Source organism: Nocardioides iriomotensis (genome assembly GCF_004168035.1).
Classification (GTDB): Bacteria; Actinomycetota; Actinomycetes; order Propionibacteriales; family Nocardioidaceae; genus Nocardioides_B; species Nocardioides_B iriomotensis.
In genome coordinates this window covers 1-57671 of record NZ_SDPU01000010.1, presented here as the reverse complement: position 1 = coordinate 57671, position 57671 = coordinate 1, and the positions used below count along the sequence as shown (strand labels likewise).

The following is a 57671-nucleotide window of genomic DNA, read 5'->3' as shown; positions in this document are numbered from 1 at the left end:
GTGACCGACTACTCCTCGGTGATGTTCGACTTCGCGCTGACCGACAAGCCGCAGGTGCTGCTGGTGCCCGACCTCGACCAGTACCGCGACGTCGAGCGCGGCTTCTACGTCGAGCTCGAGGACGTCGCGCCCGGGCCGCTCGTCGCCACGACCGACGAGGTCGCCGCCGCTCTTGCCGCCGAGGACGTCCACGGCGACCGACGGGCGGCGTTCCGGGATCAGTTCTGCCCGTGGGACGACGGCCGCGCCGCGGCCCGGACCGTCGACTGGCTGCTGTCGCAGATCTGAGCCTGGCTAGAGTCGCCCCGTGGCGGACAAGCGAGGGCGTCTGGCGGGCCGGCTGGCGAGCAGGTTCCGGAAGCCGGACGACGCCACCCCCGAGGAGACGCCGTCCGCGGCTCCGCCGGAAGGACGCCCGCCGCTCCCGGAGGAGCCGCTGGTCAGCGTCGTGGTGCCGGTGTACGCCGTCGAGCAGTACATCGACGACTGCCTGACCTCGATCCTCGGCCAGACCTACCGCAACCTCGAGGTCGTGGTCGTCGACGACGGCTCGCCCGACTGGTCGATGCACGTCGTGGACCAGCACGCCGCGCGCGACCAGCGCATCACGATCGTGCACCAGGACAACGCCGGCCTGGGCGCCGCCCGCAACCGCGGCATCGACGAGGCGACCGGTGACCTCGTGACCTTCGTCGACTCCGACGACACCATCCCCGAGAACGCGATCGCCAACCACGTGCGCCAGCTCGTGCGCACCGGCTCCGACTTCTCGGTCGGCGCGCTCGAGCGGCAGCAGAGCGAGACGTCATACGTCCAGAAGCCCTGGTCGCGACGCCTCCACGAGGTGCTCCGCCGCGAGGTGACGCTGGAGGACGTGCCCGAGGCGATGGCCAACGTCTTCGCCTGCACGAAGGTGTTCCGCGCCGACTTCCTCGCCGAGATCGGCCTGCGCTTCCCGGTGGGCGTGCGCTACGAGGACCAGGTCCCGATCACGCGGGCCTACCTGAAGGCACGCAGCTTCGACCTCCTCCCCGACGTCGTCTACAGCTGGCGGTCGCGCCGCGACGGCTCCTCGATCACCCAGCAGAAGGCCCGCAAGGACGACCTGCACGACCGGCTGCTCGCGGTCGACGAGGTCCGCCGGATGGTGGTCGAGCGGGACAGCCCGGCGGTGCTGCGCGGCTGGTACGGCAAGGTCTTCGAGTTCGACCTCTTCGCCTACATCCGCGCCGCGGTCGACGCCGACGACGACTACTACGCCACCCTGGTCGAGACCGTCCGCCACGTCCTCGACAGCGCGCCGCCCGACGCCTGGGACGCCGTCGACCTGCGGCACCGCATCGCCGCGTGGGCGCTGGTCCACGAGGGGCGCGAGGCGCTCATCCGGCTGCTCGAGTCGCCGCTCCTGACCGGCAACGTCCCGGTCCGCACGCACGGCGACCACCCCGAGGCCGACCCCGACCGGCTCGGCCTGCACGGGGACGTGCCCGCGGAGCTGCTGGCCGTCTCCGAGCGCGACCTGCTCGTCGAGGCGCGCCTCGACAGCCTCGCCGTCGACGGCGGCGCGCTGGTCGTGCGCGGCGTCGGGTTCACCCGGTACGTCGACAGCAGCCTGCCCCACGAGGTGGCGCTGACCTTCCAGCGGCGGGCCGGTGGCGACCCCGTCACCGTCGCCACCCGCGGTGAGCACGTCGAGGACGTCAACGTGTTCGCCGACCGGCACCACGAGGACCACCGCGACGACGGCTTCGTGGCGAAGGTGCCCCTGGAGGACCTCGTCGCCGCGTCCGACGGCGCCCGCACCGTCTGGCACACCCGCGTCGCCTGCACCACCCTCGGACGCACCAGGAACGCTGTCTTCCGCGACCGGGTGGACCACGGGTCCGCCTTGCGCCCGGCCCGCAGCCTCGCCGACGACGTGCTCGTCGAGGCCACGTGGTCCGACCGGCTCGGGCTCGTCGTCACGGTGCGGCGCGACTGGGTCGCCCTGGTCGGCCGGGACGGGGCCACCCTCACGCTGCGCGCCGCTCCCGGCGTCACGCCGAGCTCGCTCCGGCTGCAGCAGGACGAGGTCGCGACCGTCGAGCCGGACGGCACCGGCAGCTTCCGGGCCACGCTCGACCTGAGCGGCGTGGCCGACGCCGACCGCCGGCTCCTCGTCGCCACCGGCTCGGGCAAGCCGCAGCCGTTGGTCGACCTCGACGCGACCGACGACGGGTTCGTCCGAGCCGTCGGTCAGTTGGGACGGCTCGAGACCCACGACGTCTCTTTCGACGCCGGGGCTGTGCGTCTTTCCGGCACGCTCGTCGGCTCCGCGCCCGCGTCGCTGCGGCTGGTGGGGCCGCGTGCCACCACGAGCGGCACTGTCACGGTCGACGGCGACCGGTGGCGGGCGGAGCTGCCCACGGTCCGGCCGTCGCTGCTCGACGGCGCTCCGCTGCCGCTGCCGCGCGACGCCTACCGGGTCCTGTCCGACGACGGGCACGCCGTCGTGGGTCTGCCCGAGCTCGACCCGGCCGACGCGCCCCGCGACGCCGTCCGGGAGTGGGCACCGCGCCTCCTCGACGGCGGCGCCCTCGCCGTCGAGCGCAGCCGGGGAGCCGAGCTGGAGGCGCAGACCCGGCACGGTCAGCAGGAGCTGCTCACCGGCGCGTACGCCGGCGGGCTGCGCGGCGAGCGACGGCCGCTCGTCCTCGTGGACGCCTTCGTCGGCCGCGGCCTGTTCCACGCCGCCGGCGCCGTCGTCGCGTCGCTGCGCGCGGAGCGTCCGGACCTCGACGTCGTGTGGGCGCTGCGCGACGAGTCGCTCCCGCCGCCGCCCGGGGTCACGCCGGTCTCACGCGGGTCCGCGACGTGGTTCGAGCAGCTCGCCGCCGCGTCGCACGTGCTGACCAACGGCACGATGCCCCGGTTCTACGAGAAGCCCGCCGGTCAACGGCTCGTGCAGCTGTGGTCGGGCACGCCGCTGCTGCGCTTCGGGTACGCCGTACCGGCGGGGGAGGCGGGGCACGGTCCCGAGCAGCGCGCCTTCGCCCGCGACGCCGCCGGCTGGGACGTGCTCTGCACCGGCAGCCCGGACGCGACTGCCTGGATGCGCGAGGCGACGCGGTACGACGGCGAGGTGCGCGAGGTGGGCCACCCGGCGCTCGACGCCTACCGCGCCGACGACCGTGCCGCCCGCGCGGCCGCCGGGCGCCACCGGCTGGGGATCGGCGACGGTCCCGTCCTGCTGTACGCCCCCACGACCCGGCAGGCCGTCCGCGCGCACACCCGCCGCGACAAGGTCGTGGACCTCGACGTCGAGGCGCTGCACAAGGCCGTGCCCGGCCTGACCGTGCTGCACCGCGGCCACCCCAACACCGCCAACCGGGCGGTGCTCGGGCCGGAGTCCGGGATGCTCGACGTGACGCTCTACCCCGAGCTGTCCGACCTGGTCCTGCTCAGCGACGCGGTGGTCAGCGACTACTCGTCGCTGGTGGTCGACGTGCTCGCCTCGGACACGCCACTGGCGCTGTTCGTGCCGGACAAGGAGGACTTCGACGAGGTCGGCTGGTTCGTCGACCTGTTCGAGGACCCGCCCGGCCCGGTCGCGACCACGACCGAGGAGCTGCTGCCGTGGCTGACCGACGGCCTCGGCACGTCGTACCCCGGCCGTCAGCGGCTGGCCGAGCAGCTGCTTCCGCTCGACGACGGCCACGCCGCCGACCGCGCTGTGGCGGCCGAGTGGGGTCGGGACTAGGGTCGCCAGCCCCCGAGCTGCCGGTCGGTCATCGCGCGGACGTCGTCGTGCACGTGCGACCACGCCGCCCAGACCGAGCGACCCCAGCGCTCGACGGCGGCCGCCTGCTCCTCCGGCGACGACGCCAGCGCCGGCTCCAGGACGGTGACGTCGCCTACGGACGCGGGCACGTCGAACCTCAGCCACTCGTCGCGCGGGACGGTGTTCGCCAGGTGGCCGTGCGCGGCGCGCCCCTCCAGCCCGGTCCAGCCGCGCTCCAGTACGAGGTACAACGTGTTCAGCGCGAAGCACATCGCGATCGGCTTCGTGTCGGCCGAGACGTGCTGGAGCAGGTAGGCGTCGGTCGTCGTCTGGTGCCAGCGCGCGAGCTCGACGGGGTGAGCCATGCCGAACGCGACGACCTCCCCGAGCAGGGCCGCGCACTCGGGCGAGGACCGGTAGCCCTCCCGTGCCGGCGCTCCCGGCGTGGCGGGCAGCGCGAGCCCGCACCCTGGACAGGCCGCGTCAGCCACCGGGCCGGTGGTGGATGGCGGCGTCGAACTGCTCCATCGCCATGGCGTTGTAGGCGGCCGGGTCGAGCGGGGTCGCCCGCACGTCGCCGGCGAGGAACTTCCGCATCCCCTCGGCGAGCCCCTTCACGGACTGGGGGACGACGATCCCGGCGTCCTCCGGCACGGAGTCGGCGGCCGACGAGAACGCCGTCGTCACGATCGGCAGGCCGAGGACCCGGGCCTCCAGGATGACCATCGGCTGGCCCTCCCAGTCGCTCGACAGCAGGAAGCAGTCGCTCTCGGCGAGGATCGCGAACGGGTTGTCGACCAGGCCGGCCAGGGTGACGGCGGAGTCCATGCCGAGGCTGTTGATCAGGCCTTGCAGCTCCTGCTCCAGCGGCCCGTAGCCCATGACGATCAGCCGAACGTGCGGGTTGGTCTCGTGGACCTTGGCGAACGCCTTGATCATCCGGGCATGGTTCTTTGCCGGGGACAGCCGCCCGACCGTCACGAACGTGACGGCGTCCTTCGTGGGCGCGGGCTGGTTGGCGAGGCGCAGCCGGCCGCGCGCCTCCCGCAGCACGTCGCGCACGTCGTAGTGCTCCAGCAGGACGTTCATGGCCTGGGTGAGGTTCGCCGCGTCGATCTCGACCGTCGTCGCCGGACCGACGTTCGCGACGTCCTCGCCGCGCGCCTTCGCCGCGACCTGCGCGGCGGTGAGCCCGGACAGGTCGAGGATGCGGTCGCCGTCGATCGTGTTGACGGCGTACGTGAACCGGTCCGGCGGGGCGTACTCCGCGAGCTGCTTGCGGTTGACGCGGTCGAGCTCGGGGGAGACCGAGACGAGGTGGTCGAAGTACTTGTACGTCGTGAACACGGCCTGCAGCCGGTCCTCGAGGTGCTTCTCGCCGACCGTCTCGCGCTGCATGTCGGCGTACATGTCGTTGTGCAGCCAGATCGACTTGTGCTTGGCCTCCGTCACCGAGAACAGGAACGGCGAGTAGCAGCCGTAGCCGCTGAAGTCGATCAGGTGGTCGAACCGTGCGTGCCCGAAGACGCGCTGCCACTCGTCGGTCCAGAACTTCACGTGGTCGGCGCCGAGCTGCTCGGGCAGGCCGTGCTCCATGAGCTTCTTCGTCTCGCGGCGCACCTTGGCCGGGCTGCCGTTGAACTGCACGACGCGGGGGATGACGCGGGCGCGGTCGTCGACGAGGTTGGCGTTCTTCAGCCGGTCGGGGCCCTTGGAGAACGTGTAGTAGGCGGTGACGTCGTACCGGTCGTAGTCGAGGTTGCGCAGCAGGTTGAGCGCCGACGTGGTGATGCCCTGGGTCTTCAGGCTGCCGAGGTAGACGAGCAGCGTCTCCTTGGCGCTGGCGAAGTCCCGGTGCACGGTGTACGACGGGTCCTCCTTGCCGCGGAAGACGATGTCGACGACCCGCTCGCAGACCGAGCCGTCGTCCTTGGGGTTGTAGACCTCGGCGAGCTCCAGCGAGCGCTCCGACGTGCCCGCCGCCAGCGCGGCCGTCACCGCGTCGACCAGGTCGGGGACGGTCGCGCAGACCGGCCCGGGCAGGTCGGACTCGTCGAGGTAGAGACCGCGGCTGCCGCGGTAGTCGTCGAGGTCCGGGACGTAGTGCACGACCGGCCGGCCCGTGGCGAGGTAGTCGAAGAAGATCGACGAGTAGTCGGTGACCAGCAGGTCGGCGACCGCGAGCGTCTGGTTGGTCGGGACGCTGTTGGGCACCAGGAAGTCGACCCCGTCGCCGCCGCTGACCCGCTGCTTCACGGCGTCGTACACGACCTGGTGGACCTTGAGCAGCACGACGTACTCGCTCGGGTCGAGCGCCTTCTGCAGGTCCTTGACGGTGGCGAGCAGCTGGCCGGCGTTGACCCGCGGGTCCTGGAACGAGTCGCCCCGCCAGGTCGGCGCGAAGAGCACCACCTTGCGGCCGTCGATGCGGCAGCCGCGCTCCTCGAGCAGCCGGAGGGTCGGGCCGGGGTCCTTGAGCGCCTCGACCTGCCGGTCGGTGCGCGGGTGGCCCTCCTCGATCACGGCGCCGCGGTAGATGCCCTGCATGCGGTAGGCGTGGCGGTACATCGTGTCGGTCATGTACGCGCAGGCGCCGATCATGAAGTCGGTCTGCAGGAAGTTGCGGGTGATGTTCTTCGAGCTCGGGCCGCCGCCGGCCATGTCGAAGCCCATGTACTTCAGCGGGATGCCGTGCCAGGTGTTGAGGTAGGTCTGCTCGGGCCGCTTCGCGAGCTCCTGGGGGAACGTCGCGTTGTTGACGAGGTACTGCGACGTGGCGAGCGCCTTGAAGTAGCCGTCGGACCGGATCTGCACGAACCGCACGCGCGGATGGCCGTCGAACTCCGCGAGCACCTCGGCGTGCTTGGCCGGGTCGTCGAGCACCCAGGTGTGCTGGAGGTGCTCCATGTCCGGCTGCGACAGGAGGTACCGGAAGATCGCCTCCGGGTTGTCGAGCATGCCGTTGCCGGAGAACGCCTCGTAGAGCACGGTGCCGGGGACGACCGGCTTCTCGCGCCAGCGGGCGTAGCGCGCCGACGTGACCGACTCGCGCGCCGCGCGGGCCCGGGTGCGGATCGCGAGGCGCTGCCGGACCGCCCCGACGACGCTGGGGACCTGGGGGTCGGACACGGCTCAGCCCCTGCTGCCGGACAGGGACCGCACCTTGCGCACCACCCGGCGGGCGAACGACGGGGCTGCGGCCGGCTGCGCGCCGCCCTGCTGCTCGCGCAGCTCGCGCGTGACCTTGCGGCGGGTCTGCGCGCGGGCGACGTCGACGGAGTAGTTGGTGTGGTCCTGGGTCAGCGCCACCGACCAGGTGTGCAGCTGGCCGTAGGCCTCCCGCATCTCGTCGTTGCTCTTCATCGCGGCCGCGTCGTAGGGGTCCTTCGCCAGCGCGTCCAGGTTGTTCCAGACGGTCTCGGCGATCTCGACGAGCTGCTTGGGCACGTCGAGGTCGTCGTAGGACAGCTGCGAGCGGCGCAGGCTCGAGTCGATGAAGTCGTCGATCGGGTGGTGGGCGTCGCTGGTGAGGTCGGCGTCGTACGTCAGGCCGAGCTTCTCGCCGGCGTCGAGCATCGCGCTGCGCCAGTTGCTGATCATGTCGGTGTAGTGCACGAACACCCGGCGGCTCTCGCGGCCGACGTACTCGTTGGTGAGCGCCACGTTGACCCAGCCGCCGAGGTTGCCGGTCTCGCGGGCGAGGCGGCGCGCGTCGTCGGCGTTCTTCAGGTAGTGCATGTCGCGGGAACCGACGACCTCGGCCGGGTGGCGCAGCATCGTCAGGAACCGGGTGTCCACGCCGAGGTCGGCGGCGACCGGCACCCAGAGGTTGCGTAGCCAGAACGACCGGGGGTCCTTCACCACGATCTGCGACCCCTGGAGCTGGGTGCCGAACCACGCGCGCAGCTCGTCGCGGAACGACGCCTTCTCGCAGGTCGGCTGCATGAGCTCGTAGGCCTCGGGCCGGGCGTCGAGGGTGCGGACGCCGGCGTCGGCGAGCACCCGCTTCTGGTACTCGACCGTCCACTTCGGCTCGAAGTAGCCGCGGGGGTTGGCCTCGTTGGCCGGGATCTCGGGCTGCGGGATGTAGCAGCCCAGCATCTTGAGGCTGCCCGTGACGGTGCTCGTGCCGCTGCGGCCCGACCCCGTGACGATCACCAGCGTGCGGTCGGACTCGGGGGACATGGGCTGCACGATACCGGCCGGTCAGGCGGTTCCGGGACTCGCCCGCAGGCCTGCCGCCCCGCTCATTTGTCGATGTCCCCCGGCGCCGATGGGTCGGCTCCATCGACGATGTGCTCAGGGACGGGGCAGGCTACTTGTCGATGTCGCCGACCACGAAGAACATCGACCCGAGCACCGCCACCATGTCGGCCACCACGCACCCCGTGAGCACCTCGGGCAGCACCGCGATGTTGTTGAACGACGCGCTTCGGAGCTTCATCCGCCACGGGGTCTTCTCCCCGCGGGAGACGAGGTAGTAGCCGTTGATGCCGAGGGGGTTCTCGGTCCAGGCGTACGTCGCGCCCTCCGGCGCCTTGAGGATCTTCGGCAGCCGGACGTTGATCGGGCCCCGGTCGAGCGAGCGGAGCCGGTCGACGCAGGCCTCGACGATGTCGAGCGAGACCTGGACCTGGTCGAGGAGCATGCCGAACCGCGCGTAGCAGTCACCCTCCTCCTGGGTGATCACCTGCATCACGCCGTCGTCGACGAGCTCCTGGTAGGCGAGGTACGGGTCGTCGCGGCGCAGGTCGAAGTCGACCCCGCTCGCCCGGGCGATCGGGCCGCTCACGCCGTACGCGTCGATCAGCTCGCGGGAGAGCACGCCGACGCCTCTGGTGCGGGCCTGGAAGATCTCGTTGCCGAAGATCAGGTCCTCGATCTGGGGCATCCGGCTGCGGACGGCCCGGGCCGCGTCGTCCGCCCGGTCGACCCAGCCCGCGGGGATGTCCTCCTTGAGCCCGCCGACCCGGTTGAACATGTAGTGCATGCGACCGCCGGAGATCTCCTCCATCACCGCCTGGAGCGTCTCCCGCTCGCGGAAGGCGTAGAACATCGGGGTGATCGCGCCGAGCTCGATCGGGTAGGAGCCCAGGAACATCAGGTGGTTCAGCACCCGGTTGAGCTCGGCCAGCATCGTGCGCAGCCAGACCGCGCGGGTCGGCACCTCCATGCCGAGCATCCGCTCGACCGCGAGCACGACCCCGAGCTCGCTGGAGAACGCCGACAACCAGTCGTGCCGGTTGGCCAGCACGATGATCTGCCGGTAGTCGCGCACCTCGAAGAGCTTCTCGACACCCCGGTGCATGTAGCCGACGACCGGGTCGCAGTCGACGATCCGCTCGCCGTCGAGGGTCAGCTTGAGCCGGAGGACGCCATGGGTGGCCGGGTGTTGCGGTCCGATGTTGAGCACCATGTCCTGGGTGGCCAGGCCACCGGGCGTACCGCCGCCGCGCTCGTGGCCACCGAAACCCGCGGCACCGTCGCCGATGCCGACGACGACGTGCTCGCGTCCGTCCGCTGCCACGTCGGTCATCCTTGCACGCTCAGCCGCCGGTCAGGCGCTGCCGCAGTGAGCGCTTCCGCTCGGGTGCCGGCGCCTCCTCAGGCGCCGGCTCGTCCTTCTGCGTGCCGAGGTCGCTTTGGCTGGCGCCGCCGCGCTTCGCGGGCGGTCGAGCCCTTCGAGACGGCTCGTTCCTCGCCTCCTCAGGAACCACCCGTCGAGACCCCTTGTCGGCCGGCTCCGGCTCGGGGGTCGGGTCCTCGTGCCAGGAGAACCCCTCCTCGGCGCCGTTGAACCACCAGGTGCCGGACACGGCGTCGACGGCATCGTCGAGCTCCTCGCCGGGGGCTACGTCCTTCGCTGCGCGCGTGAACGCCGAGGTGCGCTCCAGCCGGGCCACCTGCCCGTCGGGGAGCAGCACGGAGGAGAGGCCGCGATCGACCTTCATCATCTCGCGGGCCAGTCGGGCGACGGTCTCCGTGGCGGGTGCCCAGCCGGCCGGGAGCAGCAGGAGGTACGGCGCCGGGAAGGCGGACGTCGGCGCCTGCTCCTCGAACCGGACCCGTCCCTCGCCGACGTACTCCGCCTGCACCAGCCGCAGCTCGCGGTCCGGGTCGCCGAGCGGGGAGCGGCGGCCGTCGCCGAGCCGGCTCCACGGGCCGACCAGCACGACGTCGAGGTCGTGGAACGACGCGGTCAGCAGCGCGTCCACGCTGTGCCGGACCTCCTCGAGCGTCCGGTCGCGGGCGTCAACCACGGCGGTGACCCACGGGACGGAGTAGGAGCGGCCCTTGGTGCGCCAGTGCCGCAGGTCGGGGACCCGGTCGGTGACGAACGGCCGGTTGTAGCGGTTCACGTCGTCCTGCTGCTGCATGAGCGTGGTCCGGCCCAGGTGCCAGGAGCGTGCGTCGTCGTCGGGCACGAAGACCGCGCCCTGCTGGGCGAGCCGGTAGCCGAGCTCGACGTCCTCGCCGAGTTTGAGCAGGGAGTTCATGCCGCCGGCCGCGTCGTAGAGGTCGCGGCGCACGGACGCGCTGGCGCCGGTGTGCACGAGGTAGCTCCGCGTCGGGTTGGCGGTGAGCCCGTCGGTCTTGGCGATCTGCTCGACGACCCAGTCGTGCTCGGAGGTCCATCGGTCGGTGAACAGGTCACGAGCGCGGCCCTCCGCCAGCTCGGCCAGGGTGGCGTCGAGGTCGGGCAGGCCACCCGCCTCGTCGGCGACGTCGACGAACAGCTTGTGGCCGAGCACGACGGCGTGGTCGACCAGGTGGTGCCAGCGCAGCTGAGCCTCGACCTCGTCGCGGTGCGGCAGCATGTCGGCGTCGAGCCAGTGGACGACCTGGCCGCTCGCGGCCAGCGCGCCCGTGTGGCAGGCGTGGGCCCGGCCCCAGGACTCGCTGGTGCGGACGATACGGGTGTTGGCCGGCCGCCGCTCCGGCAGCTCCAGCGACGGCTCGGTGCCGTCGTCCACCACGACGACCTCGAGCAGGTCCTCGGGATAGGTCTGCAGCGCGAGTGCCGCCAGCGTGTAGGGCAGGGTCCGCTGCGCGCCGTACGCCGGGATGACGACGGTCACCGACAGGGTGGGCGTCCAGTTGCCGAGCGTGGCGGGGGCGAGGCCGGGCCAGTCGTTGCCGCGGACGCGGGGCTGGTCGGGGTTGCTCATGTCTGCTTCCTCGGTCGGTCCTCGTCGTCGGGGTCGAGCAGCGGGCTCGGCGTGAAGCCGCGCCACTGGTGCCAGGACAGCTTGCGGCCCACGAAGTAGCCGAGGCCGGGGTCCCAGGTGTGGCCCTGCGCGCCGCGGCGGAGCACGTAGCCGTGGCCGTGCGAGCGGTAGACGGTGCCGCCGGCGTCGGTCACCGCGCGGAGCAGTCCGGCGTCGACGTACTTCCTGGTCTCGCGGAAGCCGCCGATCGCCGCGACTGTGCCTCGGTCCATCAGCATGGTGCCGCCGGCGACGACGGGGCGGTGGGCCTCGGTGGCGTCCTGGCGGCGCACGGTCAGCCAGAGCGGCTCGACGAAGGTGAACTCGGGCGGCGTGCCGACGACCTCGGCTCCGGAGTAGTCGCGGGCCAGCAGCAGGTCGGCCACGAAGTCGCGGCCGTACCAGTCGTCGTCGTCGACCTTGAGCAGCACGTCCCCGGAGGCGGCGCGCACGGCGCGGTTGAGGATCGCGCCGAAGGGCTCGTCGCCGGGCGCCTCGAGGACGGTGAGGGGCGTCCCGGTGGCCCGGAACGCCACCAGGTCCGCCTCTGCGGCGGTGAAGCCGTGGGTCACCAGCACCAGCTCGAGGTCGACATCGCGCTGGCGGGCGACCTGACGCAAGGCGAAGGCGACCTGCTCCGGACGCCGGGTCGGCAGCAGCACGCTCACCGTCGGAGGCGGCGTGGTCTGGAGGCCGTGCGCGGCGCCTGCGGCCCGGTGCCAGCCCGCCGCGCCGTGGGCGGCCAGGGCGGTCCGGCGGAGCCGGATGCTGTGCGCCTCGCGCTCGACGATGTCGTCGAGGTCTCGCGGGCCGGCGGTGAGGAGCGCGACGAGGGCGGGGTCGAGGAGGCCGTGCGCCCAGGCCGGTACCTCGTCCGCGACGAGCGGGACGCCCGCCATCGCGAGACCGGCGACGACGCGGGCGTAGGCGTGCGGGCCGCGGGCGCCGGTCCAGCCGACGTGGACCGCCGCGAGCCGCCGGATCCCGTCGAGGTCTGCCTCGGACGGTCCGTGCCGGGCGTCGAGGACCCGGTCACCCTTGGCCGTGCGCAGCGTCAGTCGGGTGGGGTCGTCGTGCGCGACGAGGTGGGCGAGCGGCTGCCGGTGCTGGCGCTTGAAGCCGACGGGGTTGAGGGTCCGGTGGTCGAGCGGGCCGAGCGCCAGCGGCCCGCCGGTCACGTCACCGGCGTCGGCCCAGGTCGGCTCGGGACCCGTCGCCACGACGACGGTGGCGCGGGTGAGCACCGGGTGCGGGTCGGGCAGCCCCTCCAGGGACGGCGGCTGCTCACCGACCACCAGGTCGGGCGGGAAGTCGGCCTCGACGTCCACCTCCGTGACGCCGACCGCGGTGTCCGGCCAGCCCGGCCAGTCGAGGTGCCCCTGGGTGACCGACCGCGCGACGGCGGCGACGACGGCCCGCACCGGGGCGGGCTCGGCGAACTCCGCCTCCAGCAGCGCGCCGTCGCCCTTGGTCGTCACCGCCAGCCGCACCAGCCGCGGCCACGACGGGTGCGAGGACAGGGTGGGTGTGGTCGTGCAGGCGTCGACCTCGAGGGTGAAGGTCGACGCGGTGGCCTCGCGGTCGAGGCGGCCGACCGCGCGGCGAAGGGCCGTCAGGTCGCCGACGTGCAGGTCGAGGCTCAACGCCGTCCCATGCTGCGGAAGGTCCAGCCTCCGTCGCGCCACGCGTCCGCGTCGAGCAGGTTGCGACCGTCCAGGATCTGCTTGCGACGTACGACGCCGTCGAGGTCGCCCGGCGTCAGCGACCGGAACTCGGGCCACTCGGTCAGGTGCAGTACCAGGTCCGCGTCACGGCAGGCGTCGAGCACGGAGTCTTCGTAGGTCAGCGTCGGGAAGCGCTTGGCGGCGTTGGCGTTGGCCTTGGGGTCGTAGACCGACACGTCGGCCCCGGCCAGGTGCAGCGTGCCGGCGACGGCCAGGGCGGGAGAGTCGCGCACGTCGTCGCTGTCGGGCTTGAACGCCGCCCCGAGCACGGCGACCCGCGCCCCGGACAGCTCCCCGAGCATCTCGGCCGCGATCTGCCCGACGCGCTCGCGCCGGTGCAGGTTGATCGCGTCGACCTCGCGCATGAGGCTTGTGAGGTGGTCGACGCCGAGCTCGCCGGCACGGTGCTGGAACGCCCGGATGTCCTTGGGCAGGCAGCCGCCACCGAAGCCGATGCCCGCATTGAGGAACTTGCGCCCGATGCGCGCGTCGTGCCCGATCGCCTCGGCGAGGTCCCAGACGTCCGCCCCGGTCGCCTCGCACATCTCGGCGATCGCGTTGATGAACGAGATCTTGGTCGCCAGGAAGGCGTTCGCTGACACCTTCACCAGCTCGGCCGTCGGCAGGTCGGTCACGACGCAGGGCGTGTCGTCGGCCAGCACTTTCGCGTAGACCTCGCGCAGCGTCGCCTCGGCCGACGGCTCCGTCACGCCGAACACCAGCCGGTCGGGCGCGAGCGTGTCCTTCACGGCGAAGCCTTCACGCAGGAACTCCGGGTTCCAGGCCAGCCGGGGCGTCGCCCCCTCCGCCTTGTGCTCGTCGAGCATCGCGAGGAGGCGCTCCGCCGTACCGACGGGGACGGTGGACTTGCCGACCACCAGCGCGTCGCCGCGGAGGTACGGCGCGATCGCGACGACCGCGCCCTCGACCTGGCTCAGGTCGGCCCCCAGCCCGTGCGCCTGCTGTGGCGTGCCGACGCACAGGAAATGCACGTCACCGAACGCGCCCGCCTCCTCGAAGGAGGTCGTGAAGCGCAGGTTGCCCGACGTGACGTGCCGGCTGAGCAGCTCCTCCAGGTCGGGCTCGTAGAACGGGACCCGTCCCGCTGACAGCTGGTCCACCTTGGCGGGGTCGACCTCGAGGCCGAGGACCTCGTACCCGAGCTCGGCCATGCCGGCGGCGTGAGTCGCCCCCAGGTAGCCGCATCCGATCACGGTGACGCGCATGGTGGGGAGTGTAGAAGAGTCGCGCGGCTCGGCCCGCATCGCACGACCGTCGGTAGTGTCGAGAGCAACGCATGCGGGGTGGGAGAGTGCCTTGGCCGAGGAGAGATGGCGCGTGGAGCGCCGCGCTCACCTGTGGAGCCTCTACGACTTCAGCCGAGGCCGTGGGCTCGAGATCGGTCCGCTTCACGCACCCGTCATCACCAGAGACGCGGCGGACGTGTTCTACGCGGATGTCTTCGACCGCGACGAGCTGGTCAGGAGGTACAGGGACGACCCGCTGGTGGATGTCGCCAGCATTCCATCGATCGACTTCCCGTTGAGCGGTGACGACAACCTCGTCTCGCTCGTCGACGCTGTGGAGGCCGAAGCCCCGTTCTCGTGGGCGTTCGCGTCGCACGTGATCGAGCACGTGCCGGACGTTGTCGGTTGGTTGGGGGAGCTCGGTGATGTCGTCGACCCGGGCGGAGCGCTGGTTCTTGCCATCCCGGATCGCCGCTACTGTTTCGACGTGTTCCGGCCGCCGACAACTGTCGGTCAGATGTTGCAGGCGCACATGGACCGCGACCTCAGGCCCACGGTCCGAGCGGTGTTCGACAGTCTGAGGGACAAGGTCGAGGTCGACACCGCCGCCCTGTGGCGGGGCGAGAATCCCGATCTGGCGACCGCTCGCGTCCACACCCTCGACGAGGTCATGGCAGCGGTGGAGCGTGCCCGAAACGGCGAGTACATCGACGCGCACGTCTGGACCTTCACGCCAGAAGCGTTCAACGACCAGCTGCTTGAGCTGGTCGCCATGGGTCTCAGTGCGTGGCACGTGGAGCATGTCGAGGCGCCTCATGGCGCCGTCGAGTTCTACGCACGGTTGCGGCGGACGGCTAGGGCCATCTGAGCGAAGGACCGATGCTCGACATCACCCGTCGATCGGCTAGCGCGCGTCGAGAAGCTGTTGGAGATAGCGACCGTAGCCACTCTTGACCAGCGGTTCCGCCCGATCCGCGAGCTCGGAGTCACTGAGCCAGCCCATGCGCCAGGCGGCCTCCTCGGGAACACCGATCCTCAGACCTTGGCGCGACTCGATCGTGCGCACGAAGCTCGCAGCCTCGTTGAGGTCGTCCACGGTGCCGGTGTCAAGCCACGCCGTGCCGCGCTGGAGGATCTCTACGGTCAGGAGGCCTTGCTCCAGATAGATGCGGTTGAGGTCGGTGATCTCCAGCTCTCCGCGCTTCGAGGGCTGGAGCGACCGGGCATGCTTCACGACGTCGTTGGCGTAGAAGTAGAGGCCGGGCACGGCGTAGCTGCTCTTCGGACGGGCGGGCTTCTCCTCCAAGGAGATCGCCTTCCCCGATGAGTCGAACTCGACTACTCCGTAGGCCGTCGGGTCCGCGACCCGATAGCCGAAGATCGTCGCCCCATCCGGCTCGGCCATCGCCTGCAGATGCGTGCCCAGCCCTGGGCCGTAGAACAGGTTGTCTCCGAGGATCAGGCCGACCGGGTCGTCACCGATGTGCTCCTCGCCGATGATGAACGCCTCTGCGAGGCCGTTGGGCGCGTCCTGGACGGCGTACGAGAGCGAGATGCCGAACTGGGCCCCGTCGCCGAGCAGGCGCTTGAAGGAAGTTGCGTCCTCGGGCGTCGTGATGACGAGGACGTCCTTGATCCCGGCGAGCATGAGCGTCGACAACGGGTAGTAGACCATCGGCTTGTCGTACACCGGCATGAGCTGCTTGCTCACACCCAGTGTGATCGGGTGGAGACGCGACCCGGTACCTCCGGCGAGGATGATTCCGCGCATCTTCGTACCCTAGGACACGCGGGCTCGAGCCGGCATCCGCCCTCAGAGCGTGCGTCGTACTGCCTCGACCAGGACGCGGGCCCGCGAGAGGAACGACTCCTCGTTCCGCACGCGAAGCGCGATCTGCGCGAGGGCTTCGGGCTTGGGGAAGCGCTCACGACCGTCGAGGCTGCACAGGTAGGCGAGCTCGTCGACGGAACGGTAGACCTGGACGGCGCCGTCGAATGCGTCCTCGATCCCTGGGACGTCGTCGCTGATCACTCGCGCGCCCGCGCCGACGGCGTCGAAGATGCGGTTGGCGATGAAGCCCTCACGGGCCATGTCGTCCCAGTGGTCTGCCAGCACCAGGCCGCGAGCGCGGTAGACGGACGTCACCTCGTGGTTGGGGACGTACGAGCTGCGCAGGACCGGGGCGGGGACCAGCCCCTCCCAGCCCGGGCCGTGCACCTCGAAGTCGATGCCGGCCTGCATGGCGTCGAAGACGACCTGGCGGCGACGGTCGCCGTACTTCCCGCCGACGAAAACGGGTCGCGAGCCGTCACCGGCGGGTGCGTCCGAGGCCGGCAGCTGCCGTGCGTCGACGGCCTGCCGGAGGACATGCACGGGTCGCCCGGAACGCGCGGTCATCGAGCGGCTCCAGGACTCCGACGCCGCGAAGACCAGGTCGAACGACTGGAGCTCGTCGACCGTCACGTCGTCCGGGTGACTGATCACCCAGAGAACGTTGATCTTGCCCGCCTGAGGGTGAATGCGCTCGAGTCCGCGGATGCCCAGCACGACGTCGTCGAGGTACGACGCGTTGGACTGGTGCGTGCCGCGGCGATACGTGACGACGTCCTGGTCGAGCTCACGGAGCGCGTTGGCGAGCGAGCGCGCCAGGTGCGTGTCACCCCAGTGGTCGCCGGACGGCCCCGGTATCGAGGGGAGCTTGATGCCCCAACGCAGTCGATCGGGGGAGTCGAGCAGACGGCCGCCGCCGTCGCGAGTGAGCACCGGACGCGGCACCGGGATCGCGACGTCGTCGGCGCCGATGTGGGCGAGCCGGAAGCCGATGTCGGTGAGACGGTCGGTGTCGGGTTGGGGCAGGCGCGACCGCCACCGCCGCATGAAAGCCGCGCGGTTGGCGAGGATGTGGTCGCCGCGTCCGGGGGTCTTGCCCTCGAGATGCGTCACGCGCGCGTCCGGTGCCACCTGGAAGCCGCCGCCGAAGAGCTCGACCGCGCGCAGGCAGAGGTCGACGTCCTCCATGCCGTTGACGAACTCGACGTCGAAGCCGCCGAGCTGCTCGAACTCTGCCGCGCGGACCAGCATCGCGGCGCCGGTGATCGCGGCGAAGCGCCGGTCCCCGGCCTTGCTCGCGTCCTCGGGCGGATGGCCGACGAGGAAGTGGCAGGGCAGCGTGTCCTTGGCCGGGAAGTAAGTCCCGGCGGTCTGGATCGTGTCGTCGGGGTAGAGCAGGAGCGGCTGGACGCCGCGGACGCTCTCGTCGTCGAGCTTGGGCAGCATCGTGCCCAGCCAGTCGCCCCTCGGGATCGTGTCGTTGTTGAGGAAGACGACGAGCTCACCGGTTGAGACTGCGAACCCGGCGTTGCAGCCGAGCGCGAAGTTCAGGTTGCGGGCGAGGCGGTGGTAGCGGACGCGCGGTTCGCTGAGAAAGGCCGAGACGAGACGGGCACCGACCTCGGGCTTGGAGCCGTTGTCGACGATCACTATCTCGACGTCGTCGGTGCCGGTCGTGCGGAGCGTGGCGTTGACAGCAGCGATCGTCATGCGGAACTCGTCGTACGTCGGGATGACGACGGAGACCCGGCCGGCGACCCGCGTCGTGGTCGGCGTGACGGTGTGTCGGGGGCACTCGAGGAGGTGTCGCTGCACGACGTGGGCTGCCGTGTCGTGGCCGCCGCCGAGCGGCAGGATCGCGGGCACGGAGACGCGGCGGCCGCCGACGAGGGGCAGCAGCGGCCAGTTGACGTCGTGCGCGACTCCGAGCAGGAAGTCGTGTCCGGCCTGCGGTCGGCGCTGCGCCTGGCAGACGTGCCGGACGTGGTCACGGACCAGGCGGCTCCGACGAACCATGGCGCCGCCGAGACTCAGGTTCCGGGAGTACAGCAGCCTGTCGTGCGTCTCCCCGAACGACAGCAGCATCTCGTGCCCGTCGTCGTCACGAGTGAGCCAGGCCTGACCGGCATCGAGGCCGCGCAGCTCCAGCGTGGCACTCATCGCACGCAGGAAGTCGTCGTCCCAGACCGCGTTCGGGGTTAGGAACACGACGAACTCGCCGGCGCTGTTCCACAGCGACCCGCAGTGGTCGGGATCGGTCCCCGAGCAGCTCTCGACCACCTTGAGCCGCGAGTCGCGCGTCGAGGCCACCTCCACGACGCGGTTGAGCTCGGGATCCCAGTCGCCCGACGGCACCAGCAGCTCCCAGTCGGTCAGCGTCTGGTCGCGCAGCCGGTCCAGGGTCTCGATGAACTGGCGTGGTGACGTCGGAGGGCCGCACAGGATCGACACGCGTGGTGTCTCGACCGACGTGGAGATGAAGCTCTTGACCTCGTCCGCGAGGCTGTCGATCGCCGGCTGGTGACCGGCCGTCCGCTGCTGCTCGTCGTCGTGGAGGTCGTTGGCGGCGTTTCGGACGTGCTCCACGAGTCCACGGCGGGCCTCCCGGAGTGTCGGCGCGGGCCCCCAGTAGCCGGGCGGGACCGGGAGCAGCGAGCCGTCGTCGGCCAGGGCGACGAACTGCGCGATGGCGGAGCCGGGCTTGTCGGGACCGATGCGCGGGTCGGTCAGGGCCGGCGGGTAGAACAGCGGTCCCGAGGAGGCGCCCCACCCGGCCTCGGACTCCAGGTGCTCGACGACCTTGCCGATCTGACCACGGCGCCAGGCGGTGCGCACAGTGCGCGGCACGGAGTAGATGTCGAGCAGCGGGTGCGGCGAGCGGCCTTGTGGCATGCCGACGTTGATGCAGTGCCGCGCCGCGTGCCGGTCGGACTCGAACTCGCGCCCGGACGTGGCGGTGTAGTACTCGACGTCGAAGATCCCGGACTCGACAAGGCGGTCGACACGGGTGGCGGGCCGTTGGTCGTCGTCACCCGAGGGGTCGCTCCGACGCCCCAGGAGCCGGTCCGCGAGTCGGCGCGCGGACGAGGCCGCCCGCGACGTGACCGGTCCCTCGGGACCTGGGTGCTGCTGGTTACCAGCGACCATCGGAGTACCTGACGGGTGATCCGCCCGTGATCCTTCCTGGGACGGCTGCCTGCACAACAGCCGGAAAGTGTAGCGAACGGGACGACCGCGGGGCGAAATTCGTTGCAGAGGCCATGCAACGCCGTGGGAGGGATCGTGGCATGCGGGCGCCGCTCAGTCCGCCCGAACCGTGGCGCAGCCGAGGGGACCGGGAGTCCGGTCCACGACCGTCGCTCCGTGCTCGTGGGTCCAGCGGTGCACGATCGCCTTCTCGTCGGGGCGCGCGGCGTCGTCGAGGATGAACCGGGCGCCGGGTGCGCACCGGTCACGCAGGACGGGGAACGCCGGGTAGCGCGCCAGCGGGCCGGTCGTGCCGGGAGGCCCGTCGACGAACACGATGTCGATGCCGTCGAGTCCCTCGACCTTGCTCAGGTCGTACCACTGGAACGTCTCGCCGGCGACGTCGACCGAGACGAGCGGGCAGTGCACGACCTCGACGTAGTCGGTGAGCCCGTGCCTCTCGATGTCGGCTCGCGTCTTCGCGGCGTAGTCGGCGTCGTGGTCGAGCGACACACAGCGGCCGCCGCCGTTCCGCTCCAGGCAGTAACCGACCCACACCGAGGAACCTCCGCTCCCGGCCTCGACGACCAGCTGAGGACGGGTCTCGAGCACCTCGCGCACGAGCGCGGAGACGGTGAGGGGACTGGCCGCCCAGCCTTGAGTCGAGGGCATGGTGGTGCGGGCCGGCACGAGCGCGCGCAGGTCGATCAGCGCCTCGATCTCACGAACGGTGCGCGAGTGCTGCTCGGCGCCGTTGCGGCGCAGCCGTCCCACGAGACCGGCGGTCTCGGTGCGGCGGTGCGGCTGCGGCTCCTCGTCGACCGGCTCGCTCGCCTCGTCACCGGTGAGCGCGCCGCGGACGTAGAAGAGGATGACGACCTGGACGACCAGCAGCAGCAGGAACGCGACCACCAGCAGCGTGATCGCAAGATGGGTGCTCACTGCGCTCCTCGGACGGATCGGGACGTTGTTGTCGGAGAGTCAAACAGAATGACGGACGCCGAGGACTCCGCGCACCCGGGTCTCGTCGAACTGCTCACCGAGCCACTCGAAGAGACCCCGGAGAGCAGTTGGGTCGGCAGTGTAGTCGTCGAAGTGCACCCGGTAGGCCGCGTCGCCCAGCGAGTCCGCGACGTCGAGGATCGCCGACTCCATGCGCTCCAGCCGGCCGTCTCTCGGTTTCTCCGGCCACCATCCGCTGTTGAGCACGGCCTCGTGGTCGCGCGTGTTGATCACGAACCGCGCGTCCGGGAAGAGCTGCCGGAGGAACTCGACGTACGCCGGGACGTCCTCCTGGTACCACCGGATCTCCTTGAACCCGGTCACTCGCGTGTCGGGCTCGGGCCGGAGAAGGGTCTCGGTGACGAGGCGACGCAGGATCCGCAGCGAGACCTTGCCGGGGAAGTCGTCGAGGCCGAAGTGCGGGTTGGTCGTGTCCAGGGGCAGCTCGAAGCGCTTGCGGAGCCGACGCTTGCGGTGAGTCGCCGCTGCGTGGAACTGGTGGAGGAAGTACGCGGCGCCGTCGTTCTCGCCACGGATCAGGTAGCCGGGGATGGAGTTCAGGACACCCAGGAGCAGGGTCGAGCCCGAGCGGCCGTACGTGACGATGAAGAGGTGCCGAGGTCCGTCGTCGGGCGGGTCCGGCGGTGCGTTCACCGCGTCATCCTTGCACGTAGTCTCGCCTCATGAGCGGGTCGGACGACAGCCTCTTCGCGCCTCCGGAGGCCGCGTGGCAACGCGTCTCGCCGGCTCTCGTGCGGATGCGCCGCACGGTGCTGCTGAGCACGCTCGGCGTGCTGGCCCTGCTCCTGATCGGACTGGAGGTCGTCCTCGACCTCCCCGTGTGGCTCTGGCCGGTCACGGCCGCCGTCGTCCTCGGCCTCGCCGGCTTCACCTGGTGGATGATCGGCCGCAACGCGCGGCGCTGGGGGTACGCCGAGCTCGAGGACGAGCTCTACGTCACTCGAGGTGCCCTGTTCCGGAGGCTGGTCGTGGTGCCCTACGGCCGGATGCAGTACGTCGACGTGCAGGCGGGGCCGGTCGAGCGGGCCTACGGCCTGGCTCGGATCCAGCTCCACACCGCGGCGCCCGGCACGTCCGCCCACATCCCCGGACTGCGCGCGGAGGAGGCCGCGCGGCTGCGTGACAGGTTGACGGCCGCCGGTGAGGCGCAGGCGGCCGGCCTGTGACCGAGGACTTTCCTCCACCGCCGTCGCGTGAGCCGCCGCCGGACAAGCCGTTCCACCGGCTGTCGCCGCTGACCCCCCTGGTCCGCGGTTCGATCTTCCTCGTCGCCGTCGCCGCGACCACCTGGGACGACCTGCGCACGGGCAACCTCGGCGTCCTCGGCGTGATCCTGCTCACCGTGCTGCTCGCCGGAGCGGTCTACGGGTGGGCGTCGTGGCTGCGCACCCGCTACTGGATCGACGACCGAGAACTGCGCATCGACACCGGCGTCGTCTACCACCAGTCGCGCCGGATCCGGATCGACCGGCTCCAGGGCATCGACATCGTCCAACCCTTCGTGGCACGGCTCTTCGGCCTCGCGGAGCTCAAGATGGACGTCGCCGGCGGCGACAAGGAGGGTTCTCTCGCGTTCCTCCCGCTCGCCGAGGCGCAGCGAGTCCGCCAGGTCCTGCTCGACCGCCGCGACGCCGTGCGGCGTTCGGTGCAACCGTCGTCGGTCGAGGACGCCTCGCCAGAAGGATCACCCTCGTGGGTGGCGCCCGACCACGACATCGCGGTGCTCGACCTGCGCACCCTCCTGCTGAGCATCCTGCTGTCGCCAGAGACGATCGCCCTGCTGCTGGCAGTGCTCGTGTTCACTCTCTCGGCCGTCTTCGTGGGTGGGCTCGTCGTCGCACCCGGCCTTCCCGTGCTGATCGGCTTCGGCCTGGTCGTGCTGCGCCGCTTCTCGGGCTACTACGGCTTCACGGTCAGCCAGACCCGGGTCGGCCTCCAGGTGCGCCGCGGCCTGTTCGACCGGAACACGCAGACCATCACGCTCGCGCGTGTCCAGGGCATCGTGATCAGCGAGCCCGCGCTGTGGCGCCCCTTCGGCTGGGCGAAGCTCGACGTCTCCGTGGCCGGCGCCGGCGGTACGTCCGAGACCGACGGCGGCCCCTCGGCGACCACGGTCATGCCGGTGGCCGACCTCGCGGCCGTCCACGCGCTCGCGTCCCACCTGCTGCGCGGTCATGACGTCGACGTCGACGTCGACGTCGACGTGGCCGGGATCGAGCTCGACCTGCCGCCCACGAGCGCGACGTGGCTGGACCCGTTCGGCCGCCGCTTCATGGGCGTGGGGATGGGAGACGACCTCATCGTCTCGCGGCAGGGCTGGTTCACGCGCTCGACGCACGCGGTCCGCCACGCGCGGGTGCAGTCGGTCCGGCTCAGCCAGGGGCCGCTGCAGCGCCGGCTCGGTCTCGCCGACGTGCACATCGACAGCCCACCCGGCCCGGTGCACGTGCGGGCTCGTCACCGGGGCGCGGCCGAGGCTCGGAAGCTCTGGGAGGCCGAGGAGAGGAACGCCAAGGCCGCGCGATTGTCGCGTCTTTGAGTCGATTTGCAAGGGTAGGCAGCATGACGGCCGGCGTGCGTCCCACCTTCCCTTGGCCCGCGGTCGCACCCCTCGTGGGTGTCCTCCTCCTGGCCCTGACCTGGGGACGAGGCCTCGGCGCAGCCCTGGTCCTCCTCGTTGCGGTTGCGCTGGCCGGGGCGGTCCTGGCCGCGGTGCACCACGCCGAGGTGATCGCGCACAAGGTCGGCGAACCCTTCGGCTCTCTGGTCCTCGCTGTCGCCGTCACGATCATCGAGGTCGCGCTGATCGTCACGCTGATGCTCTCCGGTGGCGACAAGACGGCAACGCTGGCCCGCGACACCGTCTTCGCGGCAGTGATGATCACGATGAACGGCATCGTCGGCATCTCGCTGATCGCGGCCGGACGCATGGTGGGCGTGCCGAGGTTCAACGCCGAGGGCGCGGGCTCGGCGGTGGCGTGCGTCATCTCGATCGCCACGCTCAGCCTCGTGCTCCCGAACTTCACGACGGCCTCCGAAGGCCCGCAGTTCTCCGGCCCGCAGCTCGCCTTCGCCGCGATCGCGTCCCTCGCCCTCTGGGGCATGTACGTCCTCACCCAGACCGTCCGGCACCGTGACTTCTTCCTCCCGGTGACCGACGACGGTGACGGTGTCCTCGACGAGGACGAGCACGCCGACCCCCCGACCGGCCGTGAGGCGGTGCTCAGCCTCGGGCTGCTGCTCCTGGCGCTGGTCGCCGTCGTCGGCCTGGCGAAGGTCGAGTCGCCGGCGATCGAGGCAGGGGTCGCCGCGGCGGGATTCCCGCCGTCCTTCGTCGGGGTGGTGATCGCCCTGCTGGTGCTCCTGCCCGAGACGCTCGCGTCGGTGCGCGCGGCTCGGCGCAACCTGATGCAGACCAGCCTCAACCTCGCGTACGGGTCGGCGATGGCGAGCATCGGCCTCACCGTGCCGGCGATCGCGGTGGTCTCGATCTTCCTCGACGGGCCGCTGATCCTCGGGCTGGGCTCGACCCAGATGATCCTGCTGCTGCTCACGACGGTCGTGAGCATGCTGACGATCATTCCGGGGCGGGCGACTCGCCTCGAAGGCTTCGTGCACCTCACGCTGTTCGCGGCGTTCGTGTTCCTGTCGATCAACCCGTGAGCGAGGTCGTGGGCACCTCGCCCACCACGGACACGACCCACAGGAGGTCTCCGAGCCCGCCGTCCGCCGTGAGCTCCCCGGCCTCCGTCGCGGACGAGAGCGCGCGAAGGTAGCCCTGCGGGTCCGACGCCGCTGTTTCCAAGGGAGGTCTCGCCCCGACGACTCCCAGACGGGCCAGAGCCGCGCGCTGCGTCAGGACTGTCCCCGCCACCCGCTCCGCCACGGCGTCGAGCGCCACCGGCGCCGTCACGTCGCGCGAGCCGTCGGGAAGCACGTCGACCTCGCCGCCGTCGCGGTACGACCGCAAGGACCCGAACGGCGGTCGTGACTCGAGCATGTGCCCGTAGTCAACGGTGACGGCGATCCCTCGCGTCACCCGCCGTACGACGTCGGCCCACGCAGTGTCGCGGCTGCTGCCGACCTCCGCGCGTGTGCCCGGCTCGGCGGGGTCGAGCGGCCACCACCGGTCGACCCACGCAGAGATCGACGACGGCACCGAGCTGTGGGTCAGCGGGTGACCGAGGGACTCGGTCCCGGTGCGCGCGTCCACATGCACCATCCGAGCGACTCCGTCGGGCGCCATCTCGACCACGTGGCAGGGGATGTTGTCGAGCCACTCGTTGGCGACGACCACGCCCTCGACGGACTCGGGCAGGGCGGTCGTCCAGGTGATCCCGTCGGGCAGGTCGTCCGGGCGGGCCGCGACCTCCACCGCGAGCAGGTCGAGGTCCGGGTCGATCGCGTGCGCCGCGCGGAGCAGCTCGCCGCGGCCGGCGCCGATGTCGACGAGCGTGTCCAGGCCGGCCTCGCGGACGAGCCGCACGAGCGCGCGGGCGAACAGCGGGGAGGCGTGCACGGACGTCCGGAAGTGGGCGGACGGCGACTCGCGGCGGAAGAAGCCGGCAGCGCCGTACAGCGCGTCGTCCCACGCCGCCTTCCAGGGCGGGTCGGAGGTCGGTGGCGGCACCGCCGGGATACCGAGCGAGGTAGGGCTGGACACGCGTCCAGGCTACGAGGCACGCCGCTGTGACCGACGACACGAGCCGGCGGGGTTACCAGCCCGAAATGCACCACCTACGCTCGACGTTGCATCTGCAGGACGTCCGGTACCCCGTACGGGGACTGGAACGGAAAGGCGATGAGAGCGATGACCCGTATCGGGGTTGTGGGCGCCGGCCGGGTCGGCGCCGTCCTGGCCGCGGCGCTCCGCGAGGCCGGACACGAGATCGTGGCGGTGGCCGGCGAGTCGCACGCGTCCCGCACCCGCATCGACACCCTGCTGCCCGGCGTCCGCGTCGCCAAGCCGACCGCCGTCAGCCGGGCCTGCGACCTCCTCCTGCTCACCGTCCCCGACGACATGCTGAGCAACGTCGTGACGATGCTGGCGGCCAGCGGGGCGATCCGCGAGGGCCAGTACGTCGTGCACACGTCCGGCAAGCACGGCCTGTCCGTCCTCCAGCCGGCCGCCGATGTCGGTGCGCACGTGCTGGCCATGCACCCCGCCATGACGTTCACCGGCACCGATCTCGACCTGACCCGCCTCGACGGCTGCGTGTACGGCGTGACGGCCGAGCCCGAGACCGAGCACCTCGCCGTCCGGCTCGTCACCGATCTGCGCGGGCGGGTCGTGCGCGTCGAGGAGGACCGTCGCGCGCTGTACCACGCCGGCCTTGCGCACGGCGCCAACCACCTCGTCACGCTCGTGGCCCAGGCGATGGACCTCCTGCGTGCCTCCGGCGCCGACGACCCGGCCGCGACGCTTCGTCCCCTGCTGACTGCCGCCCTCGACAACGCGCTGGAGTACGGCAGCGCCGCACTGACCGGCCCGATCGTCCGCGGGGACGTCGAGACTGTCCGCGCGCACCTGCGGGACATCGCCGCCAACCGGCCCGCCACGCTCGAGTCCTACGTCGCGATGGCTCGCGCCACGGCCAACCAGGCCGTCGTCGACGGCCGCCTGCTGCCGATCCGCGCCGCCAAGCTCGTCGGCATCCTCAACGACGCCCTCGTCGAGGTCGAGGCATGAACACCCCACGAAAGCGCTCCCTGCGCTCGCGTTGCTCACTCCGGTCGCGCTTCCGCGGGGACCCCGCATGAGCAAGGGCGACACGCCCGTCGTCGCCCGTACCCGCCACCAGCTGCACGAGCTCGTCGCGGACCGTGCCGAGGGAGCCAAGGTCGGCCTGGTCCCGACGATGGGCGCGCTCCACGACGGCCATGCCTCGCTCATGGACGAGGCCAGGCGTCGGGTCGAGGACTCCGGCCGCGTCGTGGTCTCGATCTTCGTCAACCCGATGCAGTTCGCACCGGGTGAGGACCTCGACCGCTACCCCAGGACGTTCGACGCGGACCTCGCCCTCTGCGCGGAGCACGGCGTCGACGTGGTGTTCGCGCCGTCCGTGGAGGAGGTGTACCCCGGCGGCGAGCCGCAGGTCACCGTCGAGCCGGGGCCCGTCGCGGCCGTCCTGGAGGGTCGGGTGCGCCCGGGTCACTTCCGGGGCGTCCTCACGGTCGTGGCCAAGCTGTTCGGCCTCGTCCGCCCCGACGTGGCCGTCTTCGGCCAGAAGGACTACCAGCAGCTCGTGCTGGTACGCCGCATGGCCGCCGACCTCTGCATGGGCGTCGAGGTCGTCGGCGCGCCGACCGTCCGCGAGGACGGTGGCCTGGCGATGTCCTCGCGCAACACCTACCTCGACAGGGAGCAGCGCATCGCTGCGTTGACCCTCTCGTCCGCCTTGCGCGCGGCCGCTGAGAACGCCGACCAGGGCCCCGACCATGCCCTCGCCGCCGCACGCGCGGTGCTGCGGGCGGCCCAGGGCGTCGACCTCGACTACCTCGTGGTGACGGGTCCGGACCTCGGTCCGGCCCCCGAGCGGGGCGAGGGCCGCGCGCTCATCGCCGCACGGGTCGGGACCACCCGGCTCATCGACAACCTGCCCCTCCAGCTGGGAGCCCGCTGATGCTGCGCACGATGATGAAGAGCAAGATCCACCGCGCCACGGTCACCCAGGCGGACCTGCACTACGTGGGCTCGGTGACTGTCGACGAGGACCTCCTCGACGCCGCCGACCTGCTCGCGGGCGAGCTGGTGCACATCGTCGACATCACGAACGGCGCTCGGCTCGAGACCTACACGATCGCCGGTGAGCGCGGTTCTGGTGTCATCGGCATCAACGGTGCCGCCGCTCGGCTCGTGCAGCCGGGTGACCTGGTCATCCTGATCGGCTACGGCCAGATGGAGACGTCCGAGGCGCGCGCGTTCAAGCCGCACGTGGTGTTCGTGGACGCCGCCAACAAGGTGGTCGCGACCGGTGCCGACCCGGCAGAGGCCGTCCCGGGGTCAGGGCTCGTGCGGGGCGACCTCGTCGCGCACCGCTAGATTCCAGGCGTGACGACCTCTCCGGGGCTGCCTGCGCGGCTCGCCGCGCCCGGCGCCGGCTGGACGACGTACGCCGACGTCGTCGTCATCGGCTCCGGCATCGCGGGACTCACGACCGCGCTGCAGGCGCGCGAGCAGCTCGGCTCCGTCATGGTCGTCACCAAGGACATCCTTTCGGCGGGCTCGACCCGATGGGCCCAGGGCGGCATCGCCGCCGCGCTCGGCCCCGGTGACACCCCGGGGCAGCACCTCGCAGACACCTTGGTCGCCGGCGCCGGACTCTGCGACGAGGAGTCCGTCCGGGTGCTGGTCACCGAGGGGCCGGACGCCGTACGAGAGCTGATCGACCTCGGCACCCGGTTCGACCAGGACGCGGCGGGCGAGCTCTCGCTGACGCGCGAGGGCGGCCACCACCGAGACCGCATCGCGCACGCCGGTGGCGACGCCACCGGCGCCGAGATCCAGCGCGCTCTCGTGGAGGCTGTGCACGCCGCGCCCGAGATCGAGGTGATCGAGCACGCTCTCGTCATCGACCTGATCCCCGGGGCCGACGGAGGCATCGCCGGCGTGACGCTGCACGTCATGGGCGAAGGCCAGCGCGACGGCGTCGGTGCGGTGCACTGCCGCGCGGTGGTCCTCGCGTCCGGTGGGCTCGGGCAGGTCTACTCCGCCACCACCAACCCCTCGGTCTCGACCGGAGACGGGATGGCGCTCGCGCTGCGGGCAGGCGCGGTTCTGCGCGACCTCGAGTTCGTGCAGTTCCACCCGACCGTCATGTGGCTGGGCTCCGGGTCCACGGGACAGCAGCCACTGATCTCCGAGGCCGTGCGTGGCGAGGGAGCGTTCCTCGTGGACGACCAGGGGCGTCGGTTCATGCAGGGCCAGCACGAGCTGGCCGACCTCGCGCCTCGCGACGTCGTCGCCAAAGCGATCATGCGCCGCATGCGCGAGACCGGCCGGTCGCACGTGTGGCTGGACGCGAGGCACTTCGGCAAGGAGAAGTGGGAGGTCCGGTTCCCGACGATCCTCGCGACCTGCCGGAGCCACGGCATCGACCCGGTGCGGTCGCTGATCCCGGTCGCGCCGGCCTGCCACTACGCCTCAGGCGGCGTCGCGACCGACCTGCACGGGCAGTCGAGCATTCCCGGCCTGTTCGCCTGCGGCGAGGTCGCCTGCTCCGGCGTGCACGGCGCCAACCGGCTCGCGTCCAACTCGCTGCTCGAGGGGCTCGTGTTCTCCCGCCGCATCGCGCAGCGGCTGCGCGAGGACCTCCCGGCGCGACGAGAGCCGGTCGCCGACACGCGCACCCCCGGTCTCGTGGACGGCGCCGTACGACGCGAGCTGCAGGACGTCATGACCGAGCGCGCCGGCGTGCTGCGGTCCCGCGACGGCCTCGACCTCGGCGACAAGGAGCTGGGCGACCTCAGCCAGCGTTCCGGCGACCGTCCGGGGGTCGACGCCTGGGAGACCTCCAACCTCGCCACGGTCGCGTCGGCCCTGCTCGGCGCCGCGCGGATGCGCGAGGAGACCCGCGGCTCTCACTGGCGCGAGGACTTCCCGGACCGCGACGACCAGCAGTGGTTGCGACACATCGACGTCCGTCTGCTCGATGGCGCCCTCACCTACGACACCAGCCAGCATGGAGCCAGCACGTGATCACCTGCACGCCGTACGCCGAGCTTCCGCCGGCGCTGATCGGACAGCTCGAGGCCGCCGGGCTCGAACCCGCGACCGTGTACGCCGCCGTCGTCCGAGCACTCGAGGAGGACGTGCCGGGCGTCGACGTCACGAGCGAGGCCACGCTCGACCCGACCGACGTTTCGACGGCTGACCTCGTCGCTCGCGCAGGTGGCGTGGTCGCGGGTCTCGACGTCGCCGAGCTCGTCGTGCGGGCGGTCGCCGGCACGGACGCCGACGTCGAGCGGCCCCTCAAGGACGGTCACGAGGTCGGTCGCGGCGACGTCCTGCTCACCGTGACCGGCCGCACCGCAGACCTGCTCACGGCCGAGCGCACCGCCCTGAACTTCCTGTGCCACCTCTCCGGAGTCGCCACGACCACCGCGCGCTGGGTCGCGGCTCTCGACGGCACCGGTGCGCGGGTACGGGACACGCGCAAGACGACACCCGGCTTCCGCGCGCTGGAGAAGTACGCGGTGCGCTGCGGCGGCGGCGTCAACCACCGCGCCACCCTCAGCGACCAGGCACTGGTCAAGGACAACCACGTGCTCGCCGCGGGTGGTGTCGTGCCGGCCTACCGGGCGGTGCGCGAGCGGTTCCCGGACGTGCCGGTCCAGGTCGAGGTCACCACGCTCGACCAGCTGCACGAGCTGCTCGACGCCGGGTGCGACCAGATCCTGCTGGACAACATGGACGCCACGTCGATGGCCGAGGCGGTCGAGATCACGGCCGGGCGCGCCCGGCTCGAGGCATCGGGCGCCCTGGACCTCTCCCGCGCGCGCGAGGTGGCTGAGACGGGTGTGGACTACCTCGCGGTCGGCGCCCTCACCCACAGCGCCCCCGTCCTCGACATCGCGATGGACCTCCGCCCGGTCGGGACCACCTGATGCTGCTCTGCGCCGACATCGGCAACAGCCACACGACGATCGGGCTGGTCGAGGACGGCGTCGTCCACGACCACTGGCGGGTGGCCACCGACGAACGCCGTACCGCCGACGAGTGGGGGATCCTCCTCAAGGCCCTCCTAACCGACTCGACGGTCCCGAGCACGCACACCGGAGTCGCCGTCTGCGCGACCGTCCCCGGGGTGCTCCACGAGTGGCGCGAGATGCTGCGCACCTTCCACGGCGACGTCCCGCACGTCGTCGTGGAACCGGGCGTGAAAACCGGCGTCCCGGTGCTGATGGACAACCCGCGCGAGGTCGGGTCCGACCGGATCGTCAACGCCCTCGCCGCCGCACAGCTGTACGAGGGTCCGACGATCGTCGTCGACTTCGGCACCGCCACCACGTTCGACGTCGTCAGCGCCAAGGGCCAGTACGTCGGCGGCGCGATCTCGCCCGGCATCGACATCTCGCTGGAGGCGCTCGGCCGCCGTGGCGCACAGCTGCGCAAGGTCGAGCTGATGCGCCCGCGCACGGTCATCGCCAAGAACACCGTCGAGGCGCTCCAGTCCGGCATCGTCTACGGCTTCGCAAGCCAGGTCGACGGCCTGGTCGCCCGGATGCTCGCGGAGCTCGGGCTGGAGCCCGGCCAGGCGCACGTGATCGCCACCGGTGGGCTGGCGCCGATCGTGGTCGAAGAGTGCACATCGGTCACCGACCACCAGCCCTGGTTGACGCTACTGGGCCTGGAGATCGTGTTCGGCCGGAACGTGGCCGTCTGAGAGCCGGGGAGCGAAGCGAGCACGAGAAGTCCGTCGTGTTAGCGTCGTCGGTCGTCCGAAGCAGAAGAGGGGGCGTCGTTGTCCGTGGCAGGCAGTGAGGACGTCGGCGGCAGCGTGCCGCAGACGGTGCATGCCGAGGTGCTCGAGGAGCTCCGGCTGACCCGTCTGGAGCTGGCCAAGGCGCGCGAGGACCTCGAGGCGGAGGCGGAGAAGGTCGCGAAGCTGCGGCGCGGTCGTGCCAAGGCCGACCGCGAGGCGGACATCTTGGCGAAGGCCCTGTCCGATGCGCTGGTCCGACACACCCGGCAGCGCCTCAAGGGGCGCCGCGCTCGGCTCACCGACCGGAAGCTTCCGTCGTCGACCGAGTGGACCCAGGTCAGCCTTCTGCGCCAGTCCCTCTACTTCTGGCCGGGCTGGTACCTGCGCAAGAATCTCGACGTCGCCGAGGCGGGCATCGAGCCTGCCCTCCACTTCCTGCGCAACGGTTACCGCGAGGACCGCGACCCATCCCCCAACTTCGTCCTTCGCCGGTACCTGCGAAGCCACAGTGACCTCGAGGGCGCCAGTGTCAACCCGCTCGTTCATGCCCTCGAGAGCGGTGATGCGCCGCCGGTGAAGCACAAGAGGAAGAAGCTCCACTCTTGACACCGGAGCAGTTCGGCACGGCGTGGCTGGACCTCGTGGAACGCTGGTCTGCTGCGCGCACGGACCCCGAGGGTCGACCGGCCCAGGTGCTGCGTCGGGCCCTGCGACGTGGTTTGTCGCCCGTCGAGGTTGCCGACGAGGAAACGACACCGACCGTCACCGAGGACGTACAGCGCCGGTGCGAGCTGGCGGTCCTCCGGATGAGCGGACTGTTCCAGGCACGTGCCTACACCAAAGCCAACCGCGAGGTCGCGAAGCAGCGGCTCGACGCCCTTGAGCACTTCGTCGACGAGGGTTGGCGAAGGTTGCGCAACCCCAGTCGCGAGTTCGACGTGTGGTGGTACTGGACGGAGTACCTGGACCCCGCGGCCGACGACGTCGACCCGTTGCTCCACTACGCGCTGGTCGGACGCCGCCTCGGTCACGAACCGCTGCCGCCCGTCGAGGTGGCCACAAACCCGGTCTCGTTCGTCCCCGAACAGGAACCGAGACGGATCTGCCTGTTCGCAGGCTACGACCCGCATGGCGTCGTCGACGACTACGTGGTCGCCTACGTCACGGAACTGAGTCGGTTCGCCGACGTCTACTACCTCGCCGACGGATATCTGAAGCCGGGCGAGCTCGACAAGTTGGCGCACGTCACGAAGGGCGCCTGGGCGAAGAGCCACGGCGCCTACGACTTCGGGTCCTACTCGATGCTGGCGCGCGACCTGGTGGGCTGGGACGTCATCGACGGGTACGACGAGCTGGTCCTGGTGAACGACAGCGGCTTCCTGATCCGTCCGCTCGACGGCGTCTTCGCGGAGATGGACCGCCGGACGTGCGACTGGTGGGGTCTCCAGGCGACGCGGCACGACTTCGTCCGGCACTCCAACGGGGGCGAGCCGCTGCCGCTCGCCGATGCGAAGGCAACGATGATCGGCGAGCGGACCATGGACGACATGGACCACCTGCACGTCAGCTCGTACTTCTTGGCGTTCCGGGCTCGGGTCCACCGCGACCGTGGGTTCCGTCGAAGGCTCGACGCGGTCACCCGGCAATCGGACAAGCACCTTGTCATCTACAAGTACGAGATCGGGCTGAGCCGGTACCTGATGTGCCGAGGCTTCGAGGTCGACACCTTCATCCCCGACCTCTATCCGTTTCACCCGCTGTACACCGAGCAGTACTTCGACCTGCTTGCGATGGGGTTCCCTCTCCTGAAGAGAAACTTCCTGTCGGAGAACAGCCGCGACGTCCCAGACCTGGCCAGGTGGAAGGACCGGATCTCCGCAGAGGTGCCTGACGCGCACCTGGAGGTGCTCGAGCGCAACCTTGCGCGGGTCTCGCCCGACGACCGATTGCGACGCAGCTTCTCGCTGACAGTCGGCGACAGCGGCGAGCTGGTGAACCACCGCCCGCTCAGCTGGTGGCACGTGGCGGAGCAGGACCGGCTGGCCCCCATGTACGACCACTGGTGGGCGTTCCCGGTCGACGTGACGACGGGGCACCTGTCGAGCGACCAGCGGGCCGTCTTCGAGCAGGTGCGGCACGACCCGGCGGTCCGCAAAGTGATCCTCAGTCGTGAGGCGCGCGTCGACCTCGACGGCGAGAACGTTCAGGTCGTTCCCCTGCGCAGTGCCGAGGGGCAGGACGCGGCGTTCCGGTCACGGACCTTCTTCCTCGCGCAGACACCCCGCGTCAGCGTCCCGTTCCCCATCTCCCCGCGTCGACACCGCTTCGTCCTCGTGAGCGCCGCCGCGCGCCTCGAGCAGCCGGCGAGGGTGGTGGCGGACAAGGACACCACGACCGCCGAGGACGCCGCACGTCTCACGCTCGTGGTCGCCTCGTCGCACCACGACGCACTGGCGGCGGCCGCGTTCGCGGGCGTCGTCGACCAGTCGCGACTGGTCGTGTCCGGCGCACCGCGTCACGACCTGCTGCTGCGCGAGCTCGACGACCTCCCTCCCGACCTGCGGGCCGAGGAGACACGTGTGCGCGACGCAGCCGGGGCCCGGCGCCTCATGCTGTTCCTGCCGCACGCCGCAGGGAGGCGCCTGGTGGGGGATCGCGGACCCTCTTCCGAGGAGCTCGCAAGACTCGTTTCCTGGTGCGAGCAACACGACTATGTCCTCGGCTACCAGGACCGGCCCGGGGACCGGCACCGGCGGCTCAGCCAGGTCCTCGAACCGCTCGGCGCCCTCGCGTTCGACCGGCATGAGCACCCCCTCGTCGAGCCGCTGCTCCGCGCCGCCGACGTCGTGGTCACCGACGGTGCCGACGCCGCCTTGGAGGCGACGCTCCTGCGTCGGCGAGTGGTTCTCCTCAACCTCCCCGCGAGCCGCGAGTCCTTCCTGCTGCCCCCCGCCACCGCGCTCGCCGGCCCGCGAACTCTCATGGTGGACACGTTGACGGCGTTCCTCGACAGCGTCGACGCCGACCCTGGTCTGCTCGAGACCCCGGATCAGGGCGGACGCAGCGGATACGACGTCGAGGCGTTCGGCGACACCGACAACGCCGCCCGTCTCGTCCGCCTCGTGCGGGAGGGCGACGTCAGCCTGCCCCCGGTGAGCGCGTAGCAGGCTTCGGCCCGCTCTGGCCCCGTTCCTGTCGGCCGGGGCGCAACGACTAGGCTCGCGGGGTGCAGAACGAGCGGACACGTACGAAGAGAGCGCGCTTGCGTCCGCATGCCTGGATCATGGTGGTCGCGGGGGCGCTGACCCTGATCAGCTGGGCCCTGGCATCCGCGCCGGGCTCCGCGCCGGACGACAACTACCACATGGCGTCCATCTGGTGCTTCGGCGACGGTTCGTGCCCCACCGTCCCCGGCGAGCCGTCGCTGCGCCGTCCGCCGGCCGAGGTCCCAGCCGCACCGTGCTTCTCGCAGGACTCCGACATTAGTGCCGGCTGTCAGGAGGGGCTCTCGGATGACATGCTGCCCGGGAAGGCGACGGGGGTCGGCAACTGGAACACCGACTCCTACCCCCCGCTGTTCTACGCGACCATGCACCTGTTGATCACGGGCGATCTCTACAGCTCGACCCTGCTGATGCGAGTCTTCAACGGCGTGCTGCTGACCGTCGTGATCGGCTCCTTGATCGCTGCGCTGCCCCGTCGTTTGAAGCCGCTGGGCGCGGTCCCCATCCTGATCACCTCGGTCCCGCTGGGCATGACGCTCTTCGCCTCGACCAACCCGAGCTCGTGGGCGATTGCTGGGTCAGCGGTCGTGTGGCCCGCTCTCTATGCGGCTTTCGAGGTGCGGGGACGACGACGCGTCGCGCTGCTCGCGCTGTTCGTCGTCGGGGTCCTGATGGCATCAGGTTCACGCGGCGATGCTGCCTTGTTCACGATCGGAGGCATTGGCCTCGTCCTTCTCATGCGCTGGAAGGAGCTGCTGGCGAACAAGACGCTGGTCGTCGTGGCCGCGGCAGGTCTGGCCATTTCCGCCTGGTTCTTCCTCACGTCGGGGCAGGCCACGGTCGTCGTCTCTGGCGGATTCGGAATCGAGCCCAAGAAGGTCCTCCCGTGGCATCAGATTGCCGTGGCCAACCTTCAGCAGCTTCCTGTCCTGTGGGCCGGCAGCCTGGGTTTCGGGTTCATGGCGAGCGCCGGATGGCTCGACACACCGTTCCCTGCGCTCGTCGGTTTCAGTGCCACGACCGCGTGGGCGGTCTACGTGTTCGGATCGTGGCGGGAGATGTTCCCCGCCAAGGTCTTCGCGGTGTCCGGCGTCGGTGTCGCAATGATTCTCTACCCCCTCGTCATGTTGGGGCTTTCCGGCGCAAAGGTCGGGACGGGCTTCCAGCCCCGGTACCTTCTGCCGCTCCTCGTGATCCTCACAGGAGTCTCGATGCTCTCCCGCCGTGTGGTGGCCAGTCCCTTCACGCGCTTCCAGGCAGTTCTGGCGACGGCAGCACTTGGTCTGGCGCAGTCGTTGGCGCTCCATACCCAGATCCGCCGGTACGTCACCGGGCTCGACGTCGGTGGGATCAACCTCGATCGAGGTCGTGAGTGGTGGTGGGACCTGCCGATCTCGGCCACCGCAACGTGGGTGGCCGGATCGCTCGCGTTCGCGATCCTGGCGTGGTACTTCCTGCGACCTTCCGGGCTGCTCGGCTCGGCGATCGTGGACGAGATCGAGCGCGAGATGGAGCACGAGATCGAGGAGACCGGCCGACGTGAGGTCGTGACCACGTGAGCACGCAGGAGCCGGAAAGCGACGACCTGCCCGAGCAGATGCGCGTGCGCCGGGACAAGCGGTCACGCCTGATCGAGTCGGGCCCCGGCGCCTACCCGGTTGCCGTCGACCGCACCCACGCGCTCGCCGAGATCCGTGCGAAGTACGACGACGCGGGGCTCGAGCCCGACGCCCACACCGGTGACGAGGTCGCGGTGGCGGGGCGGGTGATGTTCCTCCGCAACACCGGCAAGCTCTGCTTCGTCCGGCTGCGGGAGGGCGACGGCACGGAGCTGCAGGTGATGCTGTCGCTCGCGGACGTCGGCGAGGACGCGCTGGCCGACTTCAAGGCGCTCGTCGACCTGGGGGACCTGCTGGCGGTGCGCGGTGAGGTGGTCACCAGCCGTCGTGGTGAGCTGTCGATCCAGGCGAAGACGTGGCGGGTCGCGGCCAAGACGCTGCGGCCGCTGCCCAACGAGCACCGGCCGCTGTCGGACGAGGCGCGGGTGCGGCTGCGGTACGTCGACATGATGCTGCGGCCGGAGCCGCGGGAGATGGTCCGCGCCAAGGCGACGGTGCTGAAGTCGCTGCGTGCGACGCTCGACACCCGCGAGTACGTCGAGGTCGAGACGCCGATCCTCCAGCTCACCAACGGCGGAGCGGCCGCGCGCCCGTTCCGCACGCACCTCAACGCGCTCGACCAGGAGATGCTGCTGCGCATCGCGCTCGAGCTGGATCTCAAGCGGGCGATGATCGGCGGCGTCGACCGGGTCTACGAGATCGGCCGCACCTTCCGCAACGAGGGCATCGACTCCACGCACGCGGCGGAGTTCTCGATGCTCGAGGCCTACGAGGCGTACGGCGACCAGCACACGATGATCGAGCTGGCCAAGGCGATGGTGCGCGGCGCGCACCGGGCCCTCGGCTCGCCGGAGGTCGTCGGCCGGGACGGCACCGTCATCGACCTGCACGGCGAGTGGCGCGAGGCGCCGATCCTCGAGCTGGTGTCGGAGGCGACCGGCACGACCGTCGACGTCGACACCGACGAGGCGACCCTGCGCGAGCTCGCCGCCAAGCACGACGTGGAGCTCCAGGACGGCTGGGAGGCGCCCGAGATCGTGGTCGAGCTGTTCGAGCAGCTCGTCGAGGACTCGCTCATCCAGCCGACGTTCGTCATGGACTATCCCGAGAAGGTCAAGCCGCTCGCCAAGCCGCACCGCTCGGTGCCTGGCCTGAACGAGGCGTGGGACTTGATCATCAACGGTGTCGAGCTGGGCGCGGCGTACTCCGAGCTCAACGACCCGGTGATCCAGCGTGAGCGGCTCGTCCAGCAGTCGATGATGGCGGCGCAGGGCGACCCCGAGGCGATGGAGCTCGACGAGACCTTCCTGCGCGCGATGGAGTTCGGCATGCCGCCCGCAGGCGGCATCGGCATCGGCGTCGACCGGCTGATCATGCTGCTCACCGGCGCCTCGATCCGCGAGACGATCCTGTTCCCGTTGCTCCGACCGGAATAGACCGGGCAATTCGGGAAATGTGGATTCAGCATTTCTCGAATTAAATGCTGCGCTAATGTCCTCGGCATCGGGAGACGACCGGACTTTCGACCGAAATATGGGAAAGGCTCGAGAAATGGCGCAGCGGGTCAACGTGGTACTGGTCGACGACCTCGACGGCAGTGACGCCGACGAGACCGTGACGTTCGGGCTCGACGGGGTCGACTACGAGATCGACCTCAACGACAAGCACGCCGCCGCCCTGCGCGACGCCCTTGCCCTGTACGTCGGGCACGGGAGGCGCACCGGCGGGCGGCGCAGGCGCGGCCAGGGTGCCGCACAGGCGGCGCGCGCCAACGGCGCAGCCGGCGCCGGCGGGGCCACCCCCGCCGAGATCCGCGCCTGGGCCCGCGACAACGGCTGGGAGGTCCCCGAGCGAGGCCGGGTGGCCGCCGAGGTCCGCGAGGCCTACGACGCCGCTCACTGAGCCGCCGGCACAGCTCCTTCCGGGCCGCTCCTTGCCCCCGTCTGACTAGTCCGGGAACCCCCTGTTCGCTGAGGGCGAAGCCGTTACCCGGCATGTGTCGGAACACGTAGGGTGGGAACAGGGGTTGGACAGGGTGTGCGCCATTCGTGCGCACACCTCAGACTGACCCCGTGGACGTGCGACAGACTGCAAGCAGGCACACGGGCACGTGACACGGCCCCGGAAGCACCCCCGGGGTGATGGCAAGGAGCGATGCGAATGTTCGAGCGGTTCACAGACCGGGCCCGCAGGGTGGTCGTCCTGGCGCAGGAAGAAGCCCGGATGCTCAGCCACAACTACATCGGCACCGAGCACATCCTGCTCGGCCTGATCCACGAGGGTGAGGGTGTCGCCGCCAAGGCGCTCGAGAGCCTCGACATCTCGCTCGAGGCCGTCCGCGCGCAGGTCGAGGAGATCATCGGCCAGGGCCAGCAGGCCCCGAGCGGACACATCCCGTTCACCCCGCGCGCCAAGAAGGTGCTCGAGCTGTCCCTGCGCGAGGCGCTGCAGCTCGGCCACAACTACATCGGCACCGAGCACATCCTGCTCGGCCTGATCCGCGAGGGCGAGGGCGTCGCCGCCCAGGTGCTGGTCAAGCTCGGCGCCGACCTCAACCGGGTCCGCCAGCAGGTCATCCAGCTGCTCTCCGGCTTCCAGGGCAAGGAGACCGCGACCGCGGGCGCCCCGCAGGAGGGTGCGCCGTCGTCGTCGCTGGTCCTCGACCAGTTCGGCCGCAACTACACGCAGGCCGCGCGCGAAGGAAAGCTCGACCCGGTCATCGGGCGCGAGAAGGAGATCGAGCGCGTCATGCAGGTGCTGTCGCGCCGCACCAAGAACAACCCGGTCCTCATCGGCGAGCCCGGCGTCGGCAAGACCGCCTGCGTCGAGGGCCTCGCCCAGGCGATCGTCCGGGGCGACGTCCCGGAGACGCTCAAGGACAAGCAGATCTACTCCCTCGACCTCGGCTCCCTGGTGGCGGGCTCCCGCTACCGCGGTGACTTCGAGGAGCGCCTCAAGAAGGTGCTGAAGGAGATCAAGACCCGCGGCGACATCGTGCTGTTCATCGACGAGCTGCACACGCTGGTCGGCGCCGGCGCGGCCGAGGGCGCGATCGACGCGGCCTCGATCCTCAAGCCGATGCTGGCTCGCGGCGAGCTGCAGACGATCGGTGCGACCACGCTCGACGAGTACCGCAAGCACCTCGAGAAGGACGCCGCGCTCGAGCGCCGCTTCCAGCCGATCCAGGTACAGGAGCCGTCGATCGCCCACACGATCGAGATCCTCAAGGGCCTGCGCGACCGTTACGAGGCGCACCACCGGGTCACGATCACCGACGAGGCGCTGGTCTCGGCGGCGACGCTGGCCGACCGCTACGTCTCCGACCGGTTCCTGCCCGACAAGGCGATCGACCTGATCGACGAGGCGGGCTCGCGGCTGCGCATCCGCCGGATGACCGCGCCGCCGGACCTGCGGGAGTTCGACGACAAGATCGCCGACGTTCGTCGCCGCAAGGAGAGCGCGATCGACAGCCAGGACTTCGAGCTGGCCGCGTCGCTCCGTGACGAGGAGAAGAAGCTCATCGTCGCCAAGGGCGAGCGCGAGAAGCAGTGGAAGGCCGGCGACATGGACGTCGTCGCGGAGGTCGACGAGGAGCTCATCGCCGAGGTCCTGGCCGTCGCGACGGGCATCCCGATCGTCAAGCTCTCCGAGGAGGAGTCGACCCGGCTGCTCAAGATGGAGGACGAGCTCCACAAGCGCGTCATCGGCCAGGAGGAGGCCGTCAAGGCGCTCTCCCGGGCGATCCGCCGTACCCGCGCGGGTCTGAAGGACCCCAAGCGTCCTGGTGGCTCGTTCATCTTCGCCGGACCGTCCGGTGTCGGTAAGACCTGGCTGTCCAAGACGCTCGCCGAGTTCCTCTTCGGCGACGAGGACGCCCTGATCCAGCTCGACATGTCGGAGTTCAGCGAGAAGCACACCGTCTCGCGGCTGTTCGGCTCGCCTCCCGGCTACGTCGGCTACGAGGAGGGCGGCCAGCTCACCGAGAAGGTGCGCCGCAAGCCGTTCTCCGTGGTGCTGTTCGACGAGGTGGAGAAGGCCCACCCGGACATCTTCAACTCGCTCCTCCAGATCCTGGAGGAGGGTCGCCTGACCGACTCGCAGGGTCGCGTCGTCGACTTCAAGAACACCGTCATCATCATGACGACCAACCTGGGCACCCGGGACATCAGCAAGGGCGTCAACCTGGGCTTCAGCCAGACCGGCGACGCCGCGGGCTCCTACGAGCGGATGAAGGCGAAGGTGTCGGAGGAGCTCAAGCAGCACTTCCGCCCGGAGTTCCTCAACCGTGTCGACGAGATCGTGGTCTTCCCGCCGCTGTCGCAGGAGCAGATCGTCTCGATGGTCGACAACATGATCGCCGGCGTGGAGCTGCGGCTCCGCGACCGCGACATGTCGATCGAGCTGACCCAGGCCGCCAAGGACCTGCTCGCCAAGCGGGGCTTCGACCCGGTCCTCGGCGCGCGGCCCCTGCGCCGCACGGTCCAGCGCGAGATCGAGGACACGCTCGCCGAGAAGATGCTGTACGGCGAAGTCGGTGCCGGCCAGATCGTGCTCGTCGACGTCGAGGGCGAAGGCCCCGAGGCGACGTTCACGTTCAAGGGCAACCCGAAGAGCGAGCTGCCCGACCTGCCGCCGCTCGAGGAGGCCGCCACGGGCGAGACCGGCACGACCGGCACCGCCGACGCCGGCTGACCCGAAGCACGAGACAACGCGAGGGCGTCCCCGTCAGGGGGCGCCCTCGCGGCGTCTGTGCCGGTCTCGGCTCAGTGCGCGCCCTGCAGATTCAGCACGACGACGCCGACGATGATCATCGCCAGGGCCGCGGCCTTGGCCAGGTCGAGCCGCTCACCGAGGAACAGCACCCCGATGAGGGCGATCCCCGCCGTCCCGAGGCCCGACCACACGGCGTAGGCCACCGACACCGACAGGTGCTTGATGACCAGTGCCAGCAGCCAGATCGACAGGGCGTACCCCACCAGCACGAGCAACGTCCACCACGGGTCGCGGAAGCCGTGCGTGCGCGGCAGCGAGGCCGTGCTCGCCACCTCGACGCCGATCGCCGCAAGCAGCAGCAGCCAGGCGCTCCACATCTCCAGACCTCCAGATCGAATCTGTAGCACTCGCTACAGAGACTCCACTGTAGCACTCGCTACACTTCTCCGCATGGCCCGCGAGACGTCCCGCCGCGAGGAGCTGGCGCAGGCAGCGACCGACTACGTGCTGCAGCACGGGTTGATCGGGCTGTCGCTGCGCCCGCTCGCGGCCGCGATCGGCACGAGCGACCGGATGGTGCTGTACCACTTCGACGACAAGGACGACCTGGTCGCGACCGTGCTGCGGGTGAGCAACGACCGCTCGGTGGCGGCGATCCGCGCCCTGCCGCCTGCCCGCGACGTGCGGGAAGCGGTGCTGCAGCTCTGGCAGACCGTCACTCGGCCGGAGCTGGTCGGCTGCCAGCGGATGTACGTCGAGGCGGCCGCGCTCGGGCTGTTCGGACGGGAGCCGTACGCCGGAGTCGTCGGCGCGGCCAACGACGTCTGGATGAGCGCGGTCGCCGACCACCTCGTCGCGTCGGGGGCCTCGCGGCGGAGGGCGGCCCGGGCGACGACGCTGCTGGACAGCGCGTTCAGCGGCTTCCTGCTCGACTCGCCGTTCGGTGACGGCGAGGGCGACGGCGAGGCTGACACGACGAAGCGGCAGGCGGTGCGCGATCTCGCCGACGCGGTCGCGGTGGTGGCGGGTCAGGGCAGCGCGTAGGCGCCGGTGCCGACGCGGACCAGCAGCCCGTCGTGCACCAGCGAGGCGAGGCAGCGGTCACGCTGCTCGGCCGACGGCCACACCGCCTCGATCCGCGACCGGTGCACGGGCTCGTGCGCGTCGCGGGCGAGCGCGAGGATCCGGCCGCGGCACTGCCGGTCGGTGCCGTCGTAGGTCTGACCGCGGCGCGGCGGTCCGTCGTACGCCGGGTAGCCGGCGGCCCGCCACGCGCAGAGGTCGGTCACCGGGCAGTCGGCGCAGCGCGGTGACGAGGCCGTGCAGACGACCGCGCCGAGCTCCATCACCGCTACCGACCAGGTGGCCGCCGTCGGCTCGTCGTCCGGCAGCACGGCAGCGGCGCGCTCGCGCTCGGCCCGCGTCACCGAGGCGGCCGGGAACTCCTCGCCACCGCGCACCCGACCCAGCACGCGGCGGACGTTGGTGTCGAGAACGACCTGGCGCCTTCCGAACGCGAACGCCGAGATCGCGGCCGCGGTGTAGTCGCCGACCCCGGGAAGCGTGAGCAGCTCGTCGTACGTCGAGGGGACCTCGCCGTCGTGCACCCGCTCGATCTCGGTCGCCGCGGCGTGCAGCCGCAGCGCGCGACGCGGGTAGCCGAGACGGCCCCAGGCGCGCACGGCCTCGCCGGCCGGCTCCGCGGCCAGTGCGGCCGGCGTCGGCCACCGGTCGAGCCACTGCGCCCACACCGGCAGGACGCGGGCGACCGGCGTCTGCTGCAGCATGAACTCGCTCACCATGACCGCCCACGGGGATGCCGCCGGGTCGCGCCAGGGCAGGTCGCGCTGGTGCTCGTCGTACCAGGCGATGACGCGCGAGGTGAGGCCGGCAGGGTCGGTGCGGATGGTCATGGCCCGCACAACCTAACCAGGACAGCGGATCCGCCCCCGCCCGGAGTGGCATACCGGGACGGAACGGTCCGCCCGACTACCGTTTTCCTCATGTCCGCCATGAGGCCGCGAGGCCACCTTCCTGCGCGCGTGTACTGGGTACGCCGCACGCTGGTGCTGGCGGTCGCGCTCGGTCTCGTGTTCGGGATCGCGCAGCTCCTCGGCGGCTCGACGGGCGCGTCCGACGACGAGGCTGCCCGCGTCGTGGGTGCCGACCGGACGCCCACGCAGTCCCCGCAGGGGCAGGCTGCCACCGCCGACGACAGGCCGTCGCAGCAGGCCGGTCCGCGCGGCACGAAGGGCCGGAAGCCGAAGAAGACCAAGACCCCGCTGGCCGTCCCGACCGGACCGTGCCGCAACGAGGAGGTCGTGGTCGAGCCCAAGCTGAAGGAGGCGGCGTACGCCGGCAGCCTCGTGCACGTCCGGCTCAAGCTGACCACGACCGGCAACCCCGCCTGCACGTGGACGGTGTCGCCGGAGACGCTGGTCGTGAAGATCACCTCCGGCAACGACCGGATCTGGTCGAGCCAGGACTGCCCGGACGCCGTGCCGCAGACCGACGTCGTGGTGCGCAAGGACGTGCCGGCCAAGGTCGACCTGGGCTGGGCCGCCCGACGCTCCGACACCGGCTGCACGCCGCAGCGGGGCTGGGCGCAGCCGGGTTTCTACCACGTGGCCACGGCGGCGTACGGCGCCGAGCCGACCGACGTGCAGTTCGAGCTCAGGTCCCCGGTGGCGCCGACCGTGACGGCCAAGCCCAAGCCCGAGAAGGACAAGGGCAAGGGCAAGAAGGCCGACGAGAAGAAGAGCGACCGGCCCGAGAGCGGACGCCAGGAGCGCTAGACGTAGCGCTCGAGGATGCTCGACTCGGCCAGCCGGGACAGACCCTCGCGCACGCTGCGCGCCCGCAGCTCGCCCACGCCGTCGACCGCCTGGAGGTCGTCGATGCTCGCGGAGAGCAGCTTCTGGAGGCTTCCGAAGTGGTCGACCAGCCGGTCGACGACCGCGCCGGGCAGGCGCGGCACCTTGGCCAGCAGCCGGTAGCCGCGCGGGGTCACGGCACCGTCGAGGTGCTCGCTCGACCCGAGACCCATCGCCCGCGCCACCGCGGCCACGTCGACCAGGTCGGCCGGGCTGAGCGACTCGAGGTCTGCCAGCACCTCGGCCGCCGAGCGACGGCGGCGGGTGAGCGGGAGGTAGTCGCGGATGACGAGCTCGCGCTCGGTGTCGACGCCGGTGACCAGCTCGTCGAGCTGCAGTGACAGCAGCCGGCCGTCGGTGCCGAGCTCCAGGACGTAGTCCTCGATCTCGCGGGCGATGCGGGTGACCATCTCCAGCCGCTGCGCGACCACGGCGACGTCACGCACCGTGACGAGGTCCTCGATCTCCAGCGCGGACAAAGTGCTCGACACCTCGTCGAGCCGCAGCTTGTAGCGCTCCAGCGTGGCCAGCGCCTGGTTGGCGCGCGACAGGATCTGCCCGGAGTCCTCCAGGACGTAGCGCAGCTCCCCGACGTACACCGCGATGATCTGCATGGACTGCGACACCGAGATGACCGGGAAGCCGGTCTGCCGGGCGACGCGGTCGGCCGTGCGGTGCCGGGTGCCGGTCTCGACGGAGGGGATCGCGGGGTCGGGCATCAGGTGCACGGCGGCGTTGATGATGCGGCTGGCGTCGCGGTCGAGGATGAGCGCGCCATCCATCTTGGCCAGCTCGCGCAGGCCGGTGGGAGAGAACGCGACGTCCAGCGTGAACCCGCCGGTCGAGATCGAGTCCACCGTCTTGTCGCTGCCGAGCACGATGAGCGCGCCGGTGCGGCCCCGCAGGACGCGCTCGAGTCCCTCGCGCAGGTCGGTGCCGGGAGCGATGCTCGCGAGGGTCGCGCGCAGGCGGAAGCTGTCGTCCGCCCGGTCGGTGCCTGCCACGTGTCTCCAGAGCTTGTCGCCTCGCCGGCCCCTCCGGTCGGCGAGGTCAGTCTAGGGGCGTGGACGGCGCGGCGTGTCGGGTTGCCGTCCCTCGGTAGGTGATGGGGGCATGATCAGCGCATGAGGCTGCTCGTCCTGGGCGGCACCTCGTTCGTCGGGGGAGCCGTGGTGGAGGCCGCGCTCGCACGCGGGTGGTCCGTGACGACCTTCAACCGCGGCAGCCGGCCGGAGTGGCGCGAGGGCGTCGAGGCCGTCGTCGGGGACCGCACCCGGCCGTACGACGTCGAGCAGCTCGCGCACGGTCGCTGGGACGCCGTGGTCGACACGTGGGCCGGCGCGCCGGTGGCCGTGCGCACGAGCGCGGAGCTGCTGGCCGATGCGGTCGCGCGCTACGTCTACGTGTCCAGCCGCGCGGTCTACGCCCCGCCGTACCCGGGAGGCCTCGACGAGTCCGCGGCGACGGTGGCGGCGTCGGCGGGCGCGCCGTCGGTCGGGTACGCCGAGGACAAGCGCGGCGGCGAGCTCGCGGTCGAGGAGTCGTTCGGCGGCCGGTCGGTCCTCGTCCGGGCCGGCGTGATCCTCGGGCCGGGGGAGAACCTCGGCCGGATGCGGTCGTGGCTGGCCCACGTCGCCCGGTCCGGCACGGTGCTGGCGCCCGGGGACCCCGACCAGCCGTGGCGGTACGTCGACGTGCGCGACCTGGCCGCGTGGATGCTCGACGTCGCCGCGGACGGGGCCACCGGGCCGTACAACGTGGTCAACCGCCTCGGTCACGCCACGACAGGGTCGTTCCTCGACGCGTGCCGCGGGGCGGTCCCGAGCCCGGCGCGGTTCCGCTGGGTCGCGCCGGAGGCGATGGAGGCGGCCGGCGTGGACCGGTACGTCGCGCTGCCGGGCTGGCTGCCGCCCGAGCCGGAGTACGACGGCTTCCTCACCACCGACGTGCGCCGGGCGGTCGATGCCGGGCTGCGCTGCCGCCCCGTGCACGAGACGGTCGCGGACACGCTCGACTGGCTGCGCGCCACCGGCGGCCTGGGGCACGACCCGGCCCGCGACGGCGACGAGGTGCTGGGCGTCGACCCGGAGGTCGAGCGCCGGCTGGTGGGCGGCTAGGCGGCTCAGACGACGCCGAGCGCCGGCGGCAGGTCGGGAACGTGGCCCGGCCGGAACAACGGCACGGTGTCCTCGCGGGCCAGGTCGAGGACGCGGAGCGCGGAGTCGAGGTCGGGAACACCGACGACCTCGAGCCCGTCGACGGTGCGGACCGCGCCGGCCCGGCCGCCCGGCTCCAGCGGCACGATCGCGGCGCCGAACCCGAGCCGCGCGGCCTCGGCGATGCGCTGCGGGGTGTCGCGCACGCGGCGCAGCTCGCCGGCCAGGCCGATCTCGCCGATGGCGACGACGTCGGTCGGCACCTCCTTGGACTTCCATGCCGAGGCGATCGCGACCGCCGTCGCGAGGTCGGCCGCGGGCTCCTGGATCCGCACCCCGCCGACCGTCGAGGCGAAGACGTCCTGGGCGTGCAGGTTGATCCGGCAGCGTTGCTGCAGCACCGCGACGATCATCGCCGCGCGCGAGGAGTCGAGGCCGGAGGTGGTGCGGCGCGGTCGCTCGGCTGCGGACGGGGTCACCAGCGCCTGCACCTCGGCGAGGATCGGCCGGCGCCCCTCCAGCACGACGGAGACGCACGTGCCGGCGACCGGCTGGTGGTGCCGCGCGACGAACAGGCCGGTCGGGTCGGTGACGGCGACGATCCCGCTGCCGGACAGGTCGAAGCAGCCGACCTCGTCGACGGGACCGAAGCGGTTCTTGACGGCGCGCACCATCCGCAGCCGTGAGTCGCGCTCGCCCTCGAACTGGAGCACCACGTCGACGAGGTGCTCCAGGACGCGCGGGCCCGCGATCGAGCCGTCCTTGGTGACGTGGCCGACCATCACGGTGGCGATGTTCTGGGTCTTGGCGACGCGCACCAGCGCGGCCGCGACCTCGCGCACCTGGGTGACGCCGCCGGGGACGCCGTCGACGTCGGGCGCGCCGATGGTCTGCACGGAGTCGACCACCAGCAGCTGTGGCTTGACCTCGTGGACGTGGGTGAGCACGGCACCGAGGTCGGTCTCGGCCGCGAGGTAGAGGTCGTGGTGGACGCCGCCGGTGCGGTCGGCGCGCAGCCGGACCTGGGATGCGGACTCCTCGCCGGTGACGTAGAGGGTGCGCAGCCCGGACCGGGCGGTCTGGGCGGCGACCTCGAGCAGCAGCGTGGACTTGCCGACACCGGGCTCGCCGGCCAGCAGGACGGCCGCGCCGGGCACGATGCCGCCGCCGAGCACGCGGTCGAGCTCGGGCACGCCGGACGTGCGGGAGCGGGAGTCCTCGACCGGCACGTCGCCGATCGGGACCGCGGGCGCGCTGACCGGCCCGGACGCCGTGCGCGAGCCGAGGGCGCCGGCCGCCACCGCGGTCTCGGCCACCGAGCCCCAGGCCTGGCACTCGCCGCAGCGGCCCACCCACTTGGCGGTCTCCCAGCCGCACTCGGCGCAGCGGTAGGTGGCTCGGGTCTTGCTGCGGGCGGAGGTGCGCGAGGACATGGGGTGACGGTAGGGGAGCCCACCGACAGCCGACCGGCGACGCCCCGGAGCGTTCCGTGGTTATCATTTGAACGATCCAGACCGCGCCCTTGGGGGAATCGCATGACCCGCCGTCCCGAGCTGCACCGCCCGGAGCCGCCGCGCTCCGAGCCGCGGCCTGGGGCGCCGACGCTCGCCACGGTCGCGGCCGAGGCGGGCGTGTCGCGGCAGACCGTCTCCAACGCGCTGAACAGCCCCGAGCTGCTGCGCCCCGAGACCCTGGAGCGGGTGCAGGAGGCGATCGAGCGGCTCGGCTACTCGCCCAACCGGGCCGCCCGCAACCTGCGCACGCGCGCGTCCCGGCTGATCGGCCTCAAGGTGGCGCCGGCGGTCGAGGACAGCGCCAACGCGCTGATGGACCGGTTCCTGCACTCGCTCGTCGAGAGCACCCGCGACGCCGGCTACCACGTGCTGCTGTTCACCGGCTCCCCGACGCCGCAGCCCGGGCCCGAGGTGCCGGTCGACGCGCCGGAGCACGTCGAAGCGCCCGACCCGCTCGACGGGTACGACGAGCTGCTGCGCAGCGCGGCGGTCGACGCGTTCCTGGTGACCGACACGTACCTCGGCAACCCGCAGGCCGCCTGGCTCGAGGAGCGCGGCGTGCCGTTCGTGGCGTTCGGCCGGCCGTGGGGCGACCCGCGGGCCCGGCACCCCTGGGTCGACGTCGACGGGCGCGCCGGCGTGATGCTGGCGGTGGACCACCTCGTCGAGCGTGGCCACGAGCGCATCGCCTGGGTCGGCTGGCAGAAGGGGTCCTACATCGGCGAGGACCGGCGCAGCGGCTGGACCGACCGGATGCACGACCACGGGCTGTCCACGAGCCGGCTCAGCGCGCGCGGGGACGACACCCTCGACTTCGGTCGGCGCGCAGCCCACGCGCTGCTGGACAGCGAGCAGCCGACCGCGTTCGTCTGCGCGAGCGACACCCAGGCGATGGGCGTGATGCGTGCACTCGACGAGCGGCACCTCCGCCCCGGCCGCGGGCTCTCCGTGGTCGGCTTCGACGACTCTCTCGCCGCCCAGGTCTCGACCCCGGGCCTCACCTCCGTGCGTCAGCCGCTGGAGCAGGTGGCGGTCGAGATCGTCACGCTCCTCGGCGACCTGCTCGCGCACCGGCCCATCCAGGAGCTCGGCCGCACCCTGACGCCGACGCTGTCGGTGCGCTCGACCACCTGAGCGACCCGGGCGTCAGGAGCGCTTCCACCAGAGGTTGACCGCGTAGTCGACCTCGAGCCCGGCGTCCGGGCCCCACTCGGTGAGCACCTCCTCGGCCACCTTCGTCGGCAGCTCGATCCGGACCACCGCCTCGAGGTCCGCGCGCGACTCGAACCGCCACACGATGTCGACGGCCTCGCGCTGCCAGCCGTGCCGCGACCAGAACCGCTCGACGTCGTCGGGCCGGACGTCGGGGTAGCCGCGGCGGAACCACCCGCCGAAGGCCGACCGGCGGGCGTCGTTGTCGACGACGAACGCCGTACCGCCGCGGCGGAGGACGCGGTCGAGCTCGCGGAGGCCGGGCTCGCAGCCGGGCCCGAAGAAGTACGCCCAGCGCGCCTGCACGACGTCGACCGACGCGTCGGGGAGCGGGACGGCCTGGGCGGTGCCGACCAGCACCTCGACGGCGTCCAGCCGGGAGGTACGGCGGGCGGCGACACGTGCCAGGTCGGGGTGCGGCTCCACGCCGACGACGCGACGGGCGTCCTCGGCCCAGCGCGGCAGGTGGTACCCGGTGCCGCAGCCCAGGTCGAGGAGGTCGCGGCCGCGCCAGTCGGCGACCGAGCGCATGGCGGCCTCGATGTGGCGATCGGGGTCGGCGGCGCGGTTCTCGATCTCGTAGGTCTGCGGGTGGTGCCAGATGTTGGGGCTCGGCACCGCCCCGGGCGTGGTCAGATGCGGACCAGCCCGGCCGGGGTGCTGAACTGCGCGGCCACGACGCCCGGCGTGCCGTGCGGCGCCACCCACTCGACGTTGACGTCCTCGAGCGGGTCGACGTCGGGGTCACCCAGCCAGTCGCGGACGCGCGCGGAGTCGCCGGCGATCTCGAGGGTCTCGAGGTGCAGCTCGCCGGTCGAGCCCGTCGAGGGGTGCTGCTCCTCGGGCACCTGCCACTGCACGAAGAACGGCAGCTGGGGGTCGGTCTGCAGGCCGGTGACGCCGATCTGCCTCCAGCGCAGCTCGATGCCGTCCGGCCGGTGCCGGTTGCCGTCGACCGACTGCCGGCCGAGGCGGGCCTCGACCTTGGCGATGTCGTCGACGCAGACGACCCAGCCGAGCCAGCCGCCACCGAGCTGGGAGCGGGCACGGACGGCCTGGCCGAACGGCGCCTTGTCGGACGCCGGGTGGTCGAGGACTTCCACGACCTCGAGGTAGGTGCCCTGGCTCAACGGCAGCACCATGTTGCGCGTGCCGAAGCGCGGGTGGATCCCCCCGTCGCGGAACTCCTCTCCGAGCAGCTCGCCGATGCGGCGGGCGGTCCCCTGCAGCCCGTCAGGCCCGGCGGCGTACGAGAGATGGTCCAAACGCATACCCAGCATTGTCACCGCACCGGCGGGAGGCCCCGACACTGGGGTCCGTCGGACTCTTGTGCGCGGGCGGCAACGGGTGAAGGGTGAAGGTCTCAGACCGGTCAGGAGAGCCCAGGAGGGGTCGTCGTGTCAGGGAAGCAGGCATCAGCCCAAGCAGGCAAAGGAGATGTCCCGGTCGCCGACCGGGCGGACGCCATCCGCAACGTGGCCGTGGTAGGCCCGGCGGGCTCCGGGAAGACGACACTGGTCGAGACCCTGTTGGTCTCGGCCGGTGTGCTTTCCAGGGCAGGTTCGGTCGTGGAGGGCACGACCGTGTGCGACTTCGACGACGCCGAGCAGCGCCAGCAGCGCTCGACCGGCCTCGCCCTGGCGCCGCTCATGCACGACGGCGTGAAGATCAACCTGCTCGACACCCCTGGGTACGCCGACTTCGTCGGTGAGCTGCGCGCCGGTCTGCGCGCCGCCGACTGTGCGCTCTTCGTGATCGCGGCCAACGAGGGCGTCGACGAGCCGACCAGGTCGCTGTGGCGCGAGTGCGCCGAGGTCGGCATGCCGCGGGTCGTCGTGATCAGCAAGCTCGACCACGCCCGGGCCGACTACGACGGCGTGGTGCTGCAGGCGCAGGCGGCGTTCGGCGACAAGGTCGTGCCGGTCTACCTCCGCGAGGGCGACCAGCTCGTCGGGCTGCTCTCCGACGACCACGCCCACGACACCCAGCGCGGCGCGCTGATCGAGGCGGTCATCGAGGAGTCCGAGGACGAGACGCTGATGGAGCGGTTCCTGGGTGGCGAGGACGTCGACAAGGCGCTGCTGCTCGAGGACCTCGAGCGCGCGGTCGCCCAGGGGTCCTTCCACCCCGTGCTTCCGGTCGACTCGTCCAACGGCGTCGGGGCCACCGAGCTGCTCGACCTGATCGTCTCCGGCTTCCCGTCGCCCCTGGAGCACACGACGCCCGAGGTCTTCACCCCCGAGGGCAAGTCCGGCCCGGCCATCTCCTGCGACGCCGACGGGCCGCTGGTGGCCGAGGTCGTGAAGACCACCTCCGACCCGTACGTCGGCCGGGTCAGCCTGGTCCGGGTCTTCTCCGGCACCATCCTCCCGGACGCGACCGTGCACGTGTCCGGCCACTTCTCGTCGTTCTTCGGCACGCCCGGGGACGCCGCGTCGGTGGGCGGCCACGAGGACCACGACGAGGACGAGCGCATCGGGTCGCTGTCGATGCCGCTGGGCAAGACCCAGCGCACCTGCGACAAGGTCGTCGCCGGCGACATCTGCGCGATCGGCCGGCTCACGCGCGCCGAGACCGGCGACACCCTCTCCGACAAGGAGAGCCCGCTGGTGCTGAAGCCGTGGTCGATGCCGGAGCCGCTCCTGCCGCTCGCCATCGAGGCCCGCGCCAAGGCCGACGAGGACAAGCTCGGCCAGGGCCTGCAGCGCCTCGCCGCCGAGGACCCGACCCTGCGCATCGAGCACAACGCCGAGACCCACCAGATCGTGCTGTGGTGCATGGGCGAGGCGCACGCCGACGTCGTGCTCGACAGGCTCGAGCACCGGCACGGCGCCGGCGTCGACCAGGTGGAGCTTCGGGTGCCGCTGCGCGAGACGTTCGGCTCGTCCGCCACGGCGAAGGGCCGGCACGTGAAGCAGTCGGGTGGGCACGGGCAGTACGCCGTCTGCGACATCACCGTCGAGCCGCTCCCGGAGGGTGGCGGCTTCGAGTTCGTCGACAAGGTCGTGGGCGGCGCCGTACCCCGGCAGTTCATCCCGTCGGTGGAGAAGGGCGTCCGCGCGCAGATGGAGAAGGGCGTCGCCGCCGGCTACCCGGTCGTCGACATCAAGGTCACGCTGACCGACGGGAAGGCGCACAGCGTCGACTCGTCGGACATGGCGTTCCAGACCGCCGGCGCGCTGGCGCTGCGAGAGGCGGCGGCGTCGGCGAAGGTCTCGATGCTCGAGCCGGTCGACGAGATCGGCGTGCTCGTGCCCGACGACCTCGTCGGCACCGTGATGAGCGACCTGTCCGGTCGACGCGGGCGCGTGCTCGGCTCCGAGCCGGTGGGCGGCGACCGCACGCTGGTGCGGGCCGAGGTGCCGCAGACCGAGATCATCCGCTACTCCATCGACCTGCGGGCGTTCTCCCACGGAGCCGCGTCGTTCACGCGCAGCTTCGCTCGCTACGAGCCGATGCCCGACCACCTCGCCGCGAAGTACCGCGACTGATCCTGTGGACGGTCGGCCGCACGCGACCGTCGCTTCCGTCAGGCTCGTGGGGTGCGACCGGAGCAGGTGCTCGAACGGCTGGGTGGCGTCGCCGACACCGCGACGCTCCTGACGCACGTCACGAGACCGTCGCTGCGCGCAGCGACCCGCAGCGGTCTCGTCATCCGCCTGGAGCGGGGGCGGTATGCGCTACCGGGAGCGGACGAGGCGCTCGCCTGCGCCCACCGTCTCTCCGGCCTGCTGTGCGAGGACAGCGCCGCGCAGCTCTACGGCTGGCCGTTGAAACATCGGCCGTCGTCCCCGGTTGTGGTCGTGCCCAGGAAGCGGAACCTCCCGGAGCATCGCCGTCGTGGCGTGCGCGTCCGCTTCGTGGACCTGCCTGCCGAGGACGTCAACCGAGTGGCGACCAGTCCGGTGCGCACCGTGCTGGACTGCTGCGCGCGGATGCCGTTCGACGAGGCGCTCGCCGTTGCCGACTCGGCGCTGCGGTCGCTCGACGTGTCGTCCGAGCACCTGCTGCGCCGGGCGGCAGCCGTGCCGGTGCGGCACCGGGCGCGGTGCATGCGGGTCGCGCTCGCCGCCGACGCCCGTGCGGCCAATCCTTTCGAGTCGGTCCTCAGGGCGATCGCGCTCCAGGTGCCGGACCTGTCCGTAGAGCCGCAGGTCTGGATCGGGGACGTGGGCCGGCCCGACCTGGTCGACGAGCGGTTGCGGATCGTGCTCGAGGCGGACTCCTTCGAGTTCCACGGTCGTCGGCAGGCGCTGGCCGACGACTGCGAGCGCTACAACGCCTTCGTCGTCGACGGGTGGATCGTGCTCCGGTTCGCCTGGGAGCACGTCATGTTCCGTCCTGACTACGTGCGAACAACCCTCGTCGGTGCCGTCGAACAGGCACTCGCGCGGTCGCGGCGGCCTGGCGCAGCGTGACCCGCGGGCCACGTGCCGGCGAGTGCCTGTCCGAACGGCCCGGTGCTAGTCGCGCGGGTCGGCCGGGTGGATGGCCAGGGCGGAGCGGGACTTGATGTGCCGCTCGCAGTGGTCGACCAGCTCGTCGTACGCCGCCTGGCCCATCAGCTCCACCAGCTCTCGCTCGTTGCTGATGTAGACCGGCTCCTGGCCGACGTGGGCCTCGGTGTTGCCCGAGCAGTACCAGTCGAGGTCGTGGCCGCCGGGACCCCAGCCGCGGCGGTCGTACTCGCCGATCGAGACCTCGGTGTACTCCGTGCCGTCGGGCAGCTCGACGTCGCGGAAGGTGCGGCGGATCGGGAGCTGCCAGCACACGTCGGGCTTGGTCTCGACGAAGTGGGTGTCGTGGCGCAGCGCGAGGCCGTGCAGGGCGCAGCCGTAGCCGCCGGGGAAGCCGGGCCGGTTGAGGAAGATGCAGGCGCCCTCGTGGACGCGGGTCTTGCGGTCGCCGTCCTCGTCGACCTCGACGATCCCGCCCTTGCGGCCCTCGTCGTGGAACTGCCAGTGCTCGGGGTCGAGCTTCTTGGCCCAGCGCTTCACGCGCTTCTCGTCGTCCTTGTCGGAGAAGTGCGCGCCGAGGGTGCAGCAGCCGTCGTCAGGCCGGTCGGCGTAGATGCCGCAGCAGCCCGACCCGAAGATGCAGGTCCACTGCGACGTCAGCCACGTGAGGTCACACTTGAACACCTGGGACTCGTCGGACGGGTCCTGGAACTCGACCCAGGCGCGGGGAAAGACGAGGTCGACTTCTGGCACGCGGGCAACCCTACGCGCGGAGGACTAACCTGCCCCCATGAGGCTGGGCGTGCTGGACATCGGCTCGAACACCGGGCACCTGCTGGTCGTCGACGCGCACGGGGGCGCCGCGCCGCTCCCCGCGTTCTCCCACAAGGAACCTCTTCGTCTCGCGGAGCATCTCGATGCCGACGGCGCGGTCGACCAGAGCGGCGTCGACGCGCTGACCAAGTTCGTCGCGGACGCGCTCGTCGTGGCGGGCGACAAGGGCTGCGAGGAGATGCTCGGCTTCGCCACCTCGGCGGTGCGCGACGCCACCAACAGCGACGAGGTCCTCGAGCACGTCCGGGAGCAGACCGGCGTCGACATCGAGGTGCTGCCCGGTGAGGACGAGGCCCGGCTGACCTTCCTCGCCGTACGACGGTGGTTCGGCTGGTCGTCCGGCCGGCTCGCCGTGTTCGACATCGGCGGCGGCTCGCTCGAGATCGCGGTCGGCAGCGACGAGGCGCCCGACGTGGCGCAGTCGCTGCCGCTGGGCGCCGGCCGGCTCTCCCGCGACTGGCTGCAGGGCGCCGACGAGGACGCCGTACGGCGCCTGCGCCTCAAGATCCGGGCCGACCTCGCGCGCGACGCGGGGTCGATCCTGCGGCCCGGGCGGCCCGACCACGCCGTCGCCACCTCGAAGACCTTCCGCTCGCTCGCGCGGATCTGCGGGGCGGCCCCGTCGGGCGACGGCCCGCTGGTCCGGCGGGTGCTCCCGCACGGGGAGCTGATCGGGCTGATCCCGGCGATCTTCGCGATGTCCGCGGAGGAGCTGTCCTACCTCCCGGGCGTCTCCGCCAGCCGCGCGCACCAGGTCGTCGCCGGCGCGCTGGTGGCCGACGCGGTGATGGACATCTTCGACCTGCCGGAGCTCGAGATCTGCCCGTGGGCGCTGCGCGAGGGCATCATCCTCGAGCGCCTGGACCAGATCAGCGTGCGCTCCGGACGCCGGCCGGGCGGCCCCATCACGGTGGCTAGTCTGAGCAGGTGATCGCGCTCTCGACCGCCTCGGTCTACCCCGAGACGACGGCGCAGGGTTTCGAGCTCGCCGCCCGCCTCGGTTACGAGGCGGTCGAGGTGATGGTCGGGATCGACCCGATCAGCCAGGAGATCGACGCGGTCCGGCACCTGTCGGAGTACCACGAGATGCCCGTGGCAGCCGTGCACGCGCCCTGCCTGCTCATCACGCAGCGGGTCTGGGGCACCGAGCCGTGGGGCAAGCTCGAGAGGAGCGCCGACATGGCCCGGGCGGTCGGCGCCGACGTCGTGGTGGTGCACCCGCCGTTCCGGTGGCAGCGCGACTACGCCCGCACGTTCGTCGAGGGGATCAAGGCGCTCGAGGAGCGCACCGGCATCGCGTTCGCGGTCGAGAACATGTACCCCTGGCGCGCCTCCCGCCGCCAGATGGAGGTCTACCTCCCCGGCTGGGACCCGAGCGAGCAGGACTACGCCAACGCGACGATCGACCTGTCGCACTCCGCGACCGCGCGGTGCGACCCGGTCGCGATGGCCAAGCGGCTCGGCGACCGGCTGCGGCACATCCACCTCACCGACGGCACCGGGTCGGCCAAGGACGAGCACCTGGTGCCCGGCCGCGGCAGCCAGCCCGTCGCCGAGCTGCTCGAGCACCTCGCCCGGGTCGGCTTCGGCGGCCACATCGTCGTCGAGATCAACACCCGCAAGGCCGGCAACCGGGACGCCCGCGAGCTCGACCTGGTCGAGTCGCTCGCGTTCACCCGGCTCAACTTCGCCACGGCGCCCGAATGACCGAGCGCGCGACGTCCCGCGGCCGCCGTCCCGGCGGTCCCGACACCCGCGGCGCGATCCTCGCCGCGGCCCGGGAGTCCTTCGCGCACAAGGGTTTCGCCGGTACGACGATCCGCGCCGTCGCCGCCTCGGCGGGCGTCGACGCGGCGCTGGTCCACCACTACTTCGGCAGCAAGGACGACCTGTTCATCGCCGCGCTGGAGATCCCGGTCGACCCGCGCCAGGTGGTGCCGCTGGTCTTCGCCGAGGGCGTCGAGGGCGCGGGGGAGCGGCTGCTCCGGGTGTTCGTGTCGGTCTGGGAGGACCCCGAGGCGCGGCTGCCGCTGATCGCGCTGGTCCGCGCGTCGCTCGGCGAGGCCGGTCCGGTCAACCTCCTTCGCGAGGGGGTGCTCCGGATGATCTTCACGCCGCTGCGGGAGGTCCTGCCGGGCCCGGACGCCGAGGAGCGGGTCCAGCTGGTGCTGTCGCAGCTCGTCGGCCTCGTCGTCGCCCGCTACGTGCTCGCCGTCGAGCCCCTGGCCTCGATGCCCCCCGAGGAGGTCGTCGCCTGGGTCGCGCCGACCGTGCAGAGGTACCTGGACGGCGACCGATGAGTCCTGGCCGCGGCGCCGGTCTCAACCACATGGACAACGAGCACCCGACCCTGCCCTTCGGACCCGCCACCGCCACCCTGGCGCGTGTCGTCACCGGCGTCCGCGACGACCAGCTCGCCGGGCCGACGCCCTGCCCGGACTGGACCGTCGCCGACCTGGTCGACCACATCGCCGGGCTGACCCTGGCGTTCACCGCCGCCGCCACCAAGACCGACCTGCCGGGCGGTGCCGGTCCACGGGCCAACGGCAGCGACCTCCCGGACGGCTGGCGCGAGCGCATCGGCGCCGACCTCGCGGTTCTGGCCGAGGCCTGGGCGAAGCAGGACGCGTACGAGGGGACCACCATGGCCGGCCCGGTCGAGATGCCCGGCGACGCGGCCGGTCTCGTCGCGCTCGACGAGGTCGTCGTGCACGGCTGGGACCTGGCCCGGGCGACCGGACAGCCCTACGACGCCGACCTCGCAGCAGTCGAGGCGGTGACCCGGTTCGTGGCGTCGTTCGAGCCGCCGGACGGTGGTACGCCCGACGCCGACACGGGCGGTGGCCTGTTCGGCCCGCCGGTCGCCGTACCCGCGCACGCGCACCCGGTGGACCGCCTCGCCGGCCTCACCGGGCGCGATCCCGGGTGGCGTGCGACCTCTTGACACTCCCGGCCGCTGGAGCATAATTCAACGCATGATGAAAAACTCGGTCGTGGAGGTCGACGGGCTCACCGTCGTCCGCGGGCACGTCCGGGCGGTCGACGACGTCTCGTTCGCGACCGTGCCCGGCAAGGTGACCGGCCTGCTCGGGCCGTCCGGCTGTGGCAAGACGACGCTGATGCGCTCCATCGTCGGGGTGCAGATCGTCGCCGGCGGCACCGTCACGGTGCTGGGCTACCCGGCAGGCAGCAAGCAGCTGCGCGACCGGATCGGCTACGTCACGCAGGACCCGAGCGTCTACAACGACCTCACCGTCGCCGAGAACCTCCGCTTCTTCGCCCGCGTGCTCGGCACCGAGCCCGGCGAGGTCGACCGCTGCATCGAGGCCGTCGACCTCGTCGACCGCAAGGACGTCGTGGTCGGTCGGCTGTCCGGCGGCCAGCGCTCGCGCGCCTCGCTCGCGGTCGCGCTGCTCGGCAGGCCGGAGCTGCTCGTGCTCGACGAGCCGACCGTCGGCCTCGACCCGGTGCTGCGCCGCGACCTCTGGGCGATGTTCCACGCGCTCGCCGACCAGGGCACCACGGTGCTCGTGTCCAGCCACGTCATGGACGAGGCCGACCGGTGCGACCGGCTGCTGCTGATGCGCGACGGAAGGCTGATCGCCGACGACGCGCCGGACGTGCTGCGCCAACGGACCCGCACCCACGACATCGAGTCCGCGTTCCTGGCCCTCGTCGAGGGCGGCGTGGAAGGAGCCACGGCATGAGCGCCCGCATCACTCTCTCCGTCGCCGGACGCGTGCTCCACCAGCTCCGCCGCGACCACCGCACCGTGGCGATGCTGCTGGTGATGCCGTGCGTGATCCTGACGCTGCTGTGGTGGATGTTCGGCGACCTCCCCGGCGGTGCCATCGGCTTCGACAAGCTCGGGCCCGCGCTGCTGGCGCTGATCCCGTTCATCGTGATGTTCCTGGTGACCTCGGTGACCACGTTGCGCGAGCGCTCGTCCGGCACGCTGGAGCGGCTGCTCGCGATGCCGACGGGCAAGCTCGACCTGCTCGGCGGCTACGCCCTGGCGTTCGGCCTGGTCGCCGCGGTCCAGTCGACGCTCGCCGTCACGGTCTGCGTCTGGCTGCTCGGCCTCGACGTCGCCGGGTCCGTGTGGGTGCTGGTCGTGGTCGCGGTCTGCGACGCCGTGCTCGGCACCGCGCTCGGTCTGTTCGTGTCGGCGTTCGCGCAGACGGAGTTCCAGGCCGTCCAGTTCATGCCGCTCGTGGTGCTCCCGCAGATCCTGCTGTGCGGGCTGTTCGTCCCGCGCGAGGCGATGCCGGCCGTGCTCGAGGCGATCAGCAACATGCTGCCGCTGTCGTACGCCGTCGACGCGATGAGCAGCCTCGCCACCACGGCCGGCAGCGCGCTCGGCGACGTCGACCCCGAGGTGTGGGTCGACATCGGGATCGTGATCGGGTTCGCCGTCGCCGCCCTGGCCCTCGGTGCCGCGACGCTACGGCGCCGTACCGCCTAGCGCCGCGACCTCGTCGTCCGTGAACAGCCGGGACCGGATCAGGAACCGCCTGCCCGTCGGGGCCTCGACGGAGAAGCCGGCCCCGCGGCCGGGCACGACGTCGATCGTCAGGTGGGTGTGCGACCAGTAGGCGAACTGCTCGCGCGACATCCACACCGGCACCGGCGTCCCGCCCGGCACGTCGAGCTCGCCGAGGTGGAC

Annotated in this window: 50 protein-coding genes (1 of these 50 running past the window's edge); 30 read left to right on the top strand and 20 right to left on the bottom strand. The window is 71.5% G+C overall.

Annotated features, from left to right (window positions below; all coding sequences use genetic code 11):
- Together ETU37_RS03030 and ETU37_RS03025 are read left to right on the top strand one after the other, a co-directional pair.
- Positions 1-288, top strand: the end of a protein-coding gene (locus ETU37_RS03030; RefSeq protein ID WP_165372378.1) for a CDP-glycerol glycerophosphotransferase family protein. 2730 nt of this gene lie to the left of the window's left edge; only the last 288 of its 3018 coding nucleotides appear in the window; the start codon falls outside the window, past its left edge; its stop codon occupies positions 286-288.
- A gap of 19 nt (positions 289-307) precedes the next feature.
- Positions 308-3739 (top strand): bifunctional glycosyltransferase/CDP-glycerol:glycerophosphate glycerophosphotransferase, encoded by a 3432-nt coding sequence (locus tag ETU37_RS03025; protein ID WP_129985401.1) that lies wholly within the window; start codon positions 308-310, stop codon positions 3737-3739.
- Here ETU37_RS03025 and ETU37_RS03020 read toward each other — a convergent pair.
- The 7 genes from ETU37_RS03020 to ETU37_RS02990 form a co-directional block, all read right to left on the bottom strand.
- The gene (locus ETU37_RS03020; protein WP_129985400.1) at positions 3736-4251 is read right to left on the bottom strand and encodes a DUF5946 family protein; all 516 of its coding nucleotides are present in this window, start codon (positions 4249-4251) and stop codon (positions 3736-3738) included. The two genes, ETU37_RS03025 and ETU37_RS03020, sit on opposite strands and share 4 nt — an antisense overlap.
- On the bottom strand, positions 4244-6889 hold the full coding sequence (locus ETU37_RS03015; RefSeq protein WP_129985399.1) for a glycosyltransferase: 2646 nt from the start codon (positions 6887-6889) through the stop codon (positions 4244-4246). The genes ETU37_RS03020 and ETU37_RS03015 overlap by 8 nt, the downstream gene beginning before the upstream one ends.
- A 3-nt stretch (positions 6890-6892) precedes the next feature.
- The gene (locus ETU37_RS03010; RefSeq protein ID WP_129985398.1) at positions 6893-7945 is read right to left on the bottom strand and encodes a sulfotransferase family protein; all 1053 of its coding nucleotides are present in this window, start codon (positions 7943-7945) and stop codon (positions 6893-6895) included.
- A gap of 130 nt (positions 7946-8075) precedes the next feature.
- A complete protein-coding gene (locus ETU37_RS03005) occupies positions 8076-9296 on the bottom strand; it encodes an NADH-quinone oxidoreductase subunit D (protein ID WP_129985397.1) in 1221 nt (406 codons plus the stop codon).
- Between the two features lie 10 nt (positions 9297-9306).
- On the bottom strand, positions 9307-10929 hold the full coding sequence (locus ETU37_RS03000) for a glycosyltransferase family A protein (protein ID WP_129985396.1): 1623 nt from the start codon (positions 10927-10929) through the stop codon (positions 9307-9309).
- Complete coding sequence (locus ETU37_RS02995; RefSeq protein WP_129985395.1) at positions 10926-12611, bottom strand: glycosyltransferase family 2 protein; 1686 nt, start codon at positions 12609-12611, stop codon at positions 10926-10928. The genes ETU37_RS03000 and ETU37_RS02995 overlap by 4 nt, the downstream gene beginning before the upstream one ends.
- Entirely contained in the window at positions 12608-13918 is a 1311-nt protein-coding gene (locus ETU37_RS02990) for a UDP-glucose dehydrogenase family protein (protein ID WP_129985394.1), read from the bottom strand. Before ETU37_RS02990 ends, ETU37_RS02995 begins: the two co-directional genes overlap by 4 nt.
- 112 nt (positions 13919-14030) lie before the next feature.
- On the opposite strand from ETU37_RS02990, the gene ETU37_RS02985 reads away from it, so the two are divergent.
- Positions 14031-14807: a class I SAM-dependent methyltransferase gene (locus tag ETU37_RS02985; RefSeq protein WP_129985393.1), complete on the top strand. Its 777-nt coding sequence runs from the start codon at positions 14031-14033 to the stop codon at positions 14805-14807.
- 36 nt (positions 14808-14843) lie between these two features.
- On the opposite strand, the gene rfbA is transcribed toward ETU37_RS02985, so the two are convergent.
- From rfbA to ETU37_RS02965, 4 genes are all read right to left on the bottom strand, one after another.
- Positions 14844-15710, bottom strand: coding sequence for a glucose-1-phosphate thymidylyltransferase RfbA (gene rfbA / locus ETU37_RS02980; protein ID WP_129985392.1), 867 nt, complete (start codon positions 15708-15710; stop codon positions 14844-14846).
- A gap of 42 nt (positions 15711-15752) precedes the next feature.
- Positions 15753-18917, bottom strand: a complete 3165-nt coding sequence (locus tag ETU37_RS02975) for a glycosyltransferase (RefSeq protein ID WP_129985391.1) — start codon at positions 18915-18917, stop codon at positions 15753-15755.
- A gap of 153 nt (positions 18918-19070) precedes the next feature.
- Positions 19071-19898: a class I SAM-dependent methyltransferase gene (locus ETU37_RS02970; RefSeq protein ID WP_129985390.1), complete on the bottom strand. Its 828-nt coding sequence runs from the start codon at positions 19896-19898 to the stop codon at positions 19071-19073.
- Between the two features lie 39 nt (positions 19899-19937).
- Positions 19938-20612, bottom strand: coding sequence for a sulfotransferase (locus ETU37_RS02965; protein ID WP_129985389.1), 675 nt, complete (start codon positions 20610-20612; stop codon positions 19938-19940).
- Positions 20613-20641: 29 nt separating this feature from the next.
- Here ETU37_RS02965 and ETU37_RS02960 point away from each other — a divergent pair, with 29 nt between their 5' ends.
- Genes ETU37_RS02960 through ETU37_RS02950 form a run of 3 tightly spaced genes read left to right on the top strand, consistent with a single transcriptional unit; the run spans position 20642 to position 23642 of the window.
- Positions 20642-21145, top strand: coding sequence for a PH domain-containing protein (locus ETU37_RS02960; protein WP_129985388.1), 504 nt, complete (start codon positions 20642-20644; stop codon positions 21143-21145).
- Complete coding sequence (locus ETU37_RS02955) at positions 21142-22518, top strand: PH domain-containing protein (protein WP_129985387.1); 1377 nt, start codon at positions 21142-21144, stop codon at positions 22516-22518. The genes ETU37_RS02960 and ETU37_RS02955 overlap by 4 nt, the downstream gene beginning before the upstream one ends.
- Positions 22519-22541: 23 nt before the next feature.
- A complete protein-coding gene (locus ETU37_RS02950; protein WP_129985386.1) occupies positions 22542-23642 on the top strand; it encodes a calcium:cation antiporter in 1101 nt (366 codons plus the stop codon).
- Here the strand turns inward: ETU37_RS02950 and ETU37_RS02945 are convergent.
- Positions 23632-24642 carry an SAM-dependent methyltransferase gene (locus tag ETU37_RS02945; RefSeq protein ID WP_240755512.1) on the bottom strand — a complete coding sequence of 337 codons (1011 nt, stop codon included), beginning with the start codon at positions 24640-24642 and terminating at the stop codon, positions 23632-23634. The two genes, ETU37_RS02950 and ETU37_RS02945, sit on opposite strands and share 11 nt — an antisense overlap.
- Before the next feature lie 147 nt (positions 24643-24789).
- Between ETU37_RS02945 and ETU37_RS02940 the strand changes: the two genes are divergently transcribed.
- The 12 genes from ETU37_RS02940 to ETU37_RS02885 all read left to right on the top strand — a co-directional run bounded on the left by ETU37_RS02940 (position 24790) and on the right by ETU37_RS02885 (position 39938).
- Positions 24790-25668 carry a Rossmann-like and DUF2520 domain-containing protein gene (locus tag ETU37_RS02940; protein ID WP_240755510.1) on the top strand — a complete coding sequence of 293 codons (879 nt, stop codon included), beginning with the start codon at positions 24790-24792 and terminating at the stop codon, positions 25666-25668.
- A gap of 67 nt (positions 25669-25735) precedes the next feature.
- A complete protein-coding gene (gene panC, locus ETU37_RS02935; RefSeq protein WP_129985384.1) occupies positions 25736-26602 on the top strand; it encodes a pantoate--beta-alanine ligase in 867 nt (288 codons plus the stop codon).
- Positions 26602-27021: an aspartate 1-decarboxylase gene (panD, locus tag ETU37_RS02930; protein WP_129985383.1), complete on the top strand. Its 420-nt coding sequence runs from the start codon at positions 26602-26604 to the stop codon at positions 27019-27021. Before panC ends, panD begins: the two co-directional genes overlap by 1 nt.
- A gap of 9 nt (positions 27022-27030) precedes the next feature.
- On the top strand, positions 27031-28677 hold the full coding sequence (locus ETU37_RS02925) for an L-aspartate oxidase (protein WP_240755508.1): 1647 nt from the start codon (positions 27031-27033) through the stop codon (positions 28675-28677).
- On the top strand, positions 28674-29585 hold the full coding sequence (nadC, locus tag ETU37_RS02920; RefSeq protein WP_240755507.1) for a carboxylating nicotinate-nucleotide diphosphorylase: 912 nt from the start codon (positions 28674-28676) through the stop codon (positions 29583-29585). The genes ETU37_RS02925 and nadC overlap by 4 nt, the downstream gene beginning before the upstream one ends.
- On the top strand, positions 29585-30364 hold the full coding sequence (locus tag ETU37_RS02915) for a type III pantothenate kinase (protein WP_129985381.1): 780 nt from the start codon (positions 29585-29587) through the stop codon (positions 30362-30364). Before nadC ends, ETU37_RS02915 begins: the two co-directional genes overlap by 1 nt.
- Before the next feature lie 84 nt (positions 30365-30448).
- Complete coding sequence (locus ETU37_RS02910) at positions 30449-31009, top strand: hypothetical protein (RefSeq protein WP_129985380.1); 561 nt, start codon at positions 30449-30451, stop codon at positions 31007-31009.
- A gap of 200 nt (positions 31010-31209) precedes the next feature.
- Entirely contained in the window at positions 31210-33567 is a 2358-nt protein-coding gene (locus tag ETU37_RS02905; protein ID WP_129985379.1) for a rhamnan synthesis F family protein, read from the top strand.
- A 62-nt stretch (positions 33568-33629) separates the two neighbouring features.
- The gene (locus ETU37_RS02900) at positions 33630-35186 is read left to right on the top strand and encodes a DUF2142 domain-containing protein (RefSeq protein WP_129985378.1); all 1557 of its coding nucleotides are present in this window, start codon (positions 33630-33632) and stop codon (positions 35184-35186) included.
- 38 nt (positions 35187-35224) lie between these two features.
- The gene (lysS, locus tag ETU37_RS02895; protein WP_129985508.1) at positions 35225-36682 is read left to right on the top strand and encodes a lysine--tRNA ligase; all 1458 of its coding nucleotides are present in this window, start codon (positions 35225-35227) and stop codon (positions 36680-36682) included.
- Positions 36683-36797: 115 nt separating this feature from the next.
- Positions 36798-37148: a histone-like nucleoid-structuring protein Lsr2 gene (locus ETU37_RS02890; protein WP_129985377.1), complete on the top strand. Its 351-nt coding sequence runs from the start codon at positions 36798-36800 to the stop codon at positions 37146-37148.
- Between the two features lie 258 nt (positions 37149-37406).
- Positions 37407-39938, top strand: coding sequence for an ATP-dependent Clp protease ATP-binding subunit (locus ETU37_RS02885; protein WP_129985376.1), 2532 nt, complete (start codon positions 37407-37409; stop codon positions 39936-39938).
- Positions 39939-40009: 71 nt separating this feature from the next.
- On the opposite strand, the gene ETU37_RS02880 is transcribed toward ETU37_RS02885, so the two are convergent.
- A complete protein-coding gene (locus ETU37_RS02880; protein ID WP_129985375.1) occupies positions 40010-40336 on the bottom strand; it encodes a DMT family transporter in 327 nt (108 codons plus the stop codon).
- Positions 40337-40409: 73 nt separating this feature from the next.
- Between ETU37_RS02880 and ETU37_RS02875 the strand changes: the two genes are divergently transcribed.
- Positions 40410-41003: a TetR/AcrR family transcriptional regulator gene (locus ETU37_RS02875; RefSeq protein ID WP_129985374.1), complete on the top strand. Its 594-nt coding sequence runs from the start codon at positions 40410-40412 to the stop codon at positions 41001-41003.
- On the opposite strand, the gene ETU37_RS02870 is transcribed toward ETU37_RS02875, so the two are convergent.
- Complete coding sequence (locus ETU37_RS02870; protein ID WP_129985373.1) at positions 40988-41872, bottom strand: HhH-GPD family protein; 885 nt, start codon at positions 41870-41872, stop codon at positions 40988-40990. The two genes, ETU37_RS02875 and ETU37_RS02870, sit on opposite strands and share 16 nt — an antisense overlap.
- 90 nt (positions 41873-41962) lie before the next feature.
- Between ETU37_RS02870 and ETU37_RS02865 the strand changes: the two genes are divergently transcribed.
- Positions 41963-42754, top strand: coding sequence for a hypothetical protein (locus tag ETU37_RS02865; protein WP_129985372.1), 792 nt, complete (start codon positions 41963-41965; stop codon positions 42752-42754).
- On the opposite strand, the gene disA is transcribed toward ETU37_RS02865, so the two are convergent.
- Entirely contained in the window at positions 42751-43836 is a 1086-nt protein-coding gene (gene disA, locus ETU37_RS02860; protein WP_129985371.1) for a DNA integrity scanning diadenylate cyclase DisA, read from the bottom strand. The genes ETU37_RS02865 and disA overlap by 4 nt on opposite strands.
- A gap of 120 nt (positions 43837-43956) precedes the next feature.
- Between disA and ETU37_RS02855 the strand changes: the two genes are divergently transcribed.
- Positions 43957-44949, top strand: coding sequence for an NAD-dependent epimerase/dehydratase family protein (locus ETU37_RS02855; RefSeq protein ID WP_129985370.1), 993 nt, complete (start codon positions 43957-43959; stop codon positions 44947-44949).
- A gap of 5 nt (positions 44950-44954) precedes the next feature.
- Here ETU37_RS02855 and radA read toward each other — a convergent pair whose 3' ends face one another.
- Positions 44955-46421 carry a DNA repair protein RadA gene (gene radA / locus ETU37_RS02850; protein ID WP_129985369.1) on the bottom strand — a complete coding sequence of 489 codons (1467 nt, stop codon included), beginning with the start codon at positions 46419-46421 and terminating at the stop codon, positions 44955-44957.
- Between the two features lie 102 nt (positions 46422-46523).
- Here radA and ETU37_RS02845 point away from each other — a divergent pair, with 102 nt between their 5' ends.
- On the top strand, positions 46524-47636 hold the full coding sequence (locus ETU37_RS02845; RefSeq protein WP_129985368.1) for a LacI family DNA-binding transcriptional regulator: 1113 nt from the start codon (positions 46524-46526) through the stop codon (positions 47634-47636).
- A 12-nt stretch (positions 47637-47648) separates the two neighbouring features.
- Here the strand turns inward: ETU37_RS02845 and ETU37_RS02840 are convergent, their stop codons facing one another.
- Entirely contained in the window at positions 47649-48332 is a 684-nt protein-coding gene (locus ETU37_RS02840) for a class I SAM-dependent methyltransferase (RefSeq protein ID WP_240755505.1), read from the bottom strand.
- Between the two features lie 14 nt (positions 48333-48346).
- Positions 48347-48985: a VOC family protein gene (locus tag ETU37_RS02835; protein WP_129985367.1), complete on the bottom strand. Its 639-nt coding sequence runs from the start codon at positions 48983-48985 to the stop codon at positions 48347-48349.
- A 126-nt stretch (positions 48986-49111) separates the two neighbouring features.
- Between ETU37_RS02835 and ETU37_RS02830 the strand changes: the two genes are divergently transcribed.
- Together ETU37_RS02830 and ETU37_RS02825 are read left to right on the top strand one after the other, a co-directional pair.
- A complete protein-coding gene (locus ETU37_RS02830) occupies positions 49112-51205 on the top strand; it encodes an elongation factor G-like protein EF-G2 (protein WP_129985366.1) in 2094 nt (697 codons plus the stop codon).
- Between the two features lie 51 nt (positions 51206-51256).
- Positions 51257-52132 carry a hypothetical protein gene (locus tag ETU37_RS02825; RefSeq protein WP_129985365.1) on the top strand — a complete coding sequence of 292 codons (876 nt, stop codon included), beginning with the start codon at positions 51257-51259 and terminating at the stop codon, positions 52130-52132.
- A gap of 45 nt (positions 52133-52177) precedes the next feature.
- Here ETU37_RS02825 and ETU37_RS02820 read toward each other — a convergent pair whose 3' ends face one another.
- Positions 52178-52924 (bottom strand): DUF3109 family protein, encoded by a 747-nt coding sequence (locus tag ETU37_RS02820; RefSeq protein WP_129985364.1) that lies wholly within the window; start codon positions 52922-52924, stop codon positions 52178-52180.
- 37 nt (positions 52925-52961) lie between these two features.
- Between ETU37_RS02820 and ETU37_RS02815 the strand changes: the two genes are divergently transcribed.
- The 6 genes from ETU37_RS02815 to ETU37_RS02790 are packed head-to-tail and all read left to right on the top strand — an operon-like array spanning position 52962 to position 57470.
- Positions 52962-53936 (top strand): Ppx/GppA family phosphatase, encoded by a 975-nt coding sequence (locus ETU37_RS02815; protein WP_129985363.1) that lies wholly within the window; start codon positions 52962-52964, stop codon positions 53934-53936.
- On the top strand, positions 53933-54712 hold the full coding sequence (locus ETU37_RS02810) for a sugar phosphate isomerase/epimerase family protein (protein ID WP_206053668.1): 780 nt from the start codon (positions 53933-53935) through the stop codon (positions 54710-54712). The genes ETU37_RS02815 and ETU37_RS02810 overlap by 4 nt, the downstream gene beginning before the upstream one ends.
- On the top strand, positions 54709-55305 hold the full coding sequence (locus tag ETU37_RS23795; protein WP_129985362.1) for a TetR/AcrR family transcriptional regulator: 597 nt from the start codon (positions 54709-54711) through the stop codon (positions 55303-55305). The genes ETU37_RS02810 and ETU37_RS23795 overlap by 4 nt, the downstream gene beginning before the upstream one ends.
- Entirely contained in the window at positions 55302-55949 is a 648-nt protein-coding gene (locus tag ETU37_RS02800; protein ID WP_206053667.1) for a TIGR03086 family metal-binding protein, read from the top strand. The genes ETU37_RS23795 and ETU37_RS02800 overlap by 4 nt, the downstream gene beginning before the upstream one ends.
- Positions 55950-55980: 31 nt before the next feature.
- Positions 55981-56712 (top strand): ABC transporter ATP-binding protein, encoded by a 732-nt coding sequence (locus ETU37_RS02795; RefSeq protein WP_240755504.1) that lies wholly within the window; start codon positions 55981-55983, stop codon positions 56710-56712.
- Positions 56709-57470 (top strand): ABC transporter permease, encoded by a 762-nt coding sequence (locus tag ETU37_RS02790; RefSeq protein ID WP_129985361.1) that lies wholly within the window; start codon positions 56709-56711, stop codon positions 57468-57470. The genes ETU37_RS02795 and ETU37_RS02790 overlap by 4 nt, the downstream gene beginning before the upstream one ends.
- On the opposite strand, the gene ETU37_RS02785 is transcribed toward ETU37_RS02790, so the two are convergent.
- Positions 57450-57671 (bottom strand): DUF779 domain-containing protein (locus ETU37_RS02785; RefSeq protein WP_129985360.1); only part of this gene is annotated, 222 nt, incomplete at its 5' end. The genes ETU37_RS02790 and ETU37_RS02785 overlap by 21 nt on opposite strands.

Excerpts from the sequence above, each read along its gene's own strand:
- ETU37_RS03010 (WP_129985398.1), bottom strand. The coding sequence starts at position 7,945 with ATGTCCCCCGAGTCCGACCGCACGCTGGTGATCGTCACGGGGTCGGGC.
- ETU37_RS03005 (WP_129985397.1), bottom strand. The coding sequence starts at position 9,296 with ATGACCGACGTGGCAGCGGACGGACGCGAGCACGTCGTCGTCGGCATC.
- ETU37_RS03000 (WP_129985396.1), bottom strand. The coding sequence starts at position 10,929 with ATGAGCAACCCCGACCAGCCCCGCGTCCGCGGCAACGACTGGCCCGGC.
- ETU37_RS02990 (WP_129985394.1), bottom strand. The coding sequence starts at position 13,918 with ATGCGCGTCACCGTGATCGGATGCGGCTACCTGGGGGCGACTCACGCC.
- rfbA (WP_129985392.1), bottom strand. The coding sequence starts at position 15,710 with ATGCGCGGAATCATCCTCGCCGGAGGTACCGGGTCGCGTCTCCACCCG.
- ETU37_RS02975 (WP_129985391.1), bottom strand. The coding sequence starts at position 18,917 with ATGGTCGCTGGTAACCAGCAGCACCCAGGTCCCGAGGGACCGGTCACG.
- ETU37_RS02960 (WP_129985388.1), top strand. The coding sequence starts at position 20,642 with ATGAGCGGGTCGGACGACAGCCTCTTCGCGCCTCCGGAGGCCGCGTGG.
- ETU37_RS02950 (WP_129985386.1), top strand. The coding sequence starts at position 22,542 with ATGACGGCCGGCGTGCGTCCCACCTTCCCTTGGCCCGCGGTCGCACCC.
- ETU37_RS02940 (WP_240755510.1), top strand. The coding sequence starts at position 24,790 with ATGACCCGTATCGGGGTTGTGGGCGCCGGCCGGGTCGGCGCCGTCCTG.
- panC (WP_129985384.1), top strand. The coding sequence starts at position 25,736 with ATGAGCAAGGGCGACACGCCCGTCGTCGCCCGTACCCGCCACCAGCTG.
- panD (WP_129985383.1), top strand. The coding sequence starts at position 26,602 with ATGCTGCGCACGATGATGAAGAGCAAGATCCACCGCGCCACGGTCACC.
- ETU37_RS02915 (WP_129985381.1), top strand. The coding sequence starts at position 29,585 with ATGCTGCTCTGCGCCGACATCGGCAACAGCCACACGACGATCGGGCTG.
- ETU37_RS02905 (WP_129985379.1), top strand. The coding sequence starts at position 31,210 with ATGAGCGGACTGTTCCAGGCACGTGCCTACACCAAAGCCAACCGCGAG.
- lysS (WP_129985508.1), top strand. The coding sequence starts at position 35,225 with ATGCGCGTGCGCCGGGACAAGCGGTCACGCCTGATCGAGTCGGGCCCC.
- ETU37_RS02890 (WP_129985377.1), top strand. The coding sequence starts at position 36,798 with ATGGCGCAGCGGGTCAACGTGGTACTGGTCGACGACCTCGACGGCAGT.
- ETU37_RS02885 (WP_129985376.1), top strand. The coding sequence starts at position 37,407 with ATGTTCGAGCGGTTCACAGACCGGGCCCGCAGGGTGGTCGTCCTGGCG.
- ETU37_RS02880 (WP_129985375.1), bottom strand. The coding sequence starts at position 40,336 with ATGTGGAGCGCCTGGCTGCTGCTGCTTGCGGCGATCGGCGTCGAGGTG.
- ETU37_RS02875 (WP_129985374.1), top strand. The coding sequence starts at position 40,410 with ATGGCCCGCGAGACGTCCCGCCGCGAGGAGCTGGCGCAGGCAGCGACC.
- ETU37_RS02870 (WP_129985373.1), bottom strand. The coding sequence starts at position 41,872 with ATGACCATCCGCACCGACCCTGCCGGCCTCACCTCGCGCGTCATCGCC.
- ETU37_RS02865 (WP_129985372.1), top strand. The coding sequence starts at position 41,963 with ATGTCCGCCATGAGGCCGCGAGGCCACCTTCCTGCGCGCGTGTACTGG.
- ETU37_RS02855 (WP_129985370.1), top strand. The coding sequence starts at position 43,957 with ATGAGGCTGCTCGTCCTGGGCGGCACCTCGTTCGTCGGGGGAGCCGTG.
- radA (WP_129985369.1), bottom strand. The coding sequence starts at position 46,421 with ATGTCCTCGCGCACCTCCGCCCGCAGCAAGACCCGAGCCACCTACCGC.
- ETU37_RS02845 (WP_129985368.1), top strand. The coding sequence starts at position 46,524 with ATGACCCGCCGTCCCGAGCTGCACCGCCCGGAGCCGCCGCGCTCCGAG.
- ETU37_RS02835 (WP_129985367.1), bottom strand. The coding sequence starts at position 48,985 with ATGCGTTTGGACCATCTCTCGTACGCCGCCGGGCCTGACGGGCTGCAG.
- ETU37_RS02815 (WP_129985363.1), top strand. The coding sequence starts at position 52,962 with ATGAGGCTGGGCGTGCTGGACATCGGCTCGAACACCGGGCACCTGCTG.
- ETU37_RS23795 (WP_129985362.1), top strand. The coding sequence starts at position 54,709 with ATGACCGAGCGCGCGACGTCCCGCGGCCGCCGTCCCGGCGGTCCCGAC.
- ETU37_RS02800 (WP_206053667.1), top strand. The coding sequence starts at position 55,302 with ATGAGTCCTGGCCGCGGCGCCGGTCTCAACCACATGGACAACGAGCAC.
- ETU37_RS02795 (WP_240755504.1), top strand. The coding sequence starts at position 55,981 with ATGATGAAAAACTCGGTCGTGGAGGTCGACGGGCTCACCGTCGTCCGC.
- ETU37_RS02790 (WP_129985361.1), top strand. The coding sequence starts at position 56,709 with ATGAGCGCCCGCATCACTCTCTCCGTCGCCGGACGCGTGCTCCACCAG.